The organism is Pseudomonas sp. JV245A (assembly GCF_032424515.1).
GTDB classification, from domain to species: Bacteria; Pseudomonadota; Gammaproteobacteria; order Pseudomonadales; family Pseudomonadaceae; genus Aquipseudomonas; species Aquipseudomonas protegens.
Genome location: NZ_VYKE01000041.1, coordinates 1 through 44,712, shown reverse-complemented (window position 1 = coordinate 44,712; position 44,712 = coordinate 1). Strand labels below are relative to the sequence as shown.

Annotated in this window: 44 protein-coding genes and 1 pseudogene; 20 read left to right on the top strand and 25 right to left on the bottom strand. The window is 63.0% G+C overall.

Translation table 11 applies throughout. The features are described 5' to 3' along the window. The 3 genes from F6S12_RS14155 to F6S12_RS14145 form a co-directional block, all read left to right on the top strand. On the top strand, window positions 1–1,041 hold a 1,041-nt coding region (locus F6S12_RS14155), incomplete at its 5' end, for an SUMF1/EgtB/PvdO family nonheme iron enzyme (RefSeq protein ID WP_315869011.1). Between the two features lie 83 nt (window positions 1,042–1,124). After that, window positions 1,125–2,063: a type VI secretion system-associated lipoprotein TagQ gene (tagQ, locus tag F6S12_RS14150; protein WP_315869010.1), complete on the top strand. Its 939-nt coding sequence runs from the start codon at window positions 1,125–1,127 to the stop codon at window positions 2,061–2,063. Between the two features lie 140 nt (window positions 2,064–2,203). Further along, entirely contained in the window at window positions 2,204–2,587 is a 384-nt protein-coding gene (locus F6S12_RS14145) for a hypothetical protein (RefSeq protein ID WP_015637475.1), read from the top strand. 58 nt (window positions 2,588–2,645) lie between these two features. On the opposite strand, the gene F6S12_RS14140 is transcribed toward F6S12_RS14145, so the two are convergent. From F6S12_RS14140 to exbB, 6 genes are all read right to left on the bottom strand, one after another. After that, window positions 2,646–4,046 carry an aminoacyl-tRNA deacylase and HDOD domain-containing protein gene (locus F6S12_RS14140; RefSeq protein ID WP_011064240.1) on the bottom strand — a complete coding sequence of 467 codons (1,401 nt, stop codon included), beginning with the start codon at window positions 4,044–4,046 and terminating at the stop codon, window positions 2,646–2,648. Window positions 4,047–4,125: 79 nt separating this feature from the next. Further along, complete coding sequence (gene recG / locus F6S12_RS14135; RefSeq protein WP_123431110.1) at window positions 4,126–6,201, bottom strand: ATP-dependent DNA helicase RecG; 2,076 nt, start codon at window positions 6,199–6,201, stop codon at window positions 4,126–4,128. A 9-nt stretch (window positions 6,202–6,210) separates the two neighbouring features. After that, window positions 6,211–7,131, bottom strand: coding sequence for a hydrogen peroxide-inducible genes activator (locus F6S12_RS14130; protein WP_011064238.1), 921 nt, complete (start codon window positions 7,129–7,131; stop codon window positions 6,211–6,213). Between the two features lie 148 nt (window positions 7,132–7,279). Beyond that, on the bottom strand, window positions 7,280–8,032 hold the full coding sequence (locus F6S12_RS14125) for an energy transducer TonB (protein ID WP_011064237.1): 753 nt from the start codon (window positions 8,030–8,032) through the stop codon (window positions 7,280–7,282). Beyond that, window positions 8,029–8,457: a TonB system transport protein ExbD gene (gene exbD / locus F6S12_RS14120; protein ID WP_011064236.1), complete on the bottom strand. Its 429-nt coding sequence runs from the start codon at window positions 8,455–8,457 to the stop codon at window positions 8,029–8,031. The genes F6S12_RS14125 and exbD overlap by 4 nt, the downstream gene beginning before the upstream one ends. Window positions 8,458–8,463: 6 nt before the next feature. Continuing rightward, window positions 8,464–9,480 carry a tonB-system energizer ExbB gene (gene exbB / locus F6S12_RS14115; RefSeq protein ID WP_169892413.1) on the bottom strand — a complete coding sequence of 339 codons (1,017 nt, stop codon included), beginning with the start codon at window positions 9,478–9,480 and terminating at the stop codon, window positions 8,464–8,466. 190 nt (window positions 9,481–9,670) lie between these two features. On the opposite strand from exbB, the gene F6S12_RS14110 reads away from it, so the two are divergent. Further along, window positions 9,671–10,528 (top strand): SDR family oxidoreductase, encoded by an 858-nt coding sequence (locus F6S12_RS14110; protein ID WP_011064234.1) that lies wholly within the window; start codon window positions 9,671–9,673, stop codon window positions 10,526–10,528. A gap of 121 nt (window positions 10,529–10,649) precedes the next feature. On the opposite strand, the gene F6S12_RS14105 is transcribed toward F6S12_RS14110, so the two are convergent. The 6 genes from F6S12_RS14105 to F6S12_RS14080 all read right to left on the bottom strand — a co-directional run bounded on the left by F6S12_RS14105 (window position 10,650) and on the right by F6S12_RS14080 (window position 15,940). Next, complete coding sequence (locus F6S12_RS14105; protein WP_011064233.1) at window positions 10,650–11,390, bottom strand: hypothetical protein; 741 nt, start codon at window positions 11,388–11,390, stop codon at window positions 10,650–10,652. Window positions 11,391–11,445: 55 nt separating this feature from the next. After that, window positions 11,446–11,826 (bottom strand): RidA family protein, encoded by a 381-nt coding sequence (locus tag F6S12_RS14100; RefSeq protein WP_007921133.1) that lies wholly within the window; start codon window positions 11,824–11,826, stop codon window positions 11,446–11,448. 24 nt (window positions 11,827–11,850) lie between these two features. After that, a complete protein-coding gene (gene spoT / locus F6S12_RS14095) occupies window positions 11,851–13,956 on the bottom strand; it encodes a bifunctional GTP diphosphokinase/guanosine-3',5'-bis pyrophosphate 3'-pyrophosphohydrolase (protein ID WP_011064232.1) in 2,106 nt (701 codons plus the stop codon). A gap of 57 nt (window positions 13,957–14,013) precedes the next feature. Next, window positions 14,014–14,277 carry a DNA-directed RNA polymerase subunit omega gene (gene rpoZ / locus F6S12_RS14090; RefSeq protein ID WP_007921129.1) on the bottom strand — a complete coding sequence of 88 codons (264 nt, stop codon included), beginning with the start codon at window positions 14,275–14,277 and terminating at the stop codon, window positions 14,014–14,016. A gap of 168 nt (window positions 14,278–14,445) precedes the next feature. Continuing rightward, window positions 14,446–15,066, bottom strand: coding sequence for a guanylate kinase (gene gmk / locus F6S12_RS14085; protein WP_011064231.1), 621 nt, complete (start codon window positions 15,064–15,066; stop codon window positions 14,446–14,448). A 10-nt stretch (window positions 15,067–15,076) separates the two neighbouring features. Continuing rightward, window positions 15,077–15,940, bottom strand: a complete 864-nt coding sequence (locus F6S12_RS14080) for a YicC/YloC family endoribonuclease (RefSeq protein ID WP_015637471.1) — start codon at window positions 15,938–15,940, stop codon at window positions 15,077–15,079. 272 nt (window positions 15,941–16,212) lie between these two features. On the opposite strand from F6S12_RS14080, the gene rph reads away from it, so the two are divergent. Further along, on the top strand, window positions 16,213–16,935 hold the full coding sequence (rph, locus tag F6S12_RS14075) for a ribonuclease PH (protein ID WP_011064229.1): 723 nt from the start codon (window positions 16,213–16,215) through the stop codon (window positions 16,933–16,935). A 30-nt stretch (window positions 16,936–16,965) separates the two neighbouring features. Then, complete coding sequence (locus tag F6S12_RS14070; RefSeq protein ID WP_011064228.1) at window positions 16,966–17,334, top strand: DUF4870 domain-containing protein; 369 nt, start codon at window positions 16,966–16,968, stop codon at window positions 17,332–17,334. A 61-nt stretch (window positions 17,335–17,395) separates the two neighbouring features. On the opposite strand, the gene F6S12_RS14065 is transcribed toward F6S12_RS14070, so the two are convergent. Further along, a complete protein-coding gene (locus F6S12_RS14065; protein WP_011064227.1) occupies window positions 17,396–18,175 on the bottom strand; it encodes an exodeoxyribonuclease III in 780 nt (259 codons plus the stop codon). Window positions 18,176–18,256: 81 nt separating this feature from the next. On the opposite strand from F6S12_RS14065, the gene pyrE reads away from it, so the two are divergent. Further along, a complete protein-coding gene (gene pyrE, locus F6S12_RS14060) occupies window positions 18,257–18,901 on the top strand; it encodes an orotate phosphoribosyltransferase (protein WP_011064226.1) in 645 nt (214 codons plus the stop codon). A gap of 151 nt (window positions 18,902–19,052) precedes the next feature. Here pyrE and argB read toward each other — a convergent pair whose 3' ends face one another. From argB to coaBC, 4 genes and pseudogenes are all read right to left on the bottom strand, one after another. Further along, window positions 19,053–19,958 carry an acetylglutamate kinase gene (argB, locus tag F6S12_RS14055; RefSeq protein ID WP_011064225.1) on the bottom strand — a complete coding sequence of 302 codons (906 nt, stop codon included), beginning with the start codon at window positions 19,956–19,958 and terminating at the stop codon, window positions 19,053–19,055. 24 nt (window positions 19,959–19,982) lie between these two features. Beyond that, window positions 19,983–21,383: pseudogene (locus F6S12_RS14050) on the bottom strand (phosphomannomutase/phosphoglucomutase); the annotation flags it as partial. Window positions 21,384–21,641: 258 nt separating this feature from the next. After that, a complete protein-coding gene (dut, locus tag F6S12_RS14045) occupies window positions 21,642–22,097 on the bottom strand; it encodes a dUTP diphosphatase (RefSeq protein ID WP_152686529.1) in 456 nt (151 codons plus the stop codon). Between the two features lie 5 nt (window positions 22,098–22,102). Beyond that, window positions 22,103–23,311 (bottom strand): bifunctional phosphopantothenoylcysteine decarboxylase/phosphopantothenate--cysteine ligase CoaBC, encoded by a 1,209-nt coding sequence (coaBC, locus tag F6S12_RS14040; RefSeq protein WP_161466776.1) that lies wholly within the window; start codon window positions 23,309–23,311, stop codon window positions 22,103–22,105. 132 nt (window positions 23,312–23,443) lie between these two features. Between coaBC and radC the strand changes: the two genes are divergently transcribed. Continuing rightward, window positions 23,444–24,118 (top strand): RadC family protein, encoded by a 675-nt coding sequence (radC, locus tag F6S12_RS14035; RefSeq protein WP_011064221.1) that lies wholly within the window; start codon window positions 23,444–23,446, stop codon window positions 24,116–24,118. Window positions 24,119–24,166: 48 nt separating this feature from the next. On the opposite strand, the gene F6S12_RS14030 is transcribed toward radC, so the two are convergent. Continuing rightward, the gene (locus tag F6S12_RS14030; protein ID WP_015637469.1) at window positions 24,167–25,750 is read right to left on the bottom strand and encodes an ABC transporter substrate-binding protein; all 1,584 of its coding nucleotides are present in this window, start codon (window positions 25,748–25,750) and stop codon (window positions 24,167–24,169) included. Window positions 25,751–26,225: 475 nt separating this feature from the next. Between F6S12_RS14030 and rpmB the strand changes: the two genes are divergently transcribed. Both rpmB and rpmG read left to right on the top strand, forming a co-directional pair. Next, on the top strand, window positions 26,226–26,462 hold the full coding sequence (gene rpmB, locus F6S12_RS14025) for a 50S ribosomal protein L28 (RefSeq protein WP_011064219.1): 237 nt from the start codon (window positions 26,226–26,228) through the stop codon (window positions 26,460–26,462). 11 nt (window positions 26,463–26,473) lie between these two features. Then, entirely contained in the window at window positions 26,474–26,629 is a 156-nt protein-coding gene (gene rpmG / locus F6S12_RS14020) for a 50S ribosomal protein L33 (RefSeq protein WP_003177274.1), read from the top strand. 58 nt (window positions 26,630–26,687) lie between these two features. On the opposite strand, the gene F6S12_RS14015 is transcribed toward rpmG, so the two are convergent. Further along, on the bottom strand, window positions 26,688–27,050 hold the full coding sequence (locus F6S12_RS14015; RefSeq protein ID WP_015637468.1) for a cupin domain-containing protein: 363 nt from the start codon (window positions 27,048–27,050) through the stop codon (window positions 26,688–26,690). A 238-nt stretch (window positions 27,051–27,288) separates the two neighbouring features. Here F6S12_RS14015 and F6S12_RS14010 point away from each other — a divergent pair, with 238 nt between their 5' ends. Together F6S12_RS14010 and F6S12_RS14005 are read left to right on the top strand one after the other, a co-directional pair. Next, window positions 27,289–28,782: an aldehyde dehydrogenase gene (locus tag F6S12_RS14010; RefSeq protein ID WP_011064217.1), complete on the top strand. Its 1,494-nt coding sequence runs from the start codon at window positions 27,289–27,291 to the stop codon at window positions 28,780–28,782. Between the two features lie 128 nt (window positions 28,783–28,910). Next, window positions 28,911–30,056: an MFS transporter gene (locus F6S12_RS14005; RefSeq protein ID WP_011064216.1), complete on the top strand. Its 1,146-nt coding sequence runs from the start codon at window positions 28,911–28,913 to the stop codon at window positions 30,054–30,056. 4 nt (window positions 30,057–30,060) lie between these two features. On the opposite strand, the gene F6S12_RS14000 is transcribed toward F6S12_RS14005, so the two are convergent. Both F6S12_RS14000 and F6S12_RS13995 read right to left on the bottom strand, forming a co-directional pair. Then, window positions 30,061–31,629, bottom strand: a complete 1,569-nt coding sequence (locus F6S12_RS14000; RefSeq protein WP_315869009.1) for a phospholipase D family protein — start codon at window positions 31,627–31,629, stop codon at window positions 30,061–30,063. Window positions 31,630–31,695: 66 nt separating this feature from the next. Then, the gene (locus F6S12_RS13995) at window positions 31,696–33,120 is read right to left on the bottom strand and encodes a PLP-dependent aminotransferase family protein (protein ID WP_011064214.1); all 1,425 of its coding nucleotides are present in this window, start codon (window positions 33,118–33,120) and stop codon (window positions 31,696–31,698) included. Window positions 33,121–33,300: 180 nt separating this feature from the next. On the opposite strand from F6S12_RS13995, the gene F6S12_RS13990 reads away from it, so the two are divergent. Continuing rightward, window positions 33,301–33,546: a DUF1127 domain-containing protein gene (locus F6S12_RS13990; protein WP_011064213.1), complete on the top strand. Its 246-nt coding sequence runs from the start codon at window positions 33,301–33,303 to the stop codon at window positions 33,544–33,546. 27 nt (window positions 33,547–33,573) lie between these two features. On the opposite strand, the gene F6S12_RS13985 is transcribed toward F6S12_RS13990, so the two are convergent. Then, on the bottom strand, window positions 33,574–34,866 hold the full coding sequence (locus F6S12_RS13985; protein ID WP_315869008.1) for an FAD-binding oxidoreductase: 1,293 nt from the start codon (window positions 34,864–34,866) through the stop codon (window positions 33,574–33,576). A gap of 148 nt (window positions 34,867–35,014) precedes the next feature. Here F6S12_RS13985 and F6S12_RS13980 point away from each other — a divergent pair, with 148 nt between their 5' ends. Further along, window positions 35,015–35,368 (top strand): YkgJ family cysteine cluster protein, encoded by a 354-nt coding sequence (locus tag F6S12_RS13980; RefSeq protein WP_011064211.1) that lies wholly within the window; start codon window positions 35,015–35,017, stop codon window positions 35,366–35,368. Between the two features lie 41 nt (window positions 35,369–35,409). Here F6S12_RS13980 and F6S12_RS13975 read toward each other — a convergent pair whose 3' ends face one another. Then, window positions 35,410–35,898, bottom strand: a complete 489-nt coding sequence (locus F6S12_RS13975; RefSeq protein WP_011064210.1) for an Lrp/AsnC ligand binding domain-containing protein — start codon at window positions 35,896–35,898, stop codon at window positions 35,410–35,412. A 155-nt stretch (window positions 35,899–36,053) separates the two neighbouring features. Between F6S12_RS13975 and dadA the strand changes: the two genes are divergently transcribed. The 6 genes from dadA to F6S12_RS13945 all read left to right on the top strand — a co-directional run bounded on the left by dadA (window position 36,054) and on the right by F6S12_RS13945 (window position 42,192). Then, entirely contained in the window at window positions 36,054–37,355 is a 1,302-nt protein-coding gene (gene dadA, locus F6S12_RS13970) for a D-amino acid dehydrogenase (RefSeq protein ID WP_011064209.1), read from the top strand. Beyond that, window positions 37,327–37,680: a RidA family protein gene (locus F6S12_RS13965; protein ID WP_011064208.1), complete on the top strand. Its 354-nt coding sequence runs from the start codon at window positions 37,327–37,329 to the stop codon at window positions 37,678–37,680. Before dadA ends, F6S12_RS13965 begins: the two co-directional genes overlap by 29 nt. Before the next feature lie 91 nt (window positions 37,681–37,771). After that, window positions 37,772–38,845 (top strand): alanine racemase, encoded by a 1,074-nt coding sequence (alr, locus tag F6S12_RS13960; RefSeq protein WP_015637463.1) that lies wholly within the window; start codon window positions 37,772–37,774, stop codon window positions 38,843–38,845. 131 nt (window positions 38,846–38,976) lie between these two features. Beyond that, on the top strand, window positions 38,977–39,525 hold the full coding sequence (locus tag F6S12_RS13955) for a cupin domain-containing protein (protein ID WP_015637462.1): 549 nt from the start codon (window positions 38,977–38,979) through the stop codon (window positions 39,523–39,525). Between the two features lie 182 nt (window positions 39,526–39,707). Beyond that, complete coding sequence (locus tag F6S12_RS13950) at window positions 39,708–40,124, top strand: c-type cytochrome (RefSeq protein ID WP_011064205.1); 417 nt, start codon at window positions 39,708–39,710, stop codon at window positions 40,122–40,124. Window positions 40,125–40,260: 136 nt separating this feature from the next. Beyond that, window positions 40,261–42,192: an acetyl-CoA hydrolase/transferase C-terminal domain-containing protein gene (locus tag F6S12_RS13945; protein ID WP_315869007.1), complete on the top strand. Its 1,932-nt coding sequence runs from the start codon at window positions 40,261–40,263 to the stop codon at window positions 42,190–42,192. 105 nt (window positions 42,193–42,297) lie between these two features. On the opposite strand, the gene F6S12_RS13940 is transcribed toward F6S12_RS13945, so the two are convergent. After that, the gene (locus F6S12_RS13940) at window positions 42,298–42,870 is read right to left on the bottom strand and encodes a xanthine phosphoribosyltransferase (protein WP_011064203.1); all 573 of its coding nucleotides are present in this window, start codon (window positions 42,868–42,870) and stop codon (window positions 42,298–42,300) included. Window positions 42,871–42,926: 56 nt separating this feature from the next. After that, the coding region (locus tag F6S12_RS13935) for a 3'-5' exonuclease (RefSeq protein ID WP_315869006.1) at window positions 42,927–44,712 on the bottom strand (1,786 nt) is incomplete at its 5' end.

Genomic DNA, 44,712 nt, shown 5'->3' with positions numbered 1-44,712 from the left:
CGCGGCGGCCAGGCGGTCAGCCGCCAGGAGCTGGAAGGCCGCCTGTTCCCGCGGCGCGTGGAGGGCAGCGAAGACGACGGCCCGCTGGCGGACTGGGCGGTGTTCAACCAGGTGGCCGGCGGCACCGGCCAGGCCGCGCGCCTGATGCCCATCGGCACCAAGCTGCCCAACCCCATCGGCATGTTCGACGTGATCGGCAACGCCGCCGAGATGGTCCAGGAGTCCTTCCAGCTGGTGCGCGCCGGGCGCCGCCAGGGCACCTACGGCGGTTTCGTGGTCAAGGGCGGCAACTACCTGGAAGGCGAAGGCACGCTGTTCACCGGGATGCGCCGCGAGTACCCGCTGTTTGGCGCCGACGGCACTGAGCAGAGCAACGAAACCACCGGTTTCCGGGTGGCCATCGGCGCGCTGTCGGCGCCCCGTTCGCGCTACAAGGAGCTGTTCGCCCAGTGGCAGAAGGAGGGCCGCCTGGCGTCCCTGACCGATGCCATCGACGACGCGCAGGACCCCACCAAGCGCCTGGACGCCATCATCGCCGCCAGCGTCGACCCGCGCCTGCAGGCGGAGCTGGGGCTGGTCAACGAAGAGCTCAAGCGCAACGTCTCGCTGATCGCCCAGCAGCGCGAGGAGGCGGCCGGCAACCTGATCCAGTCGTCGGCCCTGGTGGCCGAGACCATCAACAACTACAACATCCGCCTGACCAACCTGAAGAAGAGCCAGCAGCAGGCCATCGATGCCAAGGACGAGCCCAGCGCCAAGCTGTTCGCCGAAGCCATCGACAACGGCCGCAGCGCGCTGGACGGGGCGGTGGCGATCTACATCGACAACCTGGCCACGGGCACCCGTTACACCGACGCGGTGATCCAGGCGCAATTTCAACGAATCAAGGAAGAGCTCAATCGCAAGCCGGTGCTCGGCAAGAGCCTGGTGACGCGCGCTACGTTATTCGTTCGCCATGTCGGGAATTATCGCCAGCAACGGCGAGCCGACCCGGCGACGATTTTGAAGGAACTGCTCGCATCGACCGGTCAGAAGTCATGACCGGCCGCTGTCTGTCGAGCCTGGAGGATCTCGGACGACATTGCGTCGCGCCGAGTTGGTCAAACTTAATCGAGATCACGAACATGCTTTTTTCCCGCAACCCATTTGCTTCAACGTCCAAGCGTCACCTGCTGTTGGTTGCCGCCGGGTTCAGCACCGTATTGACCGGTTGCGCGACCTCTCCGGTGTCCAAGGTCGCCTCGACCACCAAGGTCGAGTACTACCCGAGCTGCTACGAGCCGGTGCAGCACCTGCGCGCCACGGATTCGGACATGACCAAGTCGGTGGTCACCGGTGCTGCCCTGGGCGCTGCCGGCGGCGCTTTGCTCGGTGCCCTGACCGGTGACGGCGACCACCGTGGCCGCAACGCCGCCATCGGTGCCGCAGGCGGTGCCCTGGCCGGTGGCGCAGCCGGTTACTACACCGAGCGCCAGAAGCAGATCGCCGACGACAACCAGCGCATCGCTTCCTACGCTGCCGACGTCAACAAGAGCGCGGCCGACATCGACCGCAGCACGGCCTATGCCCGCGCTTCCCAGACCTGCTACCAGCGCGCCTTCGACAGCCTGATCAGCTCCCGCAAGGCCAACACCATCAATGACGTGGAAGGGCGCAAGCGCCTGGCGGAAATCGTCAGCGGCCTGAAGGAGTCCAACGACCTGATCACCGCGGTGAACGGCCGTGCCAGCGAAGACCTGAGCAAGTACAACCAGGCCTACGAGCAGGATCTGCAGCAAGTGGGCGTGCAGCGTACCGACGTGGTGAAAGTCGCCACCGCCGATACCACCACGGTGACCACCGGTGGCAAGAGAAAACAGCCACAGAAGGTCAAGCAGCCCAAGCTGCCCAAGCTGCCGACCGTGCCTCAGGAAGCGGTGAGCACCGAGAGGTCGATCCAGGATGCCAAGATCAAGCAGGCCGAGAGCAACAAGGTCGCGACCACCGGCCAGACCCAGGTCAACAGCATGTGCAAGAACCCGGACCTGGGTGACTGGGCACCGGTGCCTTGCCCTAACGTCTGAGTTGGCGATTGTCTGACAAGATGTCGCGATAAGCGTTGAACGCCAGCCGATCTCCGAGCAATCGAACAGATCGGCTGGCGCTCTTCGAGTTACAGGTTAAACTGCGCCGGCCATCCAATAATTCCACTGAGGCGCCGTGCATGAAATTCCGTTTTCTTCTCTGGGTGCTTGGCCTGTTGATGGGCAAAGCCAGCCGCAACAATCCTGCTTTCCAGCAACAGTTGGGTGACAAGGAGCTGGTGTTCCAGCTGCAGACGCTCGACGGCAAGGTTGCTCGGCATTTTTTCGTCAAGGACCAGCGCGTCACCAGCCGTTCGGGGTTCTATCCCGAGCCGGCATTCGCCATTGCCTTCAAGGATGCCGCCTACGGCTTCGCCACCCTGCAGGCGAAGAACAAGCAGTTGGCATTCATGACCGGTATTCAGGACAAGTCGATCCAGATCAAGGGCAACCCGGCCCTGGTGATCTGGTTCCAGGGGCTGACCAAGTACCTGAAACCGAAAAAGGCCAAGCCCAAGGCTTGACCGGGAAACCTCGCCGGCAAGCCGCCTCCTGCAGGAGCGGGCTGGCCGGCGAATGGGCTCAGGCCTGGCTGAACTGCGAAGCCAGTTCCCGCAGCAGTACTTCGGCTTCCAGCACCTTGCTCACCACGTCGTCCGCCTTGTCCCGGGTCAGGCCCAGGCGTTCCAGCAGGGCGTCGGGGATATCCTCGTGGGGCCCGGAGCCGATGCCCCGGCTGCGCAGCAGGCGCACGGCCAGGCACACCAGGTTCGGGTACTCGGCATAGGCGCCGTCGTAGCTCGGGTCGTGCTGGAAGCGCAGGGCGGTGCACAGCTCTTCCGGCATGTCCCAGTACCGCATCAGCCAGGCGCCGATCTGTTCGCGGCTGATACCCAGCAGGTGCTGTTCGACATAGCTGTGGCACAGGTGCGGGTTGACCTCCAAATGCCGGCAGATCAGCGAGAAGTGCGGCGGGAACACGTGGGCCAGCAGCAGGTAGCCGAAGTTGTGCAGCAGGCCGGCCAGGTAGGTCAGGCCGGCTTCCGGGCGCTGGGCACGGGGCATGGCGCGGGTCAGGCCCTCGATCACCGCGGCGGTGTAGATCGACTGCTGCCAGTAAGGCGTGGCGTGCTGCGGCTGGTCCTTGGGCAGGCTCAGGGTCTTGCCCAGGGCCAGGCCCAGCGCCAGGTTGATCACCAGGTCGAAGCCCAGCACGCGGACGATGGCGTCTTCCACCGAGCGGATCTTGCCGGGCGAGGCGTAGTAGGGCGAGGCGGCCCAGCTGACCACCTGGGCGGCCAGGGCCGGGTCGGTTTCCACCACACCGGTGATGTCGTCGATGGTGGCGTTGGGGTCGACCCGCAGCTTGATGATCTTCTGCGCGGTTTCCGCCAGGGGCGGGATCTCGATGGTGGCTTCCAGGCGCTGCTGGATGCGCCGCGCGGTGAAGGCCTGCATCGCCTGGGAGATCTCCTCGCGGTCATCGTCCGGGCGGTCGAGGTTGGGGCGAATGCTGCTCAGGGGCTCGCCGAAGTTGCCGGCGCTGGCTTTGCTGAGCATGCTCTTGAAGGCTTCACTGGTGATCTCCAGCAGTACCCCGGGCTCGCCGGAGTTGATCAGCAGGCAGGGCTCGCGCAGCAGGCTTTCTTCGTACAGGCACGGTGAGCTGGTGAGCGCCGGCAGGCCGGGCAGCAGGCTCAGGCTGTGCTTGCCGAGCATGCGCTCCAGGCGTTCGGTGGAAACGGCGGTCAGGCGGCGGCCGGTGAGTTCGGCCAGGCGGTTGAGGTCCAGTAACTGGCTCTGCGGGAACAGCACCATCAGCGCGCCGACGGCGTCGTCCAGCAGTACCGCCTGGACCTTGCGCGCAGCCGGCAGGCCCGGCTGGTCGATCACTTCGTTGTAGCTGATGGCCAGCTTGCCGAGCAGCAACCGGATAACAGACGGAGCGTGTGGGGTTGCAATGTCGAGGGCAACTTCTGTCATGGTCTGGTATCCGTTTTTCTACAATTTGACGAGTATAACCAGCTTGGTTATGGCGAGGGTTCACTAACTGAGTGTTGGTTCACACTTGGCCGTATTGCTGTCCGTGGCGCAGCCAGCGCTCCAGCAACGGGCTGACATGGTCCGGCCAGCGCTCCAGCAGGGCCTGGGCGGCATCGCGTACCGCCGGCAGCAGGTCGGCGTCGCGCATCAGGTCGGCGACCTTGAATTGCAGGAGGCCGGTCTGCCGGGTGCCGAGCATTTCCCCGGGGCCGCGCAGCTCCAGGTCCTTTTCGGCGATGACGAAACCGTCGTTGGTTTCACGCATGATGCCCAGGCGCTGGCGACCGATCTGTGAAAGCGGTGGGTGGTAGAGCAGCACGCAGTGGCTGGCGGCGCTGCCGCGCCCGACCCGGCCGCGCAGCTGGTGCAACTGGGCCAGGCCCAGGCGTTCGGGGTTTTCGATGATCATCAGGCTGGCATTGGGTACGTCGACCCCGACCTCGATCACCGTGGTGGCCACCAGCAGTTGCAGGTTGCCGGCCTTGAACTCGGCCATCACCGCGGCTTTCTCGGGGGCCTTCATGCGGCCGTGGATCAGCCCTACGCGCAATTCGCCGAGGGCGCTGGAAAGGTCTTCGAAGGTGGTTTCCGCGGCCTGGCAGGTCAGTTCCTCGGACTCTTCGATCAGGGTACAGACCCAGTAGGCCTGGCGCCCTTCCGCGCAGGCGGCGCGTACCCGCTCGATGACTTCGATGCGCCGGCTGTCGGTCACCAGCACGGTGTTCACCGGGGTGCGACCGGGAGGCAGTTCGTCGAGGATCGAGGTGTCCAGGTCGGCGTAGGCGCTCATGGCCAGCGTTCGCGGGATCGGCGTGGCGGTCATGATCAACTGGTGCGGGCACAGGCGGCCGCCCACGCCTTTCTGGCGCAGGGCCAGGCGCTGCTGCACGCCGAAGCGGTGCTGTTCGTCGATGATCACCAGGGCCAGGTTCTTGAACTGCACTTCGTCCTGGAACAGCGCGTGGGTGCCCACCACCATCGGTGTGCCACCGGCAATCTGTTCCAGGGCTGCGCTGCGGGCCTTGCCCTTGAGCTTGCCTGCCAGCCAGGCGACTTCCAGGCCCAGGGGCTCGAGCCAGCGCTTGAAGGTGATGAAGTGCTGCTCGGCGAGGATTTCCGTCGGCGCCATCAGTGCCACCTGGTAGCCGGCCTCCAGTGCCTGCAGGGCGGCCAGGGCGGCGACCACGGTCTTGCCGGCGCCCACGTCGCCCTGGATCAGTCGCAGCATGGGCTCGGGCTGGCTCAGGTCGTAGGCGATCTCGTTGCCCACGCGCTGTTGCGCGCCGGTGGGAGCGAAGCCCAGGTTCTTCAGGTACTTGACCGGCAGTTTCCTGGCCAATGGCAGCACCGGGGCGCGCTGTGAGCGCAGGCTGTCGCGCAGACGCTGCTGGGACAGCTGGTGGGTCAGCAATTCCTCGAACGCCAGGCGGTGCTGGGCCCAGTGGTGCCCCAGGGCCAGTTCGTCGACATCGGCGTCCGCCGGCGGGTGATGCAGGTAGCGAATCGCATCGTCCAGGGGCGCCAGCTGATAGTCCCGGGCCAGCTCTTCCGGCAGCCAGTCGGGCAGGCTGCGCGGGCCCAGCAGGGCCAGGCTCTGTTGGCACAGCAGGCGCAGGCGCTGCTGGGTCAGGCCTTCGGTCAGGGGGTAGATCGGTGTCAGGGTCTGGTCCACCGGCGGCGGCTCGTCGCCGCTGATGGCACGGTATTCCGGGTGGTAGATCTCCAGGCCCGAGGCGCCGGGCCGGGCTTCGCCATAGCAGCGCACACGGGTGCCGCGCTTCAGGCCGTCCTTCTGCGCATTGCTGAAATGGTAGAAGCGCAGGCTCAGGCCGCCGGTACCGTCCTGCAGGCGCACCAGCAGGCTGCGGCGCTTGCCCATGACCACATCGGCGCCACTGACGGTGCCTTCGATCACAGCATCCTGGCCAGGGCGCAGGGCGCCGATCGGCACCACGCGGGTGCGGTCCTGGTAGCGCAGGGGCAGGTGGAACAGCACGTCCTGAAGGTTTTCCAGGCCGACCTTGGCCAGCTTCTCGGCCATGGCTTCGCCGACGCCCTTGAGTGCCGTGACCGGCACTTTCGACAGCTCAGTCATTGCGAGCGCTTAACTCGCGGCGGGCGGCTTGGCCACCGAGCACAGGCGGATCGAGTCGGCGAGGATCTCGATGGCCTTGGGCCGCGGGAAGCTGGCGCGCCAGGCGATGGCCACGGTGCGGAACGGCACGGGCGGGGTCAGGGGGCGGACTTCGATCACCCCGGGGGCGTAGTGATGGCTGTCCACGGCCGACAGCGGCAGGATCGAGATGCCCAGGCCGGAGGCGACCATGTGGCGGATGGTTTCCAGGGAACTGGATTCCACGGTGGTGTGCTTGGCGCCGTCGTTGCCCTTGGTCAGGGTCGGGCAGGCCTCCAGGACCTGGTCGCGGAAGCAGTGGCCTTCGCCCAGCAGCAACAGGCTCTTGTCGTTGAGCAGGTTGGCGTCGATGGTTTCCTTCTTGGTCCAGGGGTGGCCGCTGGGCATCAGCACATAGAAGGGTTCGTCGTACAGCGGCAGGGTCAGGACATCGGCCTCGTTGAACGGCAGGGCGATGATGATCGCGTCCAGCTCGCCGTTGCGCAGTTTGTCGCGCAGTACGTGGGTGAAGTTCTCTTCTATATACAGCGGCATCTGCGGAGCGACCCGGTGCAACTGGGGAATCAGGTGCGGGAACAGGTAGGGGCCGACGGTGTAGATCGCCCCGACCTTGAGCGGTGCGGTCAGCTGGTTCTTGCCGGCCTGGGCCAGTTCACGGATGCCCTGGGCCTGCTCCAGGACCTTTTGCGCCTGGGCGACGATGGTCTCGCCCACCGGGGTCAGGCGCACGGCGCTCTTGCTGCGCTCGAAAATCAGCACGCCGAGTTCGTCTTCAAGCTTTTTCACGCCGACCGACAGGGTGGGCTGGCTGACATGGCAGCGCTCGGCGGCATGGCCGAAGTGCTGCTCTTGGGCGAGGGTAACGATGTAGCGCAATTCTGTAAGAGTCATAGCGGGCGTCCGTGAGGTTGCGGCCAAGCATAACGGCTGCAATCGATAGACGCACGTTATCAGACCGAGGGTGGAATGCGACACCCGCCAATGCCTGCTCCAGACGGCACAAACGCGAAGGGCACCTTGAAGGTGCCCTTGCGGTGGATCAACGGCGGCCGCGGCTGCGGTCGATCTCGTAGTTGTACGAGGCGGTGATTTCCACGCTGCCGTTGTTGAGCATGTCTGCCGGTGGCTTGGGAAGCGGCTGGGCACGACGGATCATGTCCAGGGTGGCCCGGTCCAGATCGGCATTGCCCGACCTGCCCACCAGCTCATAGGACAGCACCTTGCCTTCGGCATCGACGACGAAGCGCAGGGAGTTGGTGCCTTCCTTGCCTCGACGCTGAGCCTCGCTCGGATAGCGCTTGTACTTGGCCAGGTGCGCCTGCAATTCCCCCTGCCAGTTAGCCTTGGCGGCGGCCTGGGCCGGTGACGGGCCAGGGGTCGCAGGAGCGGGCTGCTTGGACGGAGCCGGTGTGACCGGGGCGTCGCTGGGCTTTTCCTCGGAAGGCTTTTCCTTGGGCGGCTCAGGCTTGACCACCGGCTTTGGCGGTTGCGGCTTGGGCTTCTGCTTCACCGGCTTGGGTACCGAGATGGTCGGCTTCGGCGCTTCGGCCAGTTTCGGCAACGGCAGTTCTTCCACGGGGGCCGGCGGTTGTGGTGGGGTCACCACTTTCGGCGGCGCCGGTGGAGGCGGCACAGGGGCAGGTGCCAATTCCACCACCATGGCTTGGGGGGGGATGGGCATGGGCTGTGGCTTGGACCAGTTGAGGGCGAGCAGGATCGCCAACCCATGGACGCCCAACACCACCGCCAGGCTACCGCTGTAACGCGTCAGTCTTTGGCGCGTCGTGATCATTTCTTGGCTGCCGTCTCAAGTCCGACCAGGCCGACTTTCAGGTAGCCGGCCGCCCGCAGGGTGTCCATCACACTCATCAGGTCGCCGTAATCCACACCTTTGTCGGCCTGGAAGAAGATGGTCGTGTCTTTCTTGCCTTGGGTCCGGGCGTCGAGGATGGCGCCAAGGGTTTCAGCCTTGACTTCGTCTTCGCCGAGGAACAGGCGCTTGTCGGCCTTGACGCTGAGGAACACCGGTTTTTCCGGCCGCGGCGCCGGTTTGGCGCTGGAGGCGGGCAGGTCGACCTTGATGTCCACGGTGGCCAGCGGTGCGGCCACCATGAAGATGATCAGCAGCACCAGCATCACGTCGATGAACGGCGTGACGTTGATCTCGTGGTTTTCGGCCAGGTCGTCGCCTGCGCCTTCTTTCAAATGCAAGCCCATGGCTGATTACCCCACTTTCACCATGTGCGGTTGTGCGGAGCGCTCGTTCGGCTGGTGATCCAGGTCGCGGCTGACCAGCAGCAGGACCTCGGCCGAGGCGTCGGTGACCTGGGCCTTGTAGCCGGTGATGGAGCGAGCGAAGACGTTATAGATCACCACCGCGGGAATCGCGGCAACCAGGCCCAGGGCGGTGGCCAGCAGGGCTTCGGCGATACCCGGGGCAACCACGGCAAGGTTGGTGGTCTGGGTTTTGGCGATGCCGATGAAGCTGTTCATGATGCCCCACACGGTGCCGAACAGGCCGACGAACGGCGCGGTGGAACCGATGGTGGCCAGCACGCCGGTGCCGCTGCTCATGTTGCGGCCGCAGGCAGCTACCAGGCGCTCCAGGCGGAAGCTGACGCGCTCCTTGATGCCTTCCTTCTCGCGGCTGTTGGCCGAGAGGCGCATCTCTTCCAGGGCGTCGTGCACCAGCAGGTTGGCCAGGGTGCCCTCCTTGGTGGCGGTGGCGCTGGCTTCCTTGAGGGTGGTGGCCTTTTTCAGTGCGGCGATTTCAGTGCGCAGGCGGCGCTTGGCACCCATCAGCTCGAAGCCTTTGGCGATCCAGATGGTCCAGGTGATGATCGAGGCGATGGCCAGGCCGATCATCACCAGTTTCACGATGATGTCGGCGTTCTGGTACATGCCCCACGGCGACAGGTCATGGGCCATGCCCAGGGTGTTGTCGGCCTCCAGGACTTCAGGAGCGTCTTCGCCGATAGCGGGCTGGCCTTCGGCCTGGACTGGCTCGCCGGCCACTGGGGCTGCGGCTGGAGCGGTCGGGTCGGTGGCCGTATGTTCAGCGGCTGGAGCGGTCGCGGCAGGGGCTGCGGCAGGGGCTGCGGCGGTGGCTGGGGCGTGCTGGTCGGCAAAGGCTGCGGTCGGTGCCAGCAGCAGGCTGCACAACAGCGCTGCAACCGCGCTCATGGCGCGCAGCGGGCTTGGGCGTTTGGTTGGCGAGACGGAGAGTTGGTTGCTTGTCATGCTGGCCGGACCTGAGAGGAGAAAAGGGTGAAATGTCCTTCTAGGCCTCGCAGGGCCGAGAACAAAATGGGCGGTTATTATTGCAAGTAATTCTTGTTAACAGAAGTAATAGAGTATCTTTTTTTCCTTGATTGCTAGCCGTTCGTCCAGTGCGAGGGCTAGTCTTGACCTTTCCCAAAGGAGTTTTCTGATGTCCTCCCCCTCTGTATTGATCGCCGGTTGCGGTGATGTCGGGAGTCGCCTGGCGACTCAACTGCTGGCCGAGCAATGGCAGGTTTACGGCCTGCGTCGCAACGTATCGCGCTTGCCACAGGGGGTGGTGGGCATTGCAGGTGACCTGTTCAGCGAGCAATGCCCCGGGCAATGGCCGCAGAAGTCGCCGGACTATCTGGTGTATTGCGCGGCGGCCACCGAGCATGACGAAGCCGGATATCGCGCGGCTTATGTCGATGGTCTGCAGCATGTACTGGGCTGGCTCAAGCAGCGCGGCCAGGCGCCCAAGCGTTTGCTGTTTGTCTCCAGCAGCAGCGTTTATGAGCAGAAGGACGGTGAGTGGGTCGACGAGACTTCCGTGGCCGAGGCCCAGGCCTACTCCGGACGCATGATGCTGGAAGCCGAGCAGGTGGCTCTGGGCAGCGGTATTCCCGCCACTGTGGTGCGCTTGACCGGCATCTATGGCCCGGGTCGCGAGTGGCTGCTGACCCAGGTGCGCCGGGGTTATCGCGTGGCGATCGAGCCGCCGTTGTACGGCAACCGTATTCACGCGGACGATGCCGCGGGCCTGCTGGCGTTCCTGATCAAGGCGGACCGCAGTGGCACGGCGCTGGATGATTGCTATATCGGCGTGGACGATGCGCCCGCGCCTCTGGCGGAGGTCGTCGACTGGCTGCGCGATTACCTGGGCGTCACCGAATGGGCGGACGATGCCAGCGTGCGTCGTACCGGCAGCAAGCGTTGCAGCAATGCCCGGGCCAGGGCGCTGGGCTGGGTGCCGCGCTATCCGAGTTATCGCGAAGGTTATGCTGCGATTCTGACGACGCAGGGCTAAGTTGCCCGAGCAGCTTGGGGTCGCGGTCGAAGGCTGCGACCGGCTTCCCGAGGGCGTCGCTGCCGACAGGCCGAAGGTCCGGTGGACCTTGTCGCAGCCTGCGGCAGCGGCTACAGGGTAGTTACTGCTTTTCCAGCAACCACTGCTGGCTGCCCGGCGTCAGCGAGGGCACTTCATCCGCCAGGGCGGTATTCACCGCCTGGAAGATCTCCAGCTGTTGATCCTTGCGCACGAAGATCCAGGAGTTGCCCTGGCCGTTGAGCTGCAGCCAGATGCTATCGTTGCCGCCGCTCATCGAGGCGCAGTCGCCAGCCAGGCACAAGGCGTAGCGATCGGCGCCCGGCAGGCCCTGGACGGCGCCGTTTGCCTGGAACTGCACCTCGTTGCCCAGGCCCGGTCCGTTGACGATCTTCCACTTGCCACCCAGATACGCCGAGTACAAGGCGCGCTCGAAGTTGGCGCCTAGCGGCGCGCCTTCGGGGGCGGGGTCTTTGGGGCGGTCGAAGACCTGCTCGGGCTCATTGTCGTTGGCCACTTGCAGCAGTTGCTTGCCGTTGCGCTTCAAGTCGGTGGCGGCGCTGCCATAGAACTCGACTTTTGCAGTGCTGGAACCGTCGCCGATGATCTTGCCTTCGACGGTTTCGAAACCGTTGGTGTAGCGGGCCTGGCCAGCCTTGGTATTGAGCTCCCATTCCAGGTTCGGGCCGTAGGCCTGGAGGGCTTCACGCAAAGGGCCGCCCTTGGAGGCTGCGTCGATCGCTACCTGATTGATCCAGATGCCGCCCACATCGTTTTTGGCGGGGTCGCTGGCACAACCGCCGAGCAGTACGGCGAGCAGCGAAACAGCTAGCGCTTGGCGCATGACGAAATCCTTTCAGAACGAAAACGGCGCAGCCTTGAGGGCTGCGCCGCGGGTGTTACTCGATGACCAGAATGGCATCCATTTCAACCTGTGCACCCTTTGGCAGGGCGGCCACGCCAATGGCGGCGCGGGCTGGGTAAGGCTGTTGGAAATACTTGCCCATGATCTCGTTGACCTTGGCGAAGTGGCTCAGGTCGGTGAGGAAGATGTTCAGCTTGACGATGTCCTTGAACGAACCGCCAGCGGCCTCGGCTACCGACTTGAGGTTTTCGAACACCTGGACGGTCTGGGCTTCGAAGCCTTCCACCAGCTCCATGGTCTTGGGGTCCAGAGGGATCTGGCCGGACATGTAGACGGTGTTGCCAGCCTTGATCGCCTGGGAGTAGGTGCCGATAGCAGCAGGTGCCTTGTCGCTGGTGATAACAGTCTTGGTCATGAATGACTCCTTGTAATGGACGGGCTACGCACGCATGCGGGTGATGCGGATGACCCCGGTCAGGGCGCGCAGTTTCTTGATCACGCGGGCCAGGTGTACGCGGTCGTGCACGCTGACCACCAGTTGGACCACGCTGATGCGACCATCGCGTTCGTCCATGCTGATTTTCTCGATGTTGCCGTCGGCGGCGTTGACGCTGCTGGCCAGCAGCGCGATCAGGCCGCGTTGGTGTTCCAGTTCTACGCGCAGTTCGACGTTGAATTCGCCGGTGACATCCTTGGCCCAGGAGAGCTGGATGCACTTTTCCGGGTTATGGCGGATTTCGCTGATATTGCGGCAGTTGTCCAGGTGCACCACCATCCCCTTGCCGGCGGACAGGTGGCCGACGATCGGATCGCCCGGGATCGGCGTACAGCACTTGGCGTAGCTCAGCACCAGGCCTTCGGTGCCGCGGATTGCCAGCGGGCCTTCCGGGCTTGGCAGCTGTTCGCCTTCGCCCAGCAGGCGGCGCGCCACAACGTAGGCCATGCGGTTGCCCAGGCCGATGTCTTCCAGCAGGTCTTCGATCAGTTCCAGGCGGTATTCCTGGAGAATCGCCTGGATGCGTTCGGCCGGGACCTTTTCCAGGGAGCTGTCGAAGCCGTTGAGCACCTTGTTCAGCAAGCGTTCGCCGAGGCTGATGGACTCGGAGCGGCGCTGCAGCTTGAGAGCATGGCGGATATGGGTGCGGGCCTTGCCGGTGACCACGAAATTCAGCCAGGCCGGGTTCGGGCGCGCGCCCGGGGCGCTGACGATTTCCACTGTGGAACCGCTTTGCAGGGGTTCGGACAGCGGCGCCAGGCGACGATTGATCCGGCAGGCGATGCAGCTGTTGCCGACGTCGGTGTGTACCGCGTAGGCGAAGTCCACCGCGGTGGAGCCTTTGGGCAGCTCCATGATCCGGCCTTTGGGCGTGAACACGTAGACCTCGTCCGGGAACAGGTCGATCTTCACGCTCTCGATGAATTCCAGGGAGTTGCCGGCGCGTTGCTGCATTTCCAGCACGCCCTTGACCCATTGGCGGGCGCGGGCGTGAGTGCCTTTGGGCTGTTCGTCGCCACTGGATTTGTACAGCCAGTGGGCGGCGATGCCGTTATTGGCCATTTCTTCCATTTCCCGGGTACGAATCTGGATCTCGATCGGTACTCCGTGCATGCCGAACAGCGTGGTATGCAGCGACTGATAGCCGTTGGCCTTGGGAATGGCGATGTAGTCCTTGAAGCGTCCCGGCAGCGGCTTGTACAAATTATGTACAGCGCCGAGTACGCGATAGCAGGTGTCTACCTTGTCGACGATGATGCGGAACGCATAAACGTCCATGATCTCGTTGAAGGCTCGACGCTTGCCGCGCATCTTCTTGTAGATGCCGTACAGGTGCTTCTGGCGACCGCTGACCTCGCCCTGGATGCCGTCGATGGCCAGGCAGTGGCTGAGGGATTCCTCGATCTTGTTGACGATTTCCTTGCGGTTGCCCCGGGCGCGCTTGACCGCCTGGTAGATCCGCGCGGAACGCATCGGGTGCATCGCCTTGAAGCCCAGGTCTTCGAATTCGATGCGGATGGCGTGCATGCCCAGGCGGTTGGCGATGGGGGCGTAGATCTCCAGGGTTTCCTTGGCGATCCGCCGACGCTTTTCGCCGGAAAGTACTTCCAGGGTGCGCATGTTGTGCAGGCGGTCGGCCAGCTTGACCAGGATCACGCGAATGTCGCGGGCCATGGCCATGGCCATCTTCTGGAAGTTTTCCGCTTGGGCTTCGGCCTTGGTTTCGAAGTTCATCTGGGTCAGTTTGCTGACCCCATCCACCAATTCGGCCACGGTTTCGCCGAACTGCGCGCTGAGCGCTTCCTTGGCGATGCCGGTGTCTTCGATGACGTCATGCAGCATCGCGGCCATCAGGCTCTGATGGTCCATGTGCATGTCGGCAAGAATGTTCGCTACCGCGAGTGGGTGCGTGACGTACGCCTCGCCGCTGCGACGGCGTTGACCGTCATGGGCTTGTTCGGCGTAGAAATACGCTCGGCGGACCAGATTGACCTGGTCCGTGCCGAGATAGGTCGATAAGCGATCGGCGAGGGCGTCTATGCTCGGCATGATGTCTCCTGCCGTAAGCTGTGATCCCGCGCCGTGCTACGTCGACCAGGCATAGGCTCAGACGGCCTCGTTGGACTCGTCCTCGAAAGCAGCGAAAAGCGGCTCATCTTCAACGATTTCGGCTTCGGCGATGGCTGCGTAGTCGATCAGGCCTTCAGCGATTTCGCGCAGGGCGACAACGGTAGGTTTGTCGTTTTCCCATGCTACTTTCGGCTCTTTGCCGCCGGTGGCCAGTTGACGGGCACGCTTGGTAGAGAGCATGACCAGCTCAAAGCGGTTATCCACGTGTTCTAGGCAGTCTTCAACGGTTACGCGGGCCATGGTCTTCCTCGTAGCAAATGCAATATGCGCGCTGCCCGGATGGGCGAGCTGACTCGACAGTTTAAAAAATCACCAGCGTTAAGGGAAGCGCTGATTTTTTAACCAAGCCCTTCAACGCGCTGCAAGTGCCAATGTAAAGCGCTTGCAGCGGTTTTGGGAAGTGCTGTTTTAACCCAGGAGTTCAGCCAGCAATTTGCCGAAACGCTGCTGCTGGCGTTTCTGTTGCAGCTGATTGGCGCGGAAAATCGCCTTCAGGTCGCCCAGTGCGTGGGCGAAATCGTCGTTGATGATCAGATAGTCGTAGTCGACGTAGTGGCTCATTTCGCTGACGGCTTCGCGCATCCGCCCGTCGATGACCTCGTCACTGTCCTGCCCACGGTTGGTCAGGCGCTGGTGCAGGGCTTGCAAGGACGGTGGCAGGATGAAGATCGAACGGGCCTGGGGCATCAGCTTGCGTACTTGTTCCGCGCCTTGCCAGTCGATTTCCAGAATCAGATCGTGGCCTGCGTCCAGGGTTTGCTGCAGGTGGCTTTGCGAGGTTCCGTAGAGGTTGCCGAACACTTCGGCGCGCTCCAGGAAGTCCCCGTGCTCACCCATCTTCACGAACGTCTCGCGGGAGACGAAGTGATAGTTCACGCCGTCCACCTCACCGGGGCGCATGGCACGGGTGGTGTGGGAGACCGAGACGCGAATCTCCGGTTTGGCGTCGGTCAGGGCCTTGACCAGGCTGCTCTTGCCCGCGCCCGACGGCGCGGAAATGATGTACAGGGTGCCGGTGCTGTGGGTCATGTCAGTTGCCTTACTCAATATTCTGCACTTGTTCGCGCATCTGCTCGATCAACACCTTGAGGTTGACCGCAGCTTGGGTGCTGCGCGGGTCGAAGGCCTTGGAGCCCAGTGTGTTGGCTTCGCGGTTGAGTTCCTGCATCAGGAAGTCCAGGCGCCGCCCGGCCGCGCCGCCGGACTTAAGCACGCGACGTACTTCAATGATGTGGGTGCTCAGGCGGTCCAGTTCTTCGGCGACGTCGCTTTTCTGTGCCAGCAGCACCATCTCCTGTTCGAGACGGGTCGGATCCAGCTCGGCCTGCATGTCGGCGAAGCGGTCGAGGATCTTCTGGCGCTGGGTCGCGAGCATCTGCGGGACCAGTTCACGCAGGGTCGCCACGTCTTCCTCGATGGAGGACAGGCGTTCGTCGATCAGCCTGGCCAGTTCGGCGCCTTCCCGTTCGCGGCCGTTCTTCAGTTCCTTCAAGCCCTGGTTGAACAGGGCCAGGGCGTCACTGTTCAAGGCTTGCGGGTCAGTGGCGTCGGCCACCAGTACGCCCGGCCAGGCCAGGACTTCCAGCGGGTTGAGCGCGGCCGGCTGCTTGATCAGGCTGGCGACGGACTCGGCGGCGGCGACCAGTTGCGCGGCGCGCTCGCGATCCACCTGCAGCGGTTTGCCGGCGGTTTCCTCGATGAAGCGCAAGGTGCACTCGACCTTGCCGCGGGACAGGCCCTGGCGCAGGGCTTCGCGGACCGCGCCTTCAAGGTCGCGAAAGGCTTCCGGCAAACGCAGGTGCGGCTCCAGGTAGCGGCTGTTGACCGAGCGCAGTTCCCAGCTCAGGGTGCCCTGAGTGCCTGCCCGTTCTACCCGGGCGAAGGCGGTCATGCTGTGCACCATGGAGGTACCTCCGATTCAGCGCCGGCACCAACCGTGAGGGGGTTGGGCGGGCCTGATAAAGATGAATTGAAGCCGACAGGCTGCGAAGGCGCAGGATTGTAGCGCAGTGCGGTCGGAGCCCCCAAACCCTGGTGCTGCCAATGCATTGCAGCTCGTCGCAACAGGACTCATCCGCGGTGTAAATGCTCCTTTGACCTTTTTAGGCGTGCCCTGGCGCGGTTGCGGGCTTTATAATGCTCGGCAGTTTTCCGTCCCCGTACAGGTGTTCCCCTATGAAACGTCCAAGTGGTCGCGCCGCCGATCAGCTCCGCTCGATCCGCATCACCCGCAACTACACCAAACACGCCGAGGGATCTGTACTGGTCGAGTTCGGTGATACCAAAGTGATCTGCACGGTCAGCGTCGAGAACGGTGTGCCGCGCTTCCTCAAGGGCCAGGGCCAGGGTTGGCTGACTGCCGAGTACGGCATGCTGCCGCGGGCTACCGGCGAGCGTAACCAGCGCGAAGCCAGCCGTGGCAAGCAGGGCGGTCGGACCCTGGAGATCCAGCGTCTGATCGGCCGTTCGCTGCGCGCTGCGCTGGACATGTCCAAGCTGGGCGACGTCACCCTGTATGTCGATTGCGACGTGATCCAGGCCGACGGCGGTACTCGTACCGCATCGATCACTGGCGCCATGGTGGCCCTGGTCGACGCCTTGAAAGTGATCAAGAAGCGCGGTGGCCTGAAAGGCGGCGATCCGCTGAAGCAGATGATCGCCGCGGTATCCGTCGGCATGTACCAGGGCGAACCGGTCCTGGACCTGGATTATCTGGAAGACTCGGCTGCCGAAACCGACCTCAACGTTGTGATGACCAGCACCGGTGGTTTCATCGAAGTGCAGGGCACTGCCGAAGGTGCGCCGTTCCAGCCGGCTGAACTGAATGCGATGCTGGCCCTGGCCCAGCAAGGCATGAACGAGATTTTCCAACTGCAGCAAGCCGCGCTCGCCGATTGATGGGCGCAGGTCTTCAGCAAGGAGAGCACCATGAGTGATGAACAACTGCCGCTGCCTACGCCGAGTCACGAAGTCCGGCAATGGGCGATGTTTTGTCACCTGTCCGCCTTGCTGGGGATCTGGGTTCCTTTCGGCACACTGATCGGACCGCTGATTCTCTGGCAGATGAAGCGCGAAACCGATCCCTTTATCGATGCCCAGGGCAAGGAAGCACTGAACTTCCAGCTGACCGTCGCCATTGCGTCGGCGGTGTGCTTCCTGTTGATGATCGTGGTGATCGGGTTCTTCATGTTCGGCCTGCTGGCGATCGGAGCCCTGGTGCTGACCATCATCGGCGGAGTCAAGGCTGGCGAAGGGGTGCCTTATCGCTACCCCTTCACCTGGCGCCTGATCAAGTAGCTCGAGCAAGCACAAAAAAGCCGACAGCGATGTCGGCTTTTTTGTGGCGGTGAAAGGACGCTTAGATGGTCAGCGTCCAGTCATAGTCCACGATCAGCGGTGCGTGCTGCGAGAAGCGTGGCTGGCGCGGCAGGCGAGCGCTGCGGACAAAGCGACGCAGGCCGGGAGTCAGCAACTGGTAGTCGAAACGCCAGCCCAGGTTCAGCATCTCGGCCTGTTCGTTGTCCGGCCACCAGCTGTACTGGTCGCCTTCACGGCTGACTTCACGCAATGCGTCGACATAACCCATGTTGCCAATGATCTCGTCCATCCAGGCACGCTCAGGCGCCAGGAAGCCCGGAGATTGCTGGCTGTCGCGCCAGTTCTTGATATCCAGCTTCTGTTGCGCCACGTACAGCGAGCCACAATAAATGTACTCGCGACGTTTGCGCCGCTGTTTATCCAGATAACGGGCGAAATCGTCCATTAGCTTGAACTTCTGGTTCAAGTCTTCATCGCCGTTCTGCCCTGATGGAAGCAGCAAGGTCGCGATGCTGACCTTGTCGAAATCGGCTTGCAGGTAGCGCCCGTAACGATCGGCTGTCTCGAAGCCGAGGCCGCTGATGACCGCCTTCGGCTGCAACCGCGAATACAAAGCCACACCGCCTTGGGCAGGGACTTCGGCATCGCAGGCATAAAGGAAGTAGCCATCCAGTTGGAAGGCTGGGTCGTCCAGTTCAAAGGCAGAGGCGCGGGTGTCCTGCAGGCAGATGACGTCGGCATTCTGTGCCTGCAGCCAACTGAGCAAACCACGCTCCACTGCAGCCTGAATACCATTGACGTTCACACTGATGATCCGCATAAATGGCCCCAAAAATCACGTGCGTGTATGATACCCGAGCTCTACCTAATTAGCTAAATCCGTGGTATCTGGGGTTTTTTCATGCAGGCGTATCAGCGCGATTTCATTCGTTTTGCCATCGATCGCGGGGTTTTGCGCTTCGGTGAGTTCACCCTGAAGTCCGGGCGCACCAGCCCTTACTTCTTCAATGCCGGCCTGTTCAACAGCGGTTCGGCGCTGGCCCAGCTGGGGCGTTTCTACGCCGCGGCGATCGTCGAAAGCGGCATTCCCTTCGATGTGCTGTTTGGCCCGGCCTATAAAGGCATTCCTCTGGCGGCGGCCACTGCGGTGGCGCTTGCCGAGCATCACCAGCGCGATCTGCCCTGGTGCTTCAATCGCAAGGAAGCCAAGGCTCACGGCGAAGGCGGCAGCCTGGTGGGGGCTCCCTTGACCGGCGATGTGCTGATCATCGACGACGTGATCACCGCCGGCACGGCGATCCGCGAAGTGATGCAGATCATCGAGTCCCAGGACGGCGCCAAAGCGGCCGGGGTGCTGATCGCCTTGAACCGTCAGGAACGCGGCAACGGCGAGTTGTCGGCGATCCAGGAGGTCGAGCGTGACTTCGGCATTCCGGTGGTGAGCATTGTCTCCCTGACCCAGGTCCTGCAGTTCCTGGCGGATGATCCGGCGCTCAAGCAGCATCTGCCGGCGGTGGAAGCCTACCGCGCGCAGTACGGAATCTGACCTGTAGGAGCCGGCTTGCCGGTGAAGAGGCCTTTGGGCCTTGAGTTGCCCGCGTGAGTGCCTTCGCCGGCAAACCGGCTCCCACAAAGATTGCGTCGATAAAAAAGCCCCCGCCCGGGATCCCGGGCGGGGGCTTTTTTGTGCCTGGTGCTTAAGGACGCTTGCGGTTGCTGATCAGGGTGCCGACACCCGTATCGGTGAAGATCTCCAGCAAAATCGCGTTGGGCACGCGACCGTCGATGATCAGCGAACTGCCGACCCCGCCTTGCACGGCTTCCAGCGCGCAGCGGATTTTCGGCAGCATGCCGCCGTAGATGGTGCCGTCGGCGATCAGCTCGTCGACCTGCTGGGTGCTCAGGCCGGTGAGGACCTTGCCCGACTTGTCCATCAGGCCGGCGATGTTGGTCAACAGCATCAGCTTTTCGGCTTTCAATGCTTCGGCCACCTTGCCAGCCACCAGATCGGCGTTGATGTTGTAGGACTCGCCGTTGGCGCCGACCCCGATCGGTGCGATCACCGGGATGAAATCACCCTTGACCAGCAGGTTCAGCAGGTCGGTGTTGATCCCGACCACTTCGCCCACATGGCCGATATCGATGATTTCCGGGGTGGTCATTTCCGGCGTCTGGCGGGTCACGGTGAGTTTTTTCGCCCGGATCAGCTCGGCATCCTTGCCGGTCAGGCCGATGGCGCTGCCGCCGTGACGGTTGATCAGGTTGACGATGTCCTTGTTGACCTGGCCACCGAGGACCATCTCCACCACGTCCATGGTTTGCGCATCGGTCACGCGCATGCCATCGACGAAGTGGCTTTCAATGGAAAGGCGCTTGAGCAGGTCACCGATCTGCGGGCCGCCACCGTGCACCACCACCGGGTTGATCCCGACAGCCTTCATCAGCACGATGTCGCGGGCGAAGCCGGTTTTCAGCTCCTCGCTTTCCATAGCGTTGCCGCCGTACTTGATCACCAGGGTCTTGCCGACATAGCGGCGAATATAAGGCAGCGCTTCGGATAGGACCTTGGCGGTATTGGCGGCGGCATCGCGTTCGATGGTCATTCAGGGCTCCGGTGCTTCAAACAATCAAAACGGTAGTTGGAGATCAGGTGCAACACGTTTCAGCTGGGTGTGGAACACATCCTTGATGCGCTGCAGTTCGGCTGCATCATCAGCCTCGAAGCGCAGCACCAGCACAGGGGTGGTGTTGGAGGCGCGAACCAGGCCCCAGCCCTTGGCATAGTCGACCCGCACCCCGTCAATGGTGGTCAGGTCGGCGCCTGCACCCCACTGCGCGTCGTGCAGGGCGTCAATGATGCTGAATTTGCTCTCTTCAGTCACATGGATATTGATTTCCGGCGTAGAAATATCGTTCGGGAAGGTGGCGAACAGCTCTTCCGCGGTGGATTTTTCCTTGCTGAGGATCTCCAGCAACCGTGCGGCGCTATAAATGCCGTCGTCGAAGCCGAACCAGCGTTCCTTGAAGAACACATGGCCGCTCATTTCGCCGGCCAGCAGAGCGCCGGTCTGCTTCATTTTCTTTTTGATCAACGAGTGACCGGTCTTCCACATTAGCGGGCGACCGCCATATTCCTTGATCAGCGGAATCAGGCGTCGGGTGCATTTGACGTCGAAGATGATCTCCGCATCCGGGTTGCGCGCCACCACGTCCTTGGCGAACAGCATCAGCAGGCGGTCGGGGAAGACGATGCTGCCGGTGTTGGTCACCACGCCGACGCGGTCGCCGTCGCCGTCGAAGGCCAGGCCCAGGTCGGCGCCGGTTTCCTTGACCTTGGCAATCAGGTCCTCGAGGTTCTCGGGCTTGCCCGGATCCGGGTGGTGGTTGGGGAAGTTGCCGTCCACTTCGCAGAACAGCGGGATCACTTCGCAGTTCAGGGCTTCGATCAATTGTGGGGCAATCACCCCGGCGGCGCCGTTGCCGCAATCCACCACGACTTTCAGGCGGCGGGCCAGCTTGACGTCACGGATGATCTCCTCGGCGTAGCGCGGCAGGATGTCGACCTGGGTGACGCTGCCCTGGGCGCTGCTCAGGTTGTTGCTCTTGAGGCGCTCGTGCAGGGCCTGGATCTGTTCATTGGCCAGGGTGTCGCCGGCGATGACGATCTTGAAACCGTTGTAGTTCGAGGGGTTGTGGCTGCCGGTGAGCATTACGCCGGACTTGCCGGCCAGTACGTTGGCCGCGTAATACAGGGCCGGGGTCGGCACCAGGCCGACGTCGCTGACGTGGCAGCCGCTGTCGTGCAGGCCCTGGATCAGTTGCGCCACCAGTTCCGGCCCGGACAGGCGGCCATCGCGGCCCACGGAGACGTTCGGCTCACCCTGGGCCAGGCTCTGGGAGCCGATGGCGCGGCCGATCCAGTAGGCGGTTTCAGCAGTCAGGGTTTGCGGTACAACGCCGCGGATGTCGTAGGCGCGGAAGATGCTGTCGGGGAATTTCGGGGCGACTTTAGCTGCGTTGCTCATCACTGAGGGTGCTCCATCTGAAGGGGTGCAGTACGGCCGTGGGAGGACAGGCCGGCAGGCTCAAACTGAAGGGTATGACGGCGTTTTCAGCATAGAGTTCGTACTGCGAAAGTGCCATCTGACGGGCTCCGTCCCCTCCGGAACCGGTCAGCAGCCCGGCCTGGCGGGGGCCAGGCGCCCTGCAAAAAAATGCTGGTCCTCGGTCCTTGATTGCTCTCGCAATGGGGCGGAGCAGGCAGGCTGCCCACTCCGAGAGGCAGATCAGTGGCTGCCGGAGTGGCCGAAGCCACCTGCGCCGCGCTGGCTTTCATCAAAGGCTTCGACCACTTCGAAATGCGCCTGGACCACAGGCACCAGCACCAGTTGGGCGATGCGCTCGCCGACGGCGATGTTGAAGGCGCTCTGGCCACGGTTCCAGCAGGACACCATCAATTCGCCCTGGTAGTCCGAGTCGATCAGGCCCACCAGGTTGCCCAGCACGATGCCGTGCTTATGGCCCAGGCCGGAGCGCGGCAGGATCAGCGCCGCCAGGCCCGGATCGCCAATGTAGACCGACAGCCCGGTAGGGATCAGCAGCGTCTGGCCTGGCTCCAGAAGGGTGTCTTCCTTGAGCATGGCTCGCAGGTCGAGGCCGGCGGAGCCCGGCGTGGCGTACTGCGGCAGAGGGAATTCGTTGCCGATGCGTGGGTCGAGGATCTTGGCTTGTAAAGCGTGCATGCGAGTTAAACCTGGTTCAGCCGTTCGGCGATAAAAGAGATCAGCTGGCGGGCAATCTTGCCCTTGCTGGTCTGGGCGAAGAGAGTTGCGTGCAACTCCCGGTCAATCACGCTGCAGGCGTTTTCCTCGCTGTTGAAGCCAATGCTCGGGTTGGCAACGTCGTTGGCGACGATCAGGTCGAGGTTCTTGTCCTTCAATTTGCGTGCAGCGTAGTCGAGCAAGTTTTCGGTTTCTGCGGCGAAACCGACACTGAAAGGCCGATCCGGACGGCTGGCAATGGTGGCCAGGATGTCCGGGTTGCGCACCATCTGCAGCAACAGGCCGTCACCTTTCGTAGGGTCTTTCTTTAATTTCTGTGGGGCGACGACTTCCGGTCGGTAGTCCGCGACCGCCGCAGAGGCGATGAAAACGTCGCATGGGATCGCCGACTCACAGGCCGCGAGCATGTCCCGGGCGCTGACAACGTCGATCCGCGTGACTCTATCGGGGGTTGGCAGGTGTACCGGCCCGGTGATCAGGGTCACCCGGGCACCGGCTTCAACCGCAGCCTCGGCCAGGGCGAAGCCCATTTTTCCTGAGCTATGGTTGGTGATGTAGCGCACCGGATCGATGTTTTCCTGGGTCGGCCCGGCGGTAATCAGCAGGTGCTTGCCGGTCAGCGCCAGATGCTGGAAGCAATCGGCGGCGCTCTGGGCCAGGTCGTTGGCCTCCAGCATGCGGCCCAGGCCGACATCGCCACAGGCCTGGCTGCCGGAAGCCGGGCCGAAGACCTTCAGGCCACGGCTTTGCAGCAGTTGGGTATTGGCTTGGGTGGCAGGGTCGCGCCACATGGCCTGATTCATCGCCGGGGCGATGGCGACGATGGCATCGGTGGCCAGCACCAGGGTGGTCAGCAGATCGTCGGCAATGCCCTGGGCCAGGCGGGCAATCAGGTCCGCGGTGGCCGGCGCGATCAGCACCAGGTCGGCCCACTTGGCCAGCTCGATATGGCCCATGGCGGCTTCGGCAGCCGGGTCCAGCAGGTCGAGGTGGACCGGGTGCCCGGAGAGCGCTTGCATGGTCAGCGGGGTAATGAATTCACTGCCGCCCCGGGTCATGACCACGCGCACTTCGGCGCCCTGGTCGAGGAGTCGGCGAACCAGCTCCGCGCTCTTGTAGGCGGCAATGCCGCCGCCGACGCCGAGCACGATGCGTTTCCGATACAGCCGCTGCATAGGCCTGTCTTTCCGTTCAGTGATTGCTGCGTGGCATGCCCCCTCCCCAGGTGAAATACCACGCAAAAAAGAGGGGGCTAAGATAGCACAGCGCCCGCTGTCGAACAGCGGCGCCATGCACAGGGAGGTGTGATGAGTATTCGTGACTGGCCCGCGGCGGAGCGTCCGCGGGAACGGCTTCTGGAGCAGGGCGCCATCAGCCTTTCCGACGCCGAGCTACTGGCTATTTTCCTGCGCACCGGGGTGGCCGGTAAAAGCGCGGTGGACCTGGCGCGGCATCTGTTGCGGCGCTTTGGCAGCCTGCGCAGGCTGCTGGAGGCCGATCAACTGACCTTCACCCGCCAACTGGGGCTGGGCCCGGCCAAGTACGCCTTGTTGCAGGCGGTGCTGGAAATGGCCCGCCGGCATCTGGCGGAGAAACTGCATCGCCAGTCCGCGTTGGAGAACCCGCTGGTGGTGCGCGATTACCTGAAGTCGATGCTGCGCCACGAGCCCCATGAAGTGTTCGGTTGCCTGTTTCTCGACACGCGGCATCGTGTACTGACCTTCGAAGTGCTGTTTCAGGGCTCCATCGACAGCACCACGGTGTACCCGCGGCAGGTGATCAAGCGCGCCTTGGCGCACAATGCAGCGGCGGTGATCCTCTGCCACAACCATCCGTCAGGCATTTGCGAGCCCAGCCCGGCCGACCGGGTAGTGACCCGACGTTTGCAGGAGGCACTGGAGTTGATCGATGTGCGGGTGCTGGACCACTTCATCGTGGGGGAGGGCGACCCGCTGTCGATGGCCGAGTACGGCTGGATCTGAATGCAGCCGGCTTCAAGGCCTGGGTGGGCCTTGAAGCCGGCCGGCAGTTCACTTGATGCTGACTTTCGAATAGTCCTGGCGCCCGAAGGGGCTCACCTGGTAGCCCTCGACCTGCTTGCGAGTCAGGGCGAATGCGGTCGGGTGTGCCAGGGGCAGCCACAGCGCCTGCTGCTGGATCTGGGTCTGGGCCTGTTGGTACAGCTTGCTGCGCACACCCTGTTCGCTGGTGGTCTTGCCGGCCGTGATCAGCTTGTCCAGGTTCTGGTCGCAGTAGCGGGCGAAGTTGGTGCCGGACTTGACGGCGGCGCAGGTGAACTGTGGCGAGAGGAAGTTATCCGGGTCGCCGTTGTCGCCAGCCCAGCCCATGAACAGCAGGTCGTGCTCGCCGGCCTTGGCGCGGCGGATCAGTTCACCCCATTCGATCACGCGGATTTCCGCCTGGATCCCCACTTGGGCCAGGTCCGATTGCAGCAACTGCGCGCCCAGGCTGGGGTTGGGGTTGAGCAGGCTGCCAGAGGGGCGGGTCCAGAGGGTGGTCTGGAAGCCGTTCTTCAGGCCAGCCTTGGCCAGCAGTTGGCGAGCCTTTTCCGGGTCGTGGGCGTACCCGGGCAGGTCCTTGGCGTAGCTCCAGGTATTGGGCGGGTAAGGGCCGTTGGCGGCTTCGGCGGTGCCTTCAAAGACCGCCTTGAGGTAGCTGCCCTTGTCGAAGGCCAGGTTGATTGCCTGGCGTACCTCGGGTTTGTCCAGGGGTGGGTGCTGGCTGTTGATGGCGACGAAGGCGGTCATGAAGGCTGCGGTGTGCTCGACCTTCAGTGCCGGATCCTCGCTGGCGGCCTGGACATCCAGGGGCTTGGGCGACAGCGCGATCTGGCACTCGTTGCGGCGCAGCTTCTGCAGGCGCACGTTGGCGTCCGGGGTGATGGCAAAGATCAGCGAATCGACCGCAGGCTTGCCGGCAAAGTAGTCGCGGTTGGCCTTGTAGCGGATCGAGGCGTCTTTCTGGAAGCGCCCGAAGATGAACGGGCCGCTGCCGATCGGCTGGCTGTTGAGCTTCTCCGGGGTGCCGGCCTTGAGCAGTTGCTCGGCGTACTCCGCCGAGTAGATCGAGGCGAAGCCCATGCTCAGGGTGGCGAGGAAGGTCGAATCGGCGTGGTCCAGGGTAAAGCGTACGGTCAGCGGGTCCAGGGCATCGATCTTCTTGATCAGGCTGGGCAACTGCAGGGATTGGGCGTGGGGAAAGCCGCTCTGGGCGATCTTGTGCCACGGATGGGCCGGATCGAGCATGCGCTCGAAGCTGAACTTGACGTCTTCGGCGGTCAGCTCGCGGCTGGGGTTGAAATACTCGGTGCGGTGGAACTTGACCTTGGGGTGCAGCTTGAACACGTAGGTCAGGCCGTCGGCAGAGACCTCCCAGCTGTCGGCAAGGCTGGGGACTACCTTGCCGCTATCGGCGTCGAACTCCACCAGGCGGTTCATCAGCACGTCGGCGGATGCGTTGGTGGTGGTCAGTGAGTTGTACTGCACCACGTCGAAGCCCTCCGGGCTGGCTTCGGTGCAGACGCTCAGCGCGGCAGCCTGGGCCAGGGGGCTCAGGAGAGGGGCGAGCAGGAGCGGGAGGGCGGCAAGACGCATGGTCGGGTTCCTTGTGCAGATCGAAAGCCCATCTGCGAGTGCAGTCTGGAAATGCCTTACCCTAGTGGGCTCTTTGTAAAATGACTATCCCTTTTGTATCGAGTGACGAAACCTCGGGCTCGGCCGGGGTTCCAGGCGTGATTTTCCGCAGGCATGACCGCGTTCTATGGCGGTTTTGTGCCTGGGGTTTCGGGAGAAATATATTCTGCGACGAGCGGTAGATTTCTGCGGTAGCCTTTGCCGCAGGCGTCCGGCGCAAGAAAATCAGGACTTTTCGTCATCCTGGGCACAGCGGTTGTTGTTGCTCTGGGGTCTTTCTGGTATAAAGCAGCGCTCTTTTCTAGGGGCCCGGTTCCTTCGCTTGTAGGTGTAGCCGGTAAGACCCTAAAGAAACGCGGCGCCTGGCGCCAAATGACTGAGAGATTAAGCGGCCAACCCATGCCGGGTTGGGCATGTGGTTTTAGAGGGCTGAGGCATGTCTAGAGTCTGTCAAGTTACCGGTAAGGGTCCGGTGACTGGGAATAACATTTCCCACGCAAACAACAAAACCCGTCGTCGTTTCCTGCCGAACCTGCAGCATCACCGCTTCTGGGTTGAGTCCGAGAAACGTTTTGTGCGTCTGCGCGTATCTGCCAAAGGCATGCGTATCATCGACAAGCGCGGCATTGATGTCGTGCTGGCCGAAATCCGTCGCGATGGCGGCAAGGTTTAAGGGAGCTAATCATGCGTGAATTGATTCGTTTGATCTCGAGCGCCGGTACTGGTCACTTCTACACTACCGACAAGAACAAGCGTACTACTCCGGACAAAATCGAGATCAAGAAATATGATCCGGTTGTTCGCAAGCACGTGATCTACAAGGAAGGCAAAATCAAGTAATTGATTTTTCTTCTGACAAAAAAACCCGCCTTCAAGCGGGTTTTTTTGTGTCCGGGATTCAGGCTTTCTGTTCGAAGGCCACATAGACCTTGCGGCAGGGCTCCAGCACTTCCCAGGTGCCCTTGAAGCCGGCCGGGATCACGAAGCGGTCGCCGACCCGCAGAGTCTTGGCATTGCCGTCGTGATCACGCAGTACCGATACGCCCTGGAGGATCTCGCAGTATTCGTGTTCGGTGAAGTTCACCGTCCACTGGCCCACGGCGCCTTCCCAGATCCCGGCATTGAGCTGGCCGCACGGGCTGGCGTAATGGTTGAACACCGCCTGCTCGGGGTCGCCCTTGAGGATTTTTTCCGCAGCCGGGCGGTAGCGTTCGCCCTCGGTGGTGGCCTGGCTGAAGTCGACGACGTTGTGGATGCTCATTGTTGTATTCCCCCGTGATTGCGGCGCGAGTGGCTATGAAGGCCAAAGTCTATGTTTATTAAAATGCACATAGCAATGGCGTTTGCCCGGGCTTTGTCAAATATATTGAAAGTACAGGTGTCGCTGGTTTAGGGTGGCGGGTGCCTTTGGCCGAAAACAGGCTGGCCGGGCAGAATTCTTCAGCAGTGCCGGCGTAGTTCGCATGGCGCTTGTATACAAATAAGAGGAGGACACTCGTATGACCACCCTGACTCGTGCCGACTGGGAACAACGTGCCCGCGACCTGAAAATCGAAGGTCGTGCCTACATCAACGGCGAATACACCGCATCGGCTTCCAGCGACACCTTCGAATGCATCAGCCCGGTAGACGGTCGCGTACTGGCGACCATCGCCAGCTGTGATGCCGCCGATGCCCAGCGCGCCGTGGAAAACGCCCGCGCCACCTTCAACTCCGGCGCCTGGTCGCGCTTGGCGCCGGCTAAGCGCAAGTCGGTGATGATCCGCTTTGCCGGCCTGTTGAAGCAGCACGCTGAAGAACTCGCGCTCCTGGAAACCCTGGACATGGGCAAGCCCATCAGCGACTCCCTGGATATCGACGTTCCCGGCGCCGCCCAGGCCCTGAGCTGGAGCGGCGAGGCCATCGACAAGATCTACGATGAAGTCGCTGCCACCCCTCACGACCAGTTGGGCCTGGTCACCCGTGAGCCGGTAGGCGTGGTCGCGGCCATCGTGCCGTGGAACTTCCCCCTGATGATGGCTTGCTGGAAACTGGGCCCGGCGCTGTCCACCGGTAACTCGGTGATCCTCAAGCCTTCGGAAAAATCCCCGCTGACCGCCATCCGCATCGCTGCCCTGGCAGTGGAAGCCGGGATTCCGGCGGGCGTGTTCAACGTACTGCCAGGCTACGGCCACACTGTCGGCAAGGCCCTGGCCCTGCACATGGACGTGGACACCCTGGTGTTCACCGGCTCCACCAAGATCGCCAAGCAGTTGCTGGTCTACTCCGGCGAATCCAACATGAAGCGCGTGTGGCTGGAAGCCGGCGGCAAGAGCCCGAACATCGTGTTCGCCGATGCTCCGGACCTGCAGGCCGCCGCCGAATCCGCCGCCAGCGCCATTGCCTTCAACCAGGGCGAAGTCTGCACCGCCGGCTCGCGCCTGCTGGTGGAGCGCTCTATCAAGGACAAATTCCTGCCGCTGGTGATCGAGGCCCTCAAGGGTTGGAAGCCGGGCAACCCGCTGGACCCGGCCACCAATGTCGGCGCCCTGGTGGACACCCAGCAGATGAACACCGTGCTGTCCTACATCGAAGCCGGGCATGCCGATGGCGCCAAGCTGGTGGCCGGTGGCAAGCGCACCCTGGAAGAAACCGGTGGCACCTACGTCGAGCCGACCATTTTCGATGGTGTCAGCAACGCGATGAAAATCGCCCAGGAAGAGATCTTCGGCCCTGTACTGTCGGTGATCGCCTTCGACAGCGTGGAAGAGGCGATCCAGATTGCCAACGACACGCCTTACGGCCTGGCAGCTGCGGTGTGGACCGCCAACATCTCCAAGGCCCACCAGACCGCCAAGGCCCTGCGTGCCGGCAGCGTCTGGGTCAACCAATACGACGGCGGCGACATGACCGCGCCGTTCGGCGGCTTCAAGCAGTCGGGCAACGGTCGCGACAAGTCGCTGCATGCGTTCGACAAGTACACCGAGCTGAAAGCCACCTGGATCAAGCTCTGAGTCTTGTCGTTTGAGGCGGGGGCAGTGCCCCGCCTGATGTCGATCCATAGCGCAGCCGGACTTTCCGCAAGGGGAGTCCGGCTGTGTTGTCTGTGCCTTGCGAAACAATGATCCACAGGAGCGTGGAAATGCGTTGGGCGACCTATTTCGCCGTTTTGGCCGCAGTCTTGAGTGTCGGCCTGGCCCTGGGCGTGACCATGCCCCTGGTGTCATTTCGTCTCGAAAGCTGGGGCTACGGGCCTTTTGCAATTGGCGTGGTGGCGGCGATGCCGGCCATTGGCGTGTTGCTCGGGGCGAAGATCTCCAGCCGCCTGGCGGCGCGCTTCGGCACCGCCAGCCTGATGCGCCTGTGCCTGTGGGGCGGGGCGATCTCCATTGCCTTGCTGGCGCTGCTGCCCAGCTATCCGTTGTGGTTGGTACTGCGCCTGATACTGGGAGTGGTCCTGACCATCATCTTCATTCTGGGGGAAAGCTGGATCAATCAGCTGGTGGTGGAGCAGTGGCGTGGCCGGCTGGTGGCGCTGTATGGCGCAAGCTATGCCTTGAGCCAGCTGGCCGGGCCCCTGCTGTTGGGCGTGCTGGGTACTGAGCATGATTACGGCTTCTGGACCGCGGTGGGTTTGCTGGTGGTATCACCGCTCCTGCTGTTGGGGCGCAGCGGGGCGCCGAGCACCGAGTCGTGCAGCGTGACCCTGTTTGACCTGTGGCACTTCTGTCAGAAGTTGCCGGCGATTGCCTGGGCAGTTGCATTGTTCGCTACTTTCGAGGCGCTGATTCTGACCCTGCTGCCGGTGTATTGCCTGAGCCAGGGGTTCACCGAAGACATTGCCCTAGCCATGGTCAGCACCGTGGTGGTGGGGGATGCACTTTTGCAACTGCCGATTGGCGCCCTGGCGGATCGGATTTCCCGGCGCGGCCTGTTCACCGGCTGCGCGGTGATCCTGTTGTGTTCCAGCCTGGCCATTCCGCTGTTGCTGGGCACCGTGCTGATCTGGCCACTGTGGGTGTTGTTCGGGGCCAGCGCCGGGGGCTTGTTCACCTTGTCGCTGATCCTGATCGGCGAGCGTTACCGCGATGACGCACTGGTGCGGGCCAATGCCCATGTGGCGCAGCTCTGGGGTATTGGCTGCCTGATCGGGCCGCTGGTGGCAGGGGCCGGCAGCCAGTGGGTGAGCGGCCACGCCATGTTGCTGCTGGTGGCGGCCGGGGCTTTTGGCTTGCTTGTCCTGCTGCTGCGCCAGGGGGCCTTTGGCGAAGCCCAGGCTGCGTTGTAGCCACTCAGAGCATGCGTTCCAGGCCGATGCGGGTGCTCAGCCAGGCATTGAAGCGGCGCCACCAGTTACCGGGTTCATGGCCCAGGCTGTGCAACTGGCCCTTATCCTCGGTCACCCAGACCAGCTTGCCGTCCAGCAGCTTGACCTGGTAGCTCAGGGCCGGCGCCATCCCCTGCAGGGCCAGGGCGCGGACATGTTCAGCCAGCTCGGGGCTGTCCACCAGCACCCCGACCTCGGTGTTCCACAGCACCGAACGGGGGTCGAAGTTGAACGAGCCGATGAAGCTCTTTCGTCGGTCGAAGATCATCGCCTTGCTGTGCAGGCTGGAGTCGGAGCCCTTGTAGGAGCCGCTGTGGAACAGGTGCGGCCCGCTGCCACCGCGCTCGCCGGGTTGTCGGCGCAGTTCGTAGAGCTTCACTCCATGTTCCAGCAATGCCTTGCGATAGGGCGCATAGCCGCCATGCACCACTGGCACGTCGGTGGCTTCCAGGGAGTTGGTCAACAGGCTCACCGAGACCCCGGCGTCCGCGCGCCCGGTCAGGTACACCAGCCCAGGCTGCCCCGGAACGAAGTAGGCCGAGATCATGATCAGCTCCTTGCCGACCCCGCTCAGTTCCGGTGCCAGCTGGGTGGTGAGCAGCAGGTGCGGGTCGGGGTCACCCTTGGCCAGGACCTTGGCCGGAGCGTCCCACAGGGCCTGGTTCCAGGCCCAGATCAGTTCCTTGCGCCAGATGTCCATGCGCGGCTGGGTCTGGTAGGTCATTAACTGCCGGTACAGCGCCTGGTTCTGCCGGCGGCTGTCCTGCAAGGATTCCTCGAGGCGCAGCCGGGTGTTGTCCAGCGCCTTGGTGGAAGGTGTGCTGGACAGGAACTCGCCGATGGGGCGGCTCAGGGCGCTGTTCCAGTACTGGTCGAAGCTGTGGCCCAGTTGCTCGGCCACCGGACCCACGCTGAACATGTCGATGTCGGTGAAATTCAGGTTGGGCTGGGCGTCGAAGTATTCATCCCCCAGGTTGCGCCCGCCGACGATGGCCACGCTGTTGTCTGCCAGCCAGAGCTTGTTGTGCATCCGCCGATGCTGCTGCGACAGGTTGAACAGGCGGCCCATGGCCCGGGTCAGGCCGGTGCTGCGGCCCAGGTGCAGAGGGTTGAACAGGCGGATCTGGATCTGCGGGTGGGCGGCCAGGGTGGCGATGATCTGGTCCAGGCCGTCGCTGGTGGTGTCGTCCAGCAGGATGCGTACCCGCACGCCACGGTCGGCGGCCTTGAGCAGCTCGTCCACCAGCATGCGGGTGCTGATGCCGTCGTGGACGATGTAGTACTGCAGGTCGAGGCTGCTTTGCGCGTTGCGGATCAGCTCGGCGCGGGCCATGAACGCTTCGGTGCTGTTGGGTAGCAGGCGAAAGCCGGAACGCCCCTGGTAGGGTGCGGCCTGGGCCCGGATTGACTGGGCAAAGCCCGAATCACGGGCGGGCAGGGCCTGGCTGGGTTGGTACGGCACCTCGCGGGTAGCGCAGCCGCCCAGCCCGAGGCTCAGCAGCAGAAGCCAGGTGAAGGCCTGTATAGGGTTCAAGTCAGGTCATCTCGCATCACGGCACGGGTTGGCATGGGACGGCTGGCTTCCTGCTTCGGGTCGGGGTCAGTCCGAGGTTTCACTGAGCAGCTTGATGGCTGCAGCGCCGACCTTGCGTACCGCGTCTTCGATCTGCGCGGTTGGCTTGGCAGCGTAGTTCATCCGCAGGCAATTGCGGTACTTGCCCGAGGCGGAAAAGATGCTGCCCACGGCAATCTGCACCCCTTGCTCGAGCAGCACTCGGTTGAGCTTCAGAGCATCAAAGCCCTCGGGGAGTTCGATCCACAGCATGAAACTGCCCTGTGGCCGGCTGGCGCGAGTGCCGGCGGGGAAGTAGCGGCTGACCCAATCGAGCATCAGGTCACGATTGCGCTGGTACTGGGTGCGCATCTTGCGCAGATGCGGCTCGAAGTGGCCGCTCTTGAGAAACTCGGCGATGGCTACCTGGGGCTGCGGGGCCGTGGAGCCGGTGCTGATGTATTTCATGTGCAGTACACGTTCCAGGTAGCGGCCGGGCGCCACCCAGCCGATGCGCAGGCCTGGGGCCAGGGTTTTCGAGAACGAGCTGCACAGCAGCACCCGGCCATCATCGTCGAAGGACTTGATGGTGCGCGGGCGCGGGTAGGTGTAGGCCAGTTCGCCATACACATCGTCCTCGATGATCGCCACGTCGAAGCGCTGGGCCAGGGTCAGCAGTGCCCGCTTGCGCGGCTCCGGCATGATGTAGCCCAGGGGGTTGTTGCAGTTGGGCGTCAACTGTATGGCCTTGATCGGCCACTGTTCCAAAGCCAGTTCCAGGGCTTCCAGGCTGATTCCGGTAATGGGGTCGGTGGGGATCTCCAGGGCCTTCATGCCCAGGCCCTTGAGGGTCTGCATGGCGCCGTGGAAGCTCGGCGAGTCCACGGCGACGATGTCCCCCGGTTCGCAGATGGCGCGAATGCTGGTGGACAGCGCCTCGTGGCAGCCGGTGGTGATCACCAGGTCGCCGGCCCCCAGTTGGCAGCCGGAATCCAGCATCAGTCGTGCGACCTGCTCGCGCAGCTCCAGTACGCCGTAGATGTTGTCGTAGTGCAGGCCTGGCATGTCCTGGCGCCGGCTGAGGCGGGCCAGGGCCCGAAGCAGAGGCTTGAGGGTGGGTGTGGTGATGTCCGGCATGCCGCGGCCCAGTTGCACCACGTCCTTGCGCGGCACGGCGCGAATCAGTTCCAGCACCTGGTCCCACTGCGAGATCTCTACCGGTCGCTGGGCCGGGCGGCCAACGGCGGGCAGGGCGGGCAGTTCGCGGCTGGGCGGCACGAAGTAGCCGGACTTGGGCTTGGGCATCGCCAGGCCGTTGTCTTCCAGCAGGCGGTAGGCCTGCTGCACGGTGCTCAGGCTGACCCCGTGCTCGACGCTCAGGGCGCGCACTGAGGGCAGCCGATCGCCGGGGCGGTAGAAGCCCTGCTCAATGCGGGTGCCCAGGAGTTCGGCGAGGTTGACGTAGAGGGTCATGGCATTGGCTCGTAGTGGGGGGCGCGAGGACCGGTACAGATGGGGCAAAAATACAGGATTCAGCAGGATTTTTGGCAAAACTGTATGGAGTTAATACCGCTGTATTGAGTCTGTAATGGTTTTTGCGCACCAAGCATCCTATTGGCTCATGGCAACTTTGAGCAAACAGGAGCAATACAGATGAACGGCTTGAGCGATGTGCGTCTGTCGTTACGGAGTCAGGAGCTGCAGGCAGAGCAGGAGCAGGCACTGGCGGCACGCCTGCCACGCTCCGCACCGCCTGGGCTGAGCCCGCTGGGTCTGTACTGGCATCGGCTGCGCACGCGCAAGGCGTTGCTGGAGCTGACTGCCGAGCAGTTGCGCGATGTCGGCCTGAGCCGGGAAGAGGCGCGGGCCGAAGGTCTCAAGCCGTTCTGGCGGCTGTAGGCCGACGCCGCGCAGCCACGGGGAGGGTCAGAGCAGTTCCTTCAAGCGGTGCCAGAGCATGCCCAGGGCCAGCAGCGGCGAGCGCAGATGCTTGCCGCCCGGGAAGGTGATGTGCGGCACCTTGGTGAAGAGGTCGAAACCGCCGCCGTGCTGGCCGCTGATGGCCTCGCCCAGCAGCTTGCCCGCCAGGTGCGTGGCATTCAGGCCGTGGCCCGAATAGGCCTGGGCGTAATACACATTGGGCTGGTCCTTGAGCCGGCCGATCTGCGGCAGGCGGTTGGCGCCGATGCCGATCATGCCGCCCCACTGGTAGTCGATCTTCACTGCGGCCAGTTGCGGGAACACTTCCAGCATCTTCGGCCGCATGTAGGCGGCGATGTCCTTGGGGTCACGCCCCGAATAATGACAGGCACCCCCGAACAGCAGGCGCCGGTCAGCCGAAAGGCGGTAGTAGTCCAGGGCCACGCGCTGGTCGCAGACCGCCATGTTCTGCGGCAGCAGTTCCTGGGCCAGGGCCGGGCTCAAGGGTTCGGTGGCGATGATGTAGCTGCCGGCCGGAAGCACCTTGCCCCCCAATTCCGGATTGAGATCGTTGAGGTAGGCGTTGCAGCCCAGCACCAGGGTCTTGGCCCGGACGGTGCCGCGACTGCTGTGGACCTTGACCTCGGGGCCGTAGTCGATGCGGGTCACCGCAGAGTGCTCGAACAGTTGCACCCCCAGTTGCTGCGCCGCCCGGGCTTCGCCCAGGGCCAGGTTCAGCGGGTGCAGGTGGCCCGAACCCATGTCGATCAAGCCGCCAACATAGCGCTTGGAACCCACCACGCTGTGCATTTCATCGGCCTGCAGCAGCCGGGTCTGGTGGCGATAGCCGAGGCTGCGCAGTTCCTCGGCGTCTTCGGCGAAGCCGGCAAGGTCGGCCGGCTTGTTGGCCAGGTCGCAGTAGCCCCAGATCAGGTCGCAAGGGATCTGGAAACGCTCGATGCGTTGGCGGACGATCTCCACCGCCTCCAGCCCCATGAGCTTCATCTGCCGCACTCCGTCCTCGCCTATCACCTTGGTGAACTGGTCGAGGCCGTGGCCGACGCCGCGAATCAACTGCCCGCCATTGCGCCCGCTGGCGCCCCAGCCGATCTTGTGCGCCTCCAGCAGGACCACGCTGAGGCCACGCTCGGCCAGTTCCAGCGCGGTGTTGAGCCCGGAAAAACCGCCCCCGACCACGCACACATCAGCTGTCAGATCGCCCGCCAACGCTGGGTAGTCAGGTTGCGGCAGGCTGCTGGCGGCATAGTAGGAAGCGGCGTGCTGAAGGCTGGCGGGCATGGGATGCGTCCTGATGATGGTGTCGGTAAAAATGCGCGGAGCATAAGTCGGGCCTTTGCGCCGGGGCAACCGCAGGACGCCCGGTCCTGTCTGCCGCCAGGCATTTAGGGCAGAATTCACGGCTATTCATGCCCCGGTAGTCTTTTTCATGAGCTGTAACCGTCAAATCGTCCGCAGCCTGCGTCAGCAGATTCCCTCTTTCGAGTGCGTTCCCGGCTGCCACGACTGCTGCGGCCCGGTGACCACCTCGCCGGAGGAAATGTCCCGCCTGCCGCGCAAGACCGCTGCCGAGCAGGAAGCTGCCATGGACGAGCTCAACTGCGTGCACCTGGGGCCCAACGGTTGCACCGTGTATGACGAGCGTCCGCTGATCTGCCGCCTGTTCGGCACCACGCCGAGCCTGCCTTGCCCCAACGGCCGGCGCCCGGTGGAGATGATCCACCCCCGGGTCGAAAAACAGATCCACGACTACATGGCCAGCACTCGCCAGGTCCTGGTCTAGCCCCGCGCCCCCGGCTTGCCGGAAGGCTGCACCCTCTCGCTTCAATCCGGAATCGGCAGGCTCAGGCTCTCCTTCACTTCTTCCATGACGATGTAGCTCTTGGACTCGCGCACGTGGGGCAGCTTGAGCAGGATGTCCCCCAGCAACTTGCGGTAGGACGCCATTTCCGAGATCCGCGCCTTGACCAGATAGTCGAAGTCGCCGGACACCAGGTGGCACTCCAGCACGTGGGGCAGCTTCAGCACCGCCCGGCGAAACTCCTCGAAGGTATCGCCGGACTTGTAGTCCAGGCTGATCTCGACGAACACCAGCAGGCTGCCCTTGAGGTGCTGCGGATTGAGCCGCGCGTTGTAGCCCATGATGATCCCTTCGCGCTCCAGGCGGCGCACGCGCTCGGTGCAGGGGGTGGTGGAGAGGCCCACTCGCTCCCCCAGCTCGGTGAAGGAAATGCGTCCGTCGGCCTGGAGTATCCGCAAGATATTGCGATCGATCTTGTCCAGGGCCCGACGGGTCTGATGGTTGGTGCGCATAGGGGATGCCCCTCCGTGAAAAGCAATATTGCCGAGAATTCTCGCCAAATATAGGCGGTTATATAGTGAAAATCACTGCTCAATGTTTCTTACACTGCGCCCATCTTTGCTCTGAATAACAAACGTCAGCGGTCAGCCGCGATGAGGATATGAAAATGCGCGTTCTGGTCTTGGGCAGTGGCGTTATCGGAACCACCAGTGCCTATTATCTGGCTCGAGCCGGATTTGAAGTGACCGTAGTGGACCGTCAGCCGGCCGCCGCCATGGAAACCAGCTTCGCCAACGCCGGCCAGGTCTCGCCTGGCTATGCGTCGCCCTGGGCCGCTCCGGGTGTACCGCTCAAAGCCATCAAATGGCTGCTGCAGCGCCACGCGCCACTGGCGATCAAGGCCACGGCCGACATCGACCAGTACCTGTGGATGGCGCAGATGCTGCGCAACTGCACCGCCAGCCGCTATGCGGTGAACAAGGAGCGCATGGTGCGCCTGTCCGAATACAGCCGTGACTGCCTCGACGAGTTGCGAGCGGAAACCGGCATTGCCTACGAAGGCCGCAGCCTGGGCACTACCCAGCTGTTCCGAACCCAGGCGCAGCTGGACGGTGCGGCGAAAGACATCGCCGTGCTCAAGGAATCCGGCGTGCCGTTCGAACTGCTGGACCGCGAAGGCATCGCCCGGGTCGAGCCGGCCCTGGCCAATGTCACTGACATCCTCGCCGGTGCCCTGCGCTTGCCCAACGACCAGACTGGCGACTGCCAGATCTTCACCACGCGCCTGGCGGAAATGGCCAGCAAGCTGGGTGTGGAGTTCCGCTTCGGCCAGGACATCCAGCGCATCGACTTTGCCGGTGACCGGATCAACGGCGTGTGGATCGATGGCAAGCTGGAAACCGCCGACCGCTACGTGCTGGCCCTGGGCAGCTACTCGCCGCAATTGCTCAAGCCGCTGGGCATCAAGGCGCCGGTGTACCCGCTCAAGGGTTACTCCCTGACCGTGCCGATCACCAACCCGGCCATGGCTCCGACTTCCACCATCCTCGACGAAACCTACAAGGTCGCGATCACCCGTTTCGACAACCGGATCCGGGTCGGCGGCATGGCGGAGATAGCCGGTTTTGACCTCTCGCTCAATCCGCGCCGGCGTGAAACGCTGGAGATGATCGTCAACGATCTCTATCCTCAGGGCGGCGACCTGTCCCAGGCCAGTTTCTGGACCGGGCTGCGTCCTACCACCCCGGATGGCACGCCGATTGTGGGCGCCACGCCGTTCCGCAACCTGTTCTTGAACACTGGCCACGGTACGCTCGGCTGGACCATGGCTTGCGGTTCCGGTCGCCTGCTGGCGGACCTGATGGCCAAGAAAAAGCCGCAGATCAGCGCAGAAGGCCTCGATATTTCTCGTTACGGTAACCCTCAGGAGTCAGCTAAACATGTCAATCCAGCGCCAGCTCACCAATGAGCGCATGAGCCAGATTGTTGTCCACGGCGGTACGGTGTATCTGTCCGGGCAAGTCGGCGATGACATGCAGGCCGGGATCGAACAGCAGACCCGCGAGACCCTGGCCAACATCGAACGCCTGCTGGACCTGGCCGGTACCGACAAGAGCAAGCTGCTGTCGGTGACCATCTACCTGAAGGACATCGATGCCCACTTCGCTGGCATGAACAGTGTCTGGGACCAGTGGCTGCCAAAAGGCGTGGCGCCGGCCCGGGCCACGGTCGAAGCCAAGCTGTGCGAACCGGAAATCCTGGTCGAGCTGTCCGTAGTGGCCGCTCTGCCTTAAGCGACAAGATCCCTCTCCCGGTGCCGGTGGCGGCTCGCCGTTATCCAGCACCGGTTTTTTATTCCCCATGACCGCCTAGAAGTCTGCCGCCATGCGCCCTGCCCGTGCCCTGATCGATCTCCAAGCCCTGCGTCACAACTACCAACTGGCCCGTGAAACCTCGGGAGTTCGTGCTCTCGCGGTGATCAAGGCCGATGCCTACGGCCATGGCGCGGTGCGCTGCGCCCAGGCACTGGAAGGCGAGGCCGACGGTTTCGCCGTGGCCTGCATCGAAGAAGCCCTGGAGCTGCGCGCCGCGGGCATTCGTGCGCCGGTGCTGCTGCTGGAAGGTTTTTTCGAAGCATCCGAGCTGGCGCTGATCGTCGAGCATGATTTCTGGTGCGTGGTGCATTCGCTGTGGCAACTCGAAGCCATCGAGCAGGCGGCCGTGGCCAAGCCACTGACGGTCTGGCTCAAGCTGGACTCGGGCATGCACCGGGTCGGCCTGCATCCCAAGGATTACCAGGCGGCGTATCAGCGCCTGCAGGCCAGCGGCAAGGTCGAGAAGATCGTGCTGATGAGCCACTTTGCCCGCGCCGATGAACTGGACTGCCCGCGTAGCAGCGAGCAGGTGGCGGTATTCGAAGCGGCTCGCCAGGGCCTCGGAGCGGAAATCAGCCTGCGCAATTCGCCGGCGGTCATGGGCTGGCCCAGCGTACCCAGCGATTGGGTGCGCCCGGGCATCATGCTCTACGGTTCGACGCCGTTCGAAGAAAACAACTCAGTGGCCGCGCGCTTGCAGCCGGTAATGACCCTGGAGTCCAAGGTGATCTGCGTGCGTGAACTGCCGGCCGGCGAGCCGGTGGGCTACGGCGCCAGGTTCATCACCGACAGGCCAATGCGCATTGGCGTGGTGGCCATGGGGTATGCCGACGGTTATCCGCGCCATGCGCCTACTGGTACGCCGGTACTGGTGGCCGGCCAGCGCAGCCGCCTGCTGGGCCGGGTGTCCATGGACATGCTGTGTGTCGACCTGACGGATGTGCCCCAGGCCGGTCTTGGTTCGACCGTGGAGTTGTGGGGCAAGAACATCCTCGCCAGCGATGTTGCGCAGGCCGCCGATACCATCCCTTATCAGCTGTTCTGCAACCTGCGCCGGGTGCCGTTGGTGTACTGCGAAGGCTGAGATTCCGTGGGCTGTACCGAAAGTCGCCTTCCCGGGGGGAATCGGGAGCAAGTGTTGTAAATACTGAACGCTGTCGCCATGATAACGCTCAATTACAACAACGCCTGATTCCCGCCTAGGAGGCTGCCGCATTGGACGTCGGTGAACGACTGCAATCCATCCGTAAACTGAAAGGTCTTTCCCAGCGTGAACTCGCCAAGCGTGCGGGCGTCACCAATAGCACCATTTCAATGATCGAAAAGAACAGCGTCAGCCCCTCGATCAGCTCGCTGCGCAAGGTGCTGGGCGGCATTCCCATGTCCATGGTGGAGTTCTTCTCCGAGGAAATTCTCCAGGAAACGCCTTCTCAGATCGTCTACAAGGCCCACGAACTGATCGATATCTCCGATGGTGCGGTGACCATGAAGCTGGTGGGCCGGGCTCATCCGAGCCGCGCCATTGCCTTCCTCAACGAGATCTACCCGCCGGGTGCCGATACCGGTGAAGAGATGCTCACCCATGACGGCGAGGAAACCGGGATTCTCCTCGAGGGGCGCCTGGAACTGGTGGTAGGGCTTGAAACATTTGTCCTCGAAGCCGGCGATAGCTACTACTTTGAGAGTACGAAGCCGCACCGTTTCCGTAATCCGTTCGATGTTCCGGCGCGGCTAATCAGCGCAGCCACTCCAGCGAACTTCTAGATCAAGAGGCGTCCTGCAAGGCTTGCAGAGAGGCCCCCAGCGACATTTTGCCGCGAATAAGACCCCTTCGACTTTGGGGTTGTTTCAGTGTGGCGGGCTAACCGTTATACTTTCGCCCGCCTGCGAAACCGTGGCCGCAGGCGTGACTAGCCACCATTGAGGGTGTACGCGTGAACCTAATTATGAAAATGCTGGCCGCACCAGCAACCGTATTGGCCCTTTGGGCAGTCAGCGCTCAAGCTGCGACTAATGATGATATTGCCAAGCGTCTTGAGCCTGTCGGCCAGGTCTGCGTCCAGGGGCAGGAATGCAAGGGTATGGAAGTGGCCGCCTCTGCGGGCGGTGGCGGTGGCGCGAAATCCCCGGATGACGTGATCGCCAAGCACTGCAACGCTTGCCACGGCACCGGCCTGTTGGGCGCACCGAAAATCGGTGACACCGCAGCCTGGAAAGAGCGCGCCGATCACCAGGGCGGCCTCGACGGCATCCTGGCCAAGGCCATCACCGGGATCAACGCAATGCCGCCTAAAGGCACTTGCGCCGATTGCTCCGATGACGAGCTCAAAGGTGCAATCCAGAAGATGTCCGGCCTGAAATAAGCCGCCATCTTCAGCGAAAAAGCCGCTTACGAGCGGCTTTTTTGTGGGCGTAATTTGCCCTGTGTACTGGTCAATGCAGCAAACTCCCGGCAAGCTCGGTCCAACCTCAATTCATGGACGGTCCCCGGAGGGTCAGATGCTGCAATCCTGTTCTATCGAGCATGCGGTGGATGAAGTGCTCGCGCGTTTGCCGCAACACATTCACATGGGCATGCCCCTGGGGCTGGGTAAACCCAATCGTTTCGCCAATGCCCTGTACCGGCGCATCGCCGGGATGCCGGAACGCCAGCTGACCATCTACACCGCTTTGAGCCTGGGCCGGCCGGCCCTGGGCGACGGTTTGCAGAAGCGCTTTCTCGAACCCTTCGTCGAACGGGTATTCGGTGACTACCCGGAGCTGGATTTTCTCGCTGACCTGCATCGCGACAGCCTGCCGGCGAACATTCGCGTCGAGCAGTTCTTCATGCAGCCCGGCAGCCTCCTGCACAGTGCCCCGGCGCAGCAGGACTACGTCAGCAGCAACTACAGCCATGCCGCCCGGGACATCAACGCAGCCGGTCTGAACCTGGTGGCGCAACTGCTGGCCAGGGATCCGCGAGACCCGGGACGCCTGAGCCTGAGCTGCAACCCGGACATCACCCTCGACATGTTGCCGATGATTGCCAAGCGCCGGGCGCAGGGGGAAACCATCCTGATCCTCGGCCAGGTCCACAGCGACCTGCCCTATATGCCGGGTGACTCGGAAATCGATGCCGCGGACCTCGACCTGCTGATCGACGAGGAGGAGCGCAGTACGTTGTTCTCCACGCCGAACATGCCCGTGGGTATCCAGGACCATTGCATAGGCCTGCACGCCAGCACCTTGGTGCGCGACGGCGGCACCCTGCAGATCGGCATTGGCTCCATGGGCGATGCGCTGACCGCGGCCTTGCTCGCACGGCAGGCGGACAACGAGGGCTACCGCGCACTGCTGGCAGACCTGCAGGTGGATTACTGGCAGCCGCTGATCGATCGCGAAGGGGGTGTCGAGCCCTTTGCCCAAGGGCTCTACGGCTGCAGCGAAATGTTCGTCAACGGCCTGCTGGCCCTGGCCGACGCGGGCATCGTGCGGCGCAAGGTGTACCCGACCGTGGCGCTGCAAGAGCAAGCCAATGCCGGCACCCTGGATCCGGACTCGGCTGTCGGCGGGGTCTCGATCCATGGCGGTTTCTTCCTTGGCCCGCGCAGCTTCTATCAGCGCCTGCGGGAGCTGCCCAAGAGCAGGCTGGCGCAGTTCAACATGACCGCCATCAGCTACATCAACGAGCTGTATGGCCATGAGGAGCTCAAGCGTCTGCAACGCCGGGATGCGCGCTTTATCAACAGCGCCTTCACCATGACCCTGATGGGGGCGGCGGTGTCCGACCAGCTGCAGGGCGGCCGCGTGCTGAGCGGGGTGGGCGGGCAATACAACTTCGTCGCCCAGGGCCATGCCCTGGCGGATGCCCGCTCGGTGCTGATCCTGCGCAGCTGGCGCGAGTCGGCGGGGGAGGTGAGTTCCAACATTGTCTGGGAATACGGCCACTGCACCATCCCCCGGCACCTGCGGGACATCGTGATCACCGAGTACGGCATCGCCGATCTGCGGGGCAAGACGGACGCCAAGGTGATCGAGGCGTTGCTCAATATCAGCGATTCACGCTTCCAGGCCGGATTGATCGAGCAGGCACAGAAAGCCGGCAAGCTGGCGAAGGACTTTCGTCTGGAGCCGCGTTTTGCCGACAACAGCCCACAGCGTTTGCAGAACATTCAGGCGCGTCATCGTCACCTGTTCCCGGAGTATCCGCTGGGCAGTGATTTCAGCGCCCAGGAGCGCGATCTGCTGCGGGCGCTGAACTGGCTCAAGAGCAAGTTCAAGCTCAGCGAGATCCTCGAGCTGGGCAAGGCGGCACTCGACGCACCGGAGCCCGCGGCATTTGCCGAGCACTTGGAGCGCATGGGGCTGGAGAAACCCGAAGGCCTGCGTGAAGACCTGTACCAGCGGTTCCTGCTGGCGGGTCTGCAGGCCACGGCCCCCACCATGTCGTAGGAGACGGCTTGCCGGCGAATGGGCCTTGAAGTCTTGCGCTGCTCTCAAGGGCGTCTTCGCTGGCAAGCCAGTTCCTACACAAATCTGTTGCTCTGGCGGGCGGGGTTACTCGATGAAGGTGACCACGCCGCCGGCCAGGGATTTGACCCGGGCCAGGGATTCCACGCGGTAGCCCTGGGAGTCCAGTTCGGCACGACCGCCCTGGAACGACTTCTCGATGACGATGCCCAGGCCGGCCACGGTGGCGCCGGCCTGCTTGATGATCGAGATCAGTGCCTGGGACGCCTTACCATTGGCCAGGAAGTCGTCGATGATCAGCACGCGGTCGCTGCTGGTCAGGTGCCGCGGGGAAATGGCGACGGTGCTTTCCACCTGCTTGGTGAAGGAGTACACGGTGGCCGACAGCAGGTTCTCGGTCAGGGTCAGGGACTGGTGCTTGCGGGCGAAGATCACCGGCACGCCCAGGTTCAGACCGGTCATGATCGCCGGGGCTATCCCTGAGGCTTCGATGGTGACGATCTTGGTGATGCCCGAATCCTTGAACAGCGTGGCGAATTCGTCGCCGATCAACTTCATCAACTGCGGGTCGATCTGATGGTTCAGAAAGGCGTCGACCTTCAGTACTTGATCGGAAAGCACGATGCCTTCTTCGCGAATTTTCTTGTGCAGTGCTTCCACGGAGCTTCCTCTACTGGCCACGTCTGGGCCAAAGGTCTGTTAAAAAATAGTCGATTTTAACGCTTTAACATCGCGCGTATATCCGCCAAGGCGCTATTGCCGCGAACGGCCTTCACTTCGGTCGGGGTGTCGTCGTTGCCTTCCCAGGCCAGATCGTCCGGGGGCAGCTCATCGAGGAAGCGGCTTGGCGCGCAGTCGATGATTTCACCGTACTGCTTGCGCTTGGCCGCAAAGGTAAAGGCCAGGGTCTGACGCGCGCGGGTAATGCCCACATAGGCCAGGCGCCGTTCTTCCTCGATGGTATCGGCTTCGATACTGGAGCGGTGCGGGAGGATTTCCTCTTCCATGCCCATGATGAACACGTAGGGAAATTCCAGACCCTTGGAGGCATGCAAGGTCATCATCTGCACGCCCTCGGCGCCGTCTTCCTCCTCCTGCTGACGTTCCAGCATGTCGCGCAGGACCAGCTTGCCGATGGCGTCTTCGACGGTCATCTCGCCGTCTTCGTCTTTTTCCAGGGTGTTCTTCAAGGCCTCGATCAGGAACCAGACGTTGCCCATCCGGTAGTCCGCCGCCTTGTCGCTGGAGCTGTTGGTGCGCAGCCAGTTCTCGTAGTCGATGTCCATGACCATGCTGCGCAGGGCGGAAATCGGGTCTTCGCCGGCGCACTGTTCGCGGACCCGGTCCATGAAGCGCTTGAAGCGCGCCAGGCGGTCGGTGAAGCGGCTGTCCAGATGTTCGCCCAGGCCGATTTCGTCGGTGGCGGCGTACATCGAGATCTTGCGTTCGGTGGCGTAGTTGCCGAGTTTTTCCAGGGTCGTGGAACCGATTTCCCGGCGCGGCACGTTGATCACCCGGAGGAAGGCGTTGTCGTCATCCGGGTTCACGATCAGGCGGAAGTAGGCCATCAGATCCTTTACTTCCTGGCGTCCGAAGAAGCTGTTACCGCCGGACAGGCGATAGGGCACCTGGTGGTGCTGCAGCTTCAGTTCGATCAGCTTGGCCTGGTAGTTACCCCGGTAAAGAATGGCGAAGTCGCTGTAGGGGCGGTCGGTGCGCAGGTGCAGGCTGAGGATTTCCATGGCCACCCGTTCGGCCTCGGCATCTTCGTTGCGGCAGCGGATCACGCGGATCTCGTCGCCGTGGCCCATCTCGCTCCACAGCTGCTTTTCGAATTCGTGGGGGTTGTTGGAGATCAGCACGTTGGCGCAGCGCAGGATACGGCTGGTGGAGCGGTAGTTCTGCTCCAGCATCACCACTTTCAGGGACGGGTAGTCGTCCTTGAGCAGCATCAGGTTTTCCGGGCGTGCGCCGCGCCATGCGTAGATCGACTGGTCATCGTCGCCCACCACGGTGAACTGGTTGCGCTTGCCGATCAGCATCTTTACCAGCAGGTACTGGCTGGCGTTGGTGTCCTGGTATTCGTCCACCAGCAGGTAGCGCACCTTGTTCTGCCATTTCTCCAGGATGTCGGCGTGCTCTTCGAACAGCTTCACCGGCAGCAGGATCAGGTCGTCGAAGTCCACTGCGTTGAACGCCTTGAGCGTGCGCTGGTAGTGGGTGTAGACGATGGCGGCGGTCTGTTCCTTGGGGTTGCGGGCGTTTTCCAGGGCCTCGGCGGGCAGGATCAGGTCGTTCTTCCACGAGCCGATCATGTTCTTGATCTCGTCGACGCCGTCGTCCCCGGAATACTCCTTCTGCATGATGTCGGTCATCAGGGCCTTGACGTCGGTCTCGTCAAAGATCGAGAAGCCCGGCTTGTAGCCCAGCCGCACATGCTCCTTGCGGATGATGTTCAGGCCCAGGTTGTGGAAGGTCGAGACCGTCAGGCCACGGCCTTCG

Bases quoted from the DNA above. Each gene is read 5' to 3' on its own strand.
- tagQ (WP_315869010.1), top strand. From the start codon at position 1,125: ATGCTTTTTTCCCGCAACCCATTTGCTTCAACGTCCAAGCGTCACCTG.
- F6S12_RS14145 (WP_015637475.1), top strand. From the start codon at position 2,204: ATGAAATTCCGTTTTCTTCTCTGGGTGCTTGGCCTGTTGATGGGCAAA.
- F6S12_RS14140 (WP_011064240.1), bottom strand. From the start codon at position 4,046: ATGACAGAAGTTGCCCTCGACATTGCAACCCCACACGCTCCGTCTGTT.
- recG (WP_123431110.1), bottom strand. From the start codon at position 6,201: ATGACTGAGCTGTCGAAAGTGCCGGTCACGGCACTCAAGGGCGTCGGC.
- F6S12_RS14130 (WP_011064238.1), bottom strand. From the start codon at position 7,131: ATGACTCTTACAGAATTGCGCTACATCGTTACCCTCGCCCAAGAGCAG.
- F6S12_RS14125 (WP_011064237.1), bottom strand. From the start codon at position 8,032: ATGATCACGACGCGCCAAAGACTGACGCGTTACAGCGGTAGCCTGGCG.
- exbD (WP_011064236.1), bottom strand. From the start codon at position 8,457: ATGGGCTTGCATTTGAAAGAAGGCGCAGGCGACGACCTGGCCGAAAAC.
- exbB (WP_169892413.1), bottom strand. From the start codon at position 9,480: ATGACAAGCAACCAACTCTCCGTCTCGCCAACCAAACGCCCAAGCCCG.
- F6S12_RS14110 (WP_011064234.1), top strand. From the start codon at position 9,671: ATGTCCTCCCCCTCTGTATTGATCGCCGGTTGCGGTGATGTCGGGAGT.
- F6S12_RS14105 (WP_011064233.1), bottom strand. From the start codon at position 11,390: ATGCGCCAAGCGCTAGCTGTTTCGCTGCTCGCCGTACTGCTCGGCGGT.
- F6S12_RS14100 (WP_007921133.1), bottom strand. From the start codon at position 11,826: ATGACCAAGACTGTTATCACCAGCGACAAGGCACCTGCTGCTATCGGC.
- spoT (WP_011064232.1), bottom strand. From the start codon at position 13,956: ATGCCGAGCATAGACGCCCTCGCCGATCGCTTATCGACCTATCTCGGC.
- rpoZ (WP_007921129.1), bottom strand. From the start codon at position 14,277: ATGGCCCGCGTAACCGTTGAAGACTGCCTAGAACACGTGGATAACCGC.
- gmk (WP_011064231.1), bottom strand. From the start codon at position 15,066: ATGACCCACAGCACCGGCACCCTGTACATCATTTCCGCGCCGTCGGGC.
- F6S12_RS14080 (WP_015637471.1), bottom strand. From the start codon at position 15,940: ATGGTGCACAGCATGACCGCCTTCGCCCGGGTAGAACGGGCAGGCACT.
- rph (WP_011064229.1), top strand. From the start codon at position 16,213: ATGAAACGTCCAAGTGGTCGCGCCGCCGATCAGCTCCGCTCGATCCGC.
- F6S12_RS14070 (WP_011064228.1), top strand. From the start codon at position 16,966: ATGAGTGATGAACAACTGCCGCTGCCTACGCCGAGTCACGAAGTCCGG.
- F6S12_RS14065 (WP_011064227.1), bottom strand. From the start codon at position 18,175: ATGCGGATCATCAGTGTGAACGTCAATGGTATTCAGGCTGCAGTGGAG.
- pyrE (WP_011064226.1), top strand. From the start codon at position 18,257: ATGCAGGCGTATCAGCGCGATTTCATTCGTTTTGCCATCGATCGCGGG.
- argB (WP_011064225.1), bottom strand. From the start codon at position 19,958: ATGACCATCGAACGCGATGCCGCCGCCAATACCGCCAAGGTCCTATCC.
- dut (WP_152686529.1), bottom strand. From the start codon at position 22,097: ATGCACGCTTTACAAGCCAAGATCCTCGACCCACGCATCGGCAACGAA.
- coaBC (WP_161466776.1), bottom strand. From the start codon at position 23,311: ATGCAGCGGCTGTATCGGAAACGCATCGTGCTCGGCGTCGGCGGCGGC.
- radC (WP_011064221.1), top strand. From the start codon at position 23,444: ATGAGTATTCGTGACTGGCCCGCGGCGGAGCGTCCGCGGGAACGGCTT.
- F6S12_RS14030 (WP_015637469.1), bottom strand. From the start codon at position 25,750: ATGCGTCTTGCCGCCCTCCCGCTCCTGCTCGCCCCTCTCCTGAGCCCC.
- rpmB (WP_011064219.1), top strand. From the start codon at position 26,226: ATGTCTAGAGTCTGTCAAGTTACCGGTAAGGGTCCGGTGACTGGGAAT.
- rpmG (WP_003177274.1), top strand. From the start codon at position 26,474: ATGCGTGAATTGATTCGTTTGATCTCGAGCGCCGGTACTGGTCACTTC.
- F6S12_RS14015 (WP_015637468.1), bottom strand. From the start codon at position 27,050: ATGAGCATCCACAACGTCGTCGACTTCAGCCAGGCCACCACCGAGGGC.
- F6S12_RS14010 (WP_011064217.1), top strand. From the start codon at position 27,289: ATGACCACCCTGACTCGTGCCGACTGGGAACAACGTGCCCGCGACCTG.
- F6S12_RS14005 (WP_011064216.1), top strand. From the start codon at position 28,911: ATGCGTTGGGCGACCTATTTCGCCGTTTTGGCCGCAGTCTTGAGTGTC.
- F6S12_RS13995 (WP_011064214.1), bottom strand. From the start codon at position 33,120: ATGACCCTCTACGTCAACCTCGCCGAACTCCTGGGCACCCGCATTGAG.
- F6S12_RS13990 (WP_011064213.1), top strand. From the start codon at position 33,301: ATGAACGGCTTGAGCGATGTGCGTCTGTCGTTACGGAGTCAGGAGCTG.
- F6S12_RS13985 (WP_315869008.1), bottom strand. From the start codon at position 34,866: ATGCCCGCCAGCCTTCAGCACGCCGCTTCCTACTATGCCGCCAGCAGC.
- F6S12_RS13980 (WP_011064211.1), top strand. From the start codon at position 35,015: ATGAGCTGTAACCGTCAAATCGTCCGCAGCCTGCGTCAGCAGATTCCC.
- F6S12_RS13975 (WP_011064210.1), bottom strand. From the start codon at position 35,898: ATGCGCACCAACCATCAGACCCGTCGGGCCCTGGACAAGATCGATCGC.
- dadA (WP_011064209.1), top strand. From the start codon at position 36,054: ATGCGCGTTCTGGTCTTGGGCAGTGGCGTTATCGGAACCACCAGTGCC.
- F6S12_RS13965 (WP_011064208.1), top strand. From the start codon at position 37,327: ATGTCAATCCAGCGCCAGCTCACCAATGAGCGCATGAGCCAGATTGTT.
- alr (WP_015637463.1), top strand. From the start codon at position 37,772: ATGCGCCCTGCCCGTGCCCTGATCGATCTCCAAGCCCTGCGTCACAAC.
- F6S12_RS13950 (WP_011064205.1), top strand. From the start codon at position 39,708: ATGAAAATGCTGGCCGCACCAGCAACCGTATTGGCCCTTTGGGCAGTC.
- F6S12_RS13945 (WP_315869007.1), top strand. From the start codon at position 40,261: ATGCTGCAATCCTGTTCTATCGAGCATGCGGTGGATGAAGTGCTCGCG.